This window comes from uncultured Desulfobulbus sp. (assembly GCF_963662935.2).
GTDB lineage: Bacteria > Desulfobacterota > Desulfobulbia > Desulfobulbales > Desulfobulbaceae > Desulfobulbus.
Window position 1 is genome coordinate 1,614,645 of record NZ_CAXXTL010000002.1, and the last position, 57,671, is coordinate 1,672,315.

Below are 57,671 nucleotides of genomic sequence, written 5' to 3' on the forward strand. Positions count from 1 at the left end.
CTTTGTGCTGACGTTGTAGTCAACAATCGCCAGGGTAAGCAGCGGCAGTAGGACAACAGCGAGGGTGGTGACGATGGACTGCTTCCATAACAGGCTGAAGTTGAAGAGCGATTTGTACATGCCCGACAACTGATCGTGATGATCAAGAAATCCGGGCTTATAGCGTTTCAGTCGATCCAGCATGGCGTCCTCTCGCATAAAAAGGTCGATGCTCCCGTCAAGGCCCTTTAACTCGCAGCCCCCCGGAGCAGGAGACAGGTACGGCATACTTTGTCGAGTCGGTTTCGGCGAGGATATCGACGGGGGGATATGGCACGGCAAACTATGGGAGGTCTGCCGCGCCATCCTTAAGGTGAAGAGGGTTAGGCGCTCTTTTCCTGGCGTCGCAGCATGATCTTCTCGTTGGCCTTTTTCATGGTTTCGCTGAGGATGTCGATATCCACCGGCTTCTGCAAGTAGGCAAAGGCCCCCAGTTGCATGCAGGTCTCCCGGTCGGTTTCGTTGCCGTGGCCGGTGAGGATGATTACCTCAATTTCCGGTTGGGTTGCCTTGACCCTTTTGAGCACCTCCATGCCATCAATACCCGGCATCTTCAGATCCAGGATCATGACGTCGGGCTCGTCTTCGCGCAGCATTTCCAGAGCCGATTCACCATCATAGGCGACTGCCGACCCCATATCGCGGAGCAGTAGACGTTCCGAGAGGGTCTGGACAAATTCGCGTTCGTCATCAACCAACAGAACCCTTGAGGGGGCCTGAAAATCAACTTTGCGGTAGATATCCGCCTGATGAAAATTCTTGCCGACTTCGGTGCTCACGGTCTGCACCCCTTCAATTTTACTTACGATCTCTTTCAGTTCCTGTTCCAACCGGCTCAGCATCAATACGTTTTTTTCGATGGTCAGGGTTACCTCTCCGTCTTTGGCGCTGACGCTCACTCCGTGACCTTCCAGGGCTAGGGCCACCTGGACCTTGGCCTGAAGTTTGAAATCGGCAAGGGCAGCCAGCGAAGCCTCGGTTGGGGCGAGAACATCGGTGTGGAGATTACGGATAATGAGGTGAATGCTCTCATCGGCTCCGATTTTATCAGAGGGAATGACGATGTCATAGAGCGACGGATCCCAGGGATCGGTCTTCCCTAAGAGCTGCAGAATCCAGGCCGCCTTGTCTTCGTCGTTTTTATGGATGGCCTTGAGCGGATCTTTTTCCGCGGAAGGCAGGGATTGGGCCAACTGCAACCGGTAGGTCATCTCCGCGATCAGGCAGATCCGCAGGATATGGGAAATGGAGGAGGGGACAAAGTGACAGCAGAACCCGGCCACCACCATGTTGCCCTCGGCCAGGATCTCGGCCACCGCCTGCCGCAGATAGGCAATTGAGCGTTCCTTCTCGTGGGTGAAGGGATTGAACAGCGAGGTCTTGGAGGAAAAGGCCCGGCTGATCCGCTCCGGCGCGATACCGGACAGCTTGCTCGCCAGGGCGACGATCTCGCTATCGTTGACGAGCCGGTAACCGGTCTTGGCGACCAGCTGCGGCACAATGAGCTCTTCATTGCAATAGAGTGCGTTAAAAACCGTAATCACGGACATGGGGAATCCTCTCTTATGGGTGGATGATCTCTGGTTTTGGGTATGCCCCCAGGGGGCAGATCTTCGATTCTTCTTCCGAATGTAAAGCCGGGTGAATCTGGCCCAAGGCCTCTTCCATGGTCGAGTAGACATGGTCAGTGCCGATCTTGTTGAACAGATGAGTCCGGACCAACACCTGCATCACGGTGTCGTTGACGCCGCTGAATGAAATGTCGATGCCCGCGCTGCGCAGTCTGCCGACCAGTAAAGATAATGTTTCTTCACCCGAGGCGTCAATATCATTGATGCCGTTAGCGACAACAAGGACGTGGCGCAAGGTGGCCTTGCACAGCATCAGGTCGGAGATCTTGTCCTCGAGATAGCTGGCGTTGGCAAAGAAGAGCGGGCCTTCGAAGCGGATGATGGACAGGAATTTGCACTCGTCAAGACCCTTGCGGACCGCACAGACCAGGACCCTGTCCCGGTCCCTGGTCAGGGAACTGACCACTGGCCGCATGTTTTTATAGAGGAAGACCATCAGGCAGAGCACCACGCCGAGCATGATACCCTTGTCGAGATGGGGCGCGAACCAGAGGGTGCAGAGGAACGAGAGAATTGAAATGAGGCCGTCGTACCATTGCGCCTTCCAGGCATGGAGAAAACCGGAAACGTTGATCAGGCCCATGACCGCCATCATGATGATGGCTGCGAGCACCGACTGTGGCAGGTGGTAGAGCAGGGGGGTGAAGAACAGCAGGGCAATAACCACCGTCAGGCCAGTGAAGACACTTGCCATACCGGTGGCGGCGCCTGCCTGGAGATTGACTGCCGAACGGGAAAAGGAGCCTGAGGCCGGGTAGCTCTTGCCTATGGCGCCGATGATGTTGGCCAGTCCCTGTCCTATCAGCTCCTGGTTAGGGTCGATGCGCTGGCCGGTTTTGCTGGCAATGGCTTTGGCAATGGAGATGGCCTCCATGAAACCCAGGAGTGAGATGATGGCTGCGTAGGGGAAAAGATGGAGCATGACGTTCAAGTCAACTTTGGGTATACCCAGGGCGGGCAACCCTTTGGGCACCACGCCGATGACCTCACCGCCGCCGGTCATTGGCAGCTTATCGAGCTTGATCGCCTTGTTGCCCACCCGGATGCGCCAGGTGCGGCCGTCGGTTTTTGCATCTGCCGGAAGTTGATCTGCCGGATAATAGAGAACGCTGTTGTCTGCCTGGATGGCTGCCTTGAAGAGCAGCAACCTGATTCTTTCCCGGTAGATGTGGGCCTTGTCCTTGAGTTCCTCGATCTGGGATTGGATAACCCTATCCTCATGCTCAGCATCAAGACGGGCAATGGCATGGTGTCCCTTTTGGGCCTCCTCGAGTATCTTGCTGGTCTTGGTTCGCTCCTCGGCCAAGGGGGGAATACCGTTGGTGACTTTGTTGAAGGAGGAAATCAGTTCCAGCGCCGGCGGTGACTGGATGGCAGCGCTATCTACTGTGGTATTGTGCTCAAAGCCGATCATCCACGAAAGCAGGGTGGTGACGACTACCGCCACCAGGACATTGGGCACTTTGGGGGCCGTCCGCTTGAGGGTGATCATGATCGCCAAGGCCAGGGCGCCGATGGCGAAGGTCGGCCAGTGGGTGTAATGAACAGCGGATTGCACCACCTGCACGATGGTCTCATAATGGTGCTGCGCATTGTCGACGTTGACGCCGAACATCTTGGACAACTGAGAAGTGGCGATGATGATGGCTGCGGCGTTGGTGAAGCCGTTGACCACCGGATGAGAGAGAAAATTGACCACCAGCCCAAGGCGCAGGACGCCGAGAGCAAGCTGGAAGAGGCCAACCAGCAGGGAGAGGAGAATCGCAAAGGCGATGTAGCCTTCACTGCCGGCGGTGGCGAGAGGCTCCAGGGAAGCGGCGGTCATCAGGGAAACCACGGCAACAGGCCCAGTGGCCAATTGGCGGCTCGAACCAAAGAGCGACGCGACCATCGGCGGCAAAAAGGCAGCGTAGAGCCCGTAATAGGCGGGCATGCCGGCCAACTGCGCATAGGCCATGGACTGGGGGATCAGCACCAGGGCCACGGTCAGGCCAGCGATACCGTCCGCCTTGAACAGGGATAGGTTGTAACCGGAGAACCAGTCGAGGAAGGGAAAAATGCGTTTGATCATGCCGTTCGTTTCACCTCAGATCATCTAAAGGGTTAAGGGTGACGGACTCGCAACAAAGGCCAATACTGTCATTTCGAGGAGCACGGCGACGAGAAATCCCCTTGTTCCTCCTAGATTTCTCGCTGCGCTCGAAATGACACAGCAAGCGACCTGCCCGTTGTGAGCGAAACCGTCAAATGTTGAATATAGACCACCTCGTTGTATCATCGTTTCCTGTTTTCCAGCATCCGCCGGCAGGAATCGATTAATTCTTTATAAAGCGCCCCGACATCGTAGAGATTGTTCATCCGGAAGCGGACCATGCTGTCCACCATCGAGAACACGATCAAGGCGGATTTGCGGGCGGTGAGGTCCGGATCGATGGTGCCGTCTTCCTGACCGCCGGCGATGGCACTTTCGAAAATGTCAACGAAGCAGTTGTAAATAGCCTCGAGGATGTCCCGGCATTCGGGGTTGTTTTCCGCCAGCTCGTAGGGGTAGCGCTGGTGGAGGATGGCAAAGAGGTCTGCCCTGCTCTTGGCCATATAGAGGTAAAAAGAGATCGTTTCTTCCACCATGTCCAGTCCGGTTTTTTCCGATTCCGCATTTTGGTAGCGCTCGAATTCCGGCAGGATGTCTTCCTTCAAGCTGCCGAGAATTGCGAGAAAAATTCCCTGCTTGCTTTTGAAGTGGTAGAAAATGGTGCCCTCGGCGACACCGGTCATTTTCGACAGCTCGCCCATGGCCGTGTCTTTGTAGCCCTTGCGTGAGAACAAAAATGTTGCAGCCTGGATGATTGCGTCTTTTTTTTTCACGCTAGACAGACCTGGTTATTTCTCGTTAGATTTAGACTGAGCGCTCAGTCAGTTTTGTATACGATTTTTCAGCGGATCTTGTCAATTAAAAAAAGGAATCAGCACTCGGAGGGAGATGTGATTTTCAGGAAGCACCTGAAGTTGGGGGACGAGGGGTGCCTGGGCGAGAACCTGGTTGCCTTGATGGGGTACGCTGAGGAATCGTTCTTTCTCGTGTCTATCAGCAAAAATGGAATAACCGCTATTGCCCTAGCTTGCCGGTTTCTCCTTTGCAGGAAGAAGCGTCAACGGGCGTCTCCTCAAGCAGGCCGAGTCTCCCCGCCAGCCATTTGGTCGTTGTCGCCTGAATAAGGATGGTCATGAGGATGGCAATGAACGTGACGGAGGCGATGATGTGTGCTCCCGGTGCCTTGGCACCAATCAACAAACCGGCCAGCGCCGCCGGAATGACCCCTGTCTCCCTCGTCCAGCACATGAACAGCAATTCCTGCATGCTCCACTTCGCCTGTCTATCCGGAAGGGCGCAGCAGAAAACAGTGACAGGTCGGGCCACCAGCATGAAGACTGTGACAACAGCAATACCACCAGCCAGATATCTATTGATAAGATCGAAGTCGACCTGGGAGCCGAGCAGGATGAAAATGAACATGCGCATGACCAGGGACGTCGTCAAAATAAATTCTTCCAGCTTTTCATTTTCCCTGGGTTCTAGTTGGAAACCGAACGACTCCTTGTTGCCGATCATGATACCGAAGACAAATACGGCCATAAACCCGCTGGCATGAAAGCCATCGGCACCGAGATAGGCCCCAATCACCGCCATCAGAGTAATTACTGGTGCATATTCCTCGAGAAAATTGAATTTTTCATGCGCTATGAGCAGGGCAGCCATATATCCCGAAATCCCGCCGACCAGAATACCGATGGAGGACTGCTTCAAGAGATCCATCAGGGATGAGGTCAGGGAAAAATCTCCAGCCCCCATCGTGACCGCCAGAACAGCAAAGGTCACAATGGCACCCATTGCGTCATTGAAAGCAGACTCGCTGATCACCGTCTGCGAAACCCGATCCTTTATTTTCACCTGACGGAAAATAGGGACGATGGTAGCGGGATCGGTGGAGGCGATCGTTGCCCCGAGAAGCAGGGCCGGCAGGAGCGGAAGCTGCAAGGCAAAATGAGCTGCAGCACCGGTGATGGCCGCTGTGAGCAGAACGCCGATGGTGGAGAGGACGACAAGGGTGATCCACACCTCCTTCAGGACCTTCAGCTTGATCGAGGCCCCGCCGTCAAAAAGAATATAACAGGCCCCAAACAGGATAATAATCTGGTTGAGCGTCGATTCCGCACGGATGTTGATCATTCCAGTGACTGCTGGCCCGAGGAGCATGCCGACCACGAGAAATACGGCGACATCCGGCACCTTAATTTTTTGAGCCAGAAAGCCGCACATCGTGCCGACAGCGAGAATGATGCCGAATGAGAGCAGCAGGTGTTTTGCCAGTTCTAGAGTGACAGAGGATTCCATAGCCTTTACAACAGGGGTAATTTAAAGGGATGTTGCAAGAAATGATTTAACTAATATATTGTAATAAAAGGAGAAAGTATAGATCCATCTTTTTTGTGGACAGTCTGCCATGAATGGCGCCAATAAGAAAGTTTTTTGAGAGAAAAAGCAACAGGTGAAGTTAAATGAAACGAAAGCAGCGCATCGGGCATGTATGGATTCTCTGTGAGGTATTTATTGCTTGCCGGCAAAGAGGTGTGTGGTTATTGAACAAATGAAACAGGCAGCCGGCAAAACGGAAAGCCCGTGTAAGAAAAAGCCTCCCGGCTATGGGAAGAGCGTAAAAATAACGAGGTCTTGCGTCTGCCTTTCCATCCAACCCGGCTGAAGAGTATACTTTTCCCATCAGGAGTTACATCATGAAAAAAATCGAACTGGCCAGTACGCGGGAGTTTAATCCACTGGGGATGAAGGCTATCGTCCTTCACGATTCCGAACATTTTAAAATTCTCAACTTCAATCTCACGGCCGGAGCCCTGTTTCCGATCCATTCCCACGATCTCGACGGTCAGTTGTCGATCCTGGTGATCGAGGGTGAGGGCGCTTTTCTCGCCGAGAATGAAGTGACCATGCCAGCCAAGACCGGGGATATGCTGATCTCGGATATCCGCGAACCACACGGGGTCAAGGCGACCACCGATATGCGGATCGTCGTGACCATCGCCCCGCCGATCTGAGCGGGCAGGAAACGCTATCGCCCTTGTCCTTGGGGAACCGGGCCCAGGATGTCCAACAGTGCTCGGCATTGCTGCTCGGCTGGCTGCTGCTTGGTGATCACGGCGAGGAGACGTTCGATCTGCCGCCTTTCCTGCTTGTTCAAGGCGGCAGATTCCCGCAGCAGGTGTTGGCCCTGATGGCTGATCGTGGCCATAAAATCGGTTCCGGGCTGCCTCTGACACCCCTCGTGGATGCGGGTCTGCCACTCGGCCAGGGTCAGCGGCGGGGCTGATCCGGCAACCGGGGCAGGTAAGGGGGCTGCAGCTCCCGTCCGCAGCGCAGCTTGCGGCGTGGCTTTGGGGGCTGCTCCACTTTTTTCCGGGAGGCTCATCGCCTCCTGTTCTTTTTTGTCCTCCAGCATGTCGGCGTTTGCCGGTGTGCTCTCGCCAACCGCTGTGGCACGCTCAGCCGGGGCCTGCGCCCCCTTTTCTTCACGCTTGGCCGCTCTGACCGGCGGTTGTGCCGCTCCAGCCGCGTCCTGGGCTTCCGATTTGTCCCGATAGGTTTGTTTCAGGACCTTTTTCTTGCTGCTTTCCGGAGGCGGAGTTGCCGGGGCGGCAGCTTGCTCCTCGGGTTGTTGGGTTTGGTTTGGACTCATCGATGCCGGCGGCGGCGGAGGGGCGAATCCGTTTTCGGTGGCGAGTTTGTTCATCGGTTCTGCGGTTGGGGCTGGCGACACCTGTTCTTGAACCGGTTGTTCGGGCAGGCGCATCAGGGTGTGCCGGTCGGCCTGGGTGGTGATGTTGAGAAAGACGGCGATGCTGGCGGCGGCTGCCAGCAGTGAGCCTGCGGTCGTCAGAAAACGTGGTTGCCTGATCAATCTTCGCAAGGTGTTGCGGCCACTTTTTCCTGCCTGTTCCTGCCATTCCCGGTCGAGTTGCCGCCAGAGGGTGTAGCAGTGCTCACAGCCGGCCAGATGGTCCAGGCAGGGTTCGACCTGCTCCGGTGCCAGCTTGCCCTCGACCAGGGCCGCCAGTTCTTCCAGGTCCAGACAGGAACCACTGGCGTGCGGCTGCTCGCCGGCCAACACGAGCAGGGCCAGCCGCCGTTCCGCGGTTCTTTTTTTCTCAAGCTCGGTGATTTTGGCCATGGGGTTTCATTGTCGTTTCGTGATCTCTTGTGTTGTGTTGGACGGTCCCTGGTGGCGTTTGTGTCGGTGGCTGATCATAAAAGCAGGCGCAGCTCCTCGCTCAATCCGGCGTTGGCCAGATCCTGACGCAAACGTTCCAGCAGCCGCCTCAGCCGGCCGTGCACCTGGTGCCGGTTCCAGCCCAGCATCCGTCCCGCCTCGGCCACCGCCACCCCATCCCGGTAACAGAGTTTGAGCAGCAGCCGTTCCTTGGATTCCAGGCTGATGCCCGCCGCTGCAACCCGTTCCAGCAGCCTCGAATCACCCTCAGCCGCCGTATCGTCAAAGAGGAACCGGCCCAGAATGGCAAACAGTTGCTGGCGCTCCTCCTGTTCCAGGTGCTGTTCCTGAACGGAGCACTCTTCCTCCGAATCCGGAAGGCCGGTTTCCTCATTGAATTCGGTCTGTTCGCCCCGATGCTCGCCGCAGGCGGGCAGCTCGCCGAGGATGTGGTAGGCTGCCTCCTCGGCCGCCCGTCCCTGGCCAGGTTGGCAATTGCCAACAATCTCTACAGCCTCGGCGGGGGAATAGCGTTCCAGGCAGAGCAGGCGAAAGAGCGTCATCCAGAGGCCGCCGAGACGGCGAACCCATAGCGGCGGTTTGACCCGGCCGAAGCGGGCGCGGGCAAAATCCTCCAGCAGCCGCAGGGTCAGCGCGCCGATGTAGGTGGCCAGGGTTGACCGGCCGGTAAAGGAACGCAACCGGCTCCAGTCATCCTGCGCTAGCCCATCCATGACATACAGCGCCGCCTCCTCGGCCAGCTCTGCCTGCCCAAAGCGGCGCCCGGCCATGCGGTTGATCATCTCCCAGTGGGCCAGGGCCTGTTCCCGCCAGGAGTTCAAAGGGTGTGTTCCTCAACCGGTTGCCCCGGTTGGTGCTTCATGCCATTTTTTTTCATTTTTGCTGCGACACATCCCGGCGCGGAAGCCGTCCAAAGAGACAACAGGGGCACAAAGCCCCCTTCTGTAGGTGCAGATACCATCCACCAGAAATCACATCAAGGAGCCTGATCATGAAACAACTCACCCTAACACTGCTGCTTTCCGTGGCGCTTCTGGCCGGGTGCTCGTCGCCGACCACGGATGCGAAAAAGAAAGAAGAGCAAACCGGCCAGACTCAGGTCGCCGAAAATGTGGCACCAAAGGCTGAGCCGCAGCAGGCCGACAAGGAACGACTTCCTCAGCCGCCGCCTGTTCAAGCCGACGCGATGTCGACCCGCGCTGCGGGCGCTCCCATGAAGACCTCGGGCGCCATCGGCCGGACAGTCGCTCGGGAGGCCATGCCCGCCAGTGCGCCGGTGCCAACCTGGAACCGGGAATCCTACAACGCCAACCAGGAAAACGGCTTCATCAACGCCGGCCGCGATCCGCTCTCCACCTTCAGTATCGATGTCGACACTGCCAGTTACGCCAATGTCCGCCGTTTTGTCAATGGCGGCAATCTACCGCCGGTGGGCGCGGTCCGGATCGAGGAGATGATCAACTATTTTTCTTATGACTACCCGGCTCCCACGGGCAGTGAACTCTTTGCCCTCAGTGCCGAGGTTGGGCCCAGTCCTTTTCATTCCGGTTACCAACTGGCGCGCATCGGCCTGAAAGCCCGCGATCTGGTCAAGGAGCAGTTGCCGCCATCGAATCTGGTGTTTCTCATCGATGTCTCGGGATCGATGCAGGATGCCAACAAACTGCCGCTCCTCAAACAGGCCCTGCCCCTGCTGGTGCGGCAGTTGGGCGCGCGCGACCGGGTGGCCATGGTCGTTTACGCCGGCGGCGACAGCGTCGTTCTACCGCCCACCCCCGGTAACCGGCAGCAGGAGATCCTTGCCGCCATCGACCGGCTGCGGGCGGGCGGCTCCACCCATGCCTCCGGTGGCCTCCGTACCGCTTATCAGCTGGCCCGGCAAGGGTTCATGGCCAAGGGCAACAACCGGGTTATCCTGGCCTCGGACGGCGACTTCAATGTCGGCGTCACCAGCCGCGACGAGCTGCAACGGCTGATCGAGCAGGAACGCCAGGGCGGGATCTATCTGACCGTGCTCGGCTTCGGCATGGGCAATTACCACGATGATACCATGGAAATTCTCGCCGACAAGGGCAACGGCAACTATGCCTACATCGACACCCTGCTGGAGGCCAAGAAGGTGATGGTCAAGGAGATGAGCGGCACCCTTTTTGCCCTGGCCAACGACGTCAAGATTCAGGTGGAATTCAACCCGGCCCGAGTGGGGGCCTACCGGCTGATCGGCTATGAGAACCGGGCCCTGGCCGACGAGGATTTCCGTGATGACAGCAAAGATGCCGGCGAGATCGGCGTCGGCCATCGGGTGACAGCACTCTACGAGCTGATTCCGGCAGATCACGAGGCGATCCCCCTGCTGGATCCCCTCAAGTATCAGGCGGTGCAACCAGCCCCGGACAGAGGGGCGAAGGAATGGATGACCGTCAAGTTGCGCTACAAACCACTGCGTGAACACTCTTCCCGGTTGATGAGCCTGCCGGTTAGCGAAGTGGCCACCAAACAGACGACGGCTGACTTCCGTTTTGCCGCCGCCGTGGCCGGGTACGGCATGTTGCTTACTCATTCGGAGCATCTCGGCTCCTTTTCCTGGGAGCAGTGCCTGGAAATGGCTCGCTCTGGCAGGGGCTTTGATGTTGAGGGCTACCGGGCTGAGTTCTACCGCCTGGTGGAAGCCAGCCAGTTGCTGGCGCGGCAGCAGGGAGAGCCGGATGGTCGGCCCGAACCCCAGCCCTCACCGCATCCGGTGCTCAGGTAAGCAGTGCCTGCCAGTCGAGGACGGGGAAGGTGCGATGGAGCATGTGATCGTCGTCCTCGATTCGCACCTCCAGGTTGTTGAAGGTGGCCCGGGCCTGGGGGAGCACCAGGTCCGGCGGGCAGACCGTGTCGTGCTCGCCCATGACCAGGATGGTCGGGACGGTCAGGGGAATGGGCGGTGGCTGGTAACCGTTGAAGTTGAGCGCCGGGGCCAGTAGAATGAGCCGCCGGCACCGCTCGGGATGGCGGATGGCAAAGCAGGCAGCCATCAGGCCGCCGAAGCTCGAACCCACCAGGATGAGCCGGTCCAGTCCGGCCACCTGGTCCTCCAGTTGGGCCAGCCGCTGGTCGAGGTCGCCCTCGTAATCGCGCATCCGCACCTCGGGGAAATGGTGCCTGAACCATTGGGCCTTGGTGCCGCGCATCGAGGAGTCAAGGCCATGGAGAAAGAGGGCAGGGGGCATAGGGGGCTCCGTGTTACAAAGAGGACAAGAGTCGCTGATTGGATGGTTTTCCGCCGTACGGAAAGCGGCAAGGCGCTGACCGGAAGCGTCCATCAAATCGTGTTGTTACCGTTTTCAGCGGGGTGGTAATGGACATAGACCCTGCGGAGAAATTGGATGTGCGTAAGCAGCGTCTCCTCCACTTCTGTGGCGATCCGATCGCCTTCCACAACACTGAGTGCGCCGTCAATGCCGATGGTGAGATTGACCACCAGGTAGGGCCCGAATCGGTGGGCATGCACCTCCTCGATTTCCTCAACACCGTACACATCCCGCAAAGCCTCTGCAATCTCCTCGGCCAGTTCGCGGCCGGGCAGGGTGTCCATAAGGTCGGCCGTGGCCGAACGGAGGATTTCGGCGCCGGTGTGGAGGATGATCAGGGAAACGATCGCCCCGGCCAGGGGATCGATCCAGGCATAGTCCAGGCGACCGAAGAAAATGCCGATGGCAGCCGCGGACGAGGCAAAAATGTCGTTGCGGTGATCCTGGGCCAGGGCCAGGACCGCGCTGTTGCCGGTCCGGCGGCTGAGGCCGTAAGTCCAAACGGTGAGTCCGCTTTTGAGCAGGATGGCGAACAGAGCGATCCACAGGGCGATAATGCTTGCTCCGCCGTTATTGGGCGGGGCTGTCAGCAGTTCATAGACCGTATCAATCGAATTCCAGAAGATGGCAATGGCCGTCGTCACCACAAAGGCGCCGACCACCACCGCTGCCACGCTCTCCAACTGGTCGTGGCCGTAAGGGTGCTCGCGGTCTGCTGGTTTGCCGGAGAGGTGGACAAAGATGCTGACCACGATGCCGTAGGCCACATCCGAGGTCGAGTTGATACCGTCGGCCAGCAAGGCCGGACTGTGGCCGACGACGCCGACCACGGCTTTGAGGACGGCCAGGAGGATGTTGGCCGCCAAACCGATCTGGACCGCCAGCATGCTTTTTTGCCGTCGCTGTTCGAGATCAACGATATCAGGATGTTCGGCCATGAGATCCTTTTAAAAAAAGTGCGGGCAAGCCGTGCGTTAAACGGGGGGCGGGCAAGACAGCTCATCGTCGCTTGGTTATACCCAATTCCCAGTCTGGAGCAACCGGTTTTTCCTGGCAGAAGCAGGCATGCCGCGCGACGAGGAAAAGAGTCCCGGTGTGCGGTGTGTCTATGTAAACATCTTGCCTTTTAACCCCGAACGCGTTTTTCTGAAATGAGGTTTGAGTTGTTGTCGCCAACCGCATTAAGGGAGGGAGAGAGGATGGATCACCGGTTCGAACACGACACCATGGGCGAAATTGAGGTCCCGGCAGAGCGGCTGTGGGGCGCACAGACCGAGCGGAGCCGCCGTAATTTCCATATTGGCCAGGAGCCGATGCCCTTGGCCCTGGTTTACGGCCTGGTCCGGTTAAAGCGGGCCTGCGCCGAAGTCAATCATCGGCTGGGTAAGCTGCCCGTCGAGATCCGGGATCTGATTGTCCGGGCAGGCGACGAGATCCTGGCGGGCGAGCATGACCAGGAATTTCCTCTTTCGGTCTGGCAGACCGGCAGCGGCACCCAGACCAACATGAACGTCAACGAGGTGATCGCCAATCGGGCTGCGATCCTTGTCCACGGCGGACTGGACAAGACAAGACCGGTCCATCCCAATGACCATGTCAACCTGTCCCAGAGTTCCAACGACGTCTTCCCGTCGGCCATGCATGTGGCTGCCGTCTTCGCTCTGGAGGATCGGTTGCTGCCGGCGTTGGCAGGCTTGCACCGGACCCTGCTGCAGAAGGCGGATGCTTTTGCCGGGATCATCAAGATCGGCCGCACCCACTTGCAGGATGCCACGCCCTTGACCCTGGGCCAGGAAGTGAGCGGCTGGGCCGCGATGCTGGCGAGCAACCTGCGCCAGTTGCGCGAGGGCATGGAGCATCTGCGTTTTCTTGCCATCGGTGGGACAGCGGTCGGTACCGGCCTCAATGCCCCGGCCGGGTTCGGCGAGGCTGTGGCGGCGCAGCTCAGCCGGGAGACCGGCAAGGTCTTTTATTCGGCTGCCAATAAATTCCATGGGTTGACCTCGCACGACCAGTTGGTCTTCGCCCATGGCGCGGTCAAGGCCCTGGCCGCCAACCTGATGAAGATTGCCAACGATGTCCGCTGGCTGGCTAGCGGGCCGCGCTGCGGTCTGGGTGAGATCACTATTCCAGCCAACGAGCCGGGCAGTTCGATCATGCCGGGCAAAGTGAATCCGACCCAGTCGGAGGCCGTGACCATGATCGCTTGTCAGGTCTTCGGCAATGATGTTGCCATCGGTTTTGCTGCCAGTCAGGGTAATTTCGAACTCAATGTCTTCAAGCCACTGATTATATACAACTTCCTCCAGTCGGTCACCCTGCTTGCCGACGTCATCCATTCCTTTGATCGCAACTGCGCCACCGGTATTGAACCGGTCCGGGAGCGGATCGAGTACAACCTGCGTCATTCGCTGATGCTGGTCACCGCCCTCAACCCGGTCATCGGCTACGAAAAGGCGGCTGCCATCGCCAAGAAGGCGCATGCGGACAACCTGTCCCTGCGCGAGGCGGCGCTAGCGCTCGGTGCACTCAGTGGCGAAGAGTTCGACCGTTTAGTGCGGCCGGAGGCCATGTTCGGGCCGGTTTCGTCGGGGGCGGGCCCAAACGTTTGACAAACCAGCCTTGCCTCGGCCGAAAACGGCCGGTCCGCTCTCAGCTCTCTTGGTTCGACAGGAGTCGTTCCTCCAGTTTGTCGCTGGAAACCGGTCGGCTGAGGAGAAAGCCCTGGACTTCATCGCACTCCATGGCATCGAGCGCTGTGAGTTGGTCCGCGGTTTCCACGCCTTCGGCCACCACTTTGAGGTTGAAACTCTTGGCGATACCGATGATCGAATGGAGAAGCGAATGTCCGTTGCCGGTTGCCTCGAGATTGTGGACAAAGGATTTGTCGATCTTGAGGGTGGTGAGAGGAAAGAGCTGGAGATGGCTGAGGGCCGAGTAGCCGGTGCCGAAATCATCGATGGCAATGGAAACCCCCATTTCCTTGAGCATGAGGAGCATCTCGCTGGCCTCATCGGTATTTTCCATCATCACCCGTTCGGTCAGTTCAAGTTCGAGATGGTGGGGGGCCAGGCCCGTTTCTTTGAGGATTTCCAGGATTCTCGTGCCGAGCTTTTTGAAGTTGATGCTGTTGCCGGAGATATTGATGCCCATGCGGCAGTCGGCAAACAGCCCGGCCGCCACCCACTTCTGTGCCTGAGCGCAGGCTTCCCGGAGGACCCAGTCGTTGATCTGGTGAATAAAGCCGCTCTCCTCGGCAAAGGGGAGAAATTTGTCGGGGGCGATGAGGCCCAGTGCCGGATCAAGCCAGCGGATGAGGGCCTCCACACCGGTGAGCAGGCCGCTTATGTTGGTAAACTGCGGTTGGTAATGGAGGACAAATTCGTTGTTCTCCAGGGCGCTACGGAGGCGATTGCTCAGGTGGAACCGTGCCTTGGCGGCATCGTTCATCGCGCTCTGGAAGAACTGGTAATTGTTGCGCCCCCTCCCCTTGGCCTCGTACATGGCGGTATCGGCATTTTTAAGCAGCGTGTCGATATCCTCACCATCTTCAGGAAAGACGCTGATGCCGATGCTGGCTGTCAGGATGACCGCCTGGCCTTCGAGGTGCAGCGGTTCGTTGAGAGATTTGATGATCCGCTCGGCGAGGTTGGCGATATGGTCGGGGGTGGTGATGTCCGTTGCCAGGATGGTGAACTCGTCGCCGCCCACCCGGGAAATGAGAGACGTCGGCTGCTCCTCGCCGGAACGGGCGAGGATGTCGGAGGTGCGGAGAATAGATTTTAGCCGCTCAGCCACCGTAATCAGGGCCTTGTCGCCGGAGGGATGCCCCAGGGTGTCGTTGATCCGTTTGAAATGATCGAGGTCGATAAAGAGAACCGCCAGTCGTTTGCCGCTGCGCCGGGCATGCGGCAACACTTTGGACCAATGCTCCCGGAAGAGGGAACGGTTGGCCAGGCCGGTGAGATTGTCGTAGAAGGCAAGGTAGCGGATCCGATCCTCCGCCCGCTTGAGCGCGGTGATGTCCTGGATAATGCCGACGGCGAGCCGCCGCTGGTGGGTGCTGCCCCGCACGACCTCCCCCTGGTTGAGGATGGTCCGTTCGCTGCCGTCATCAAGGTTGATCCGGTAGTGGACGCTGAAAGGTTGCTCCTTGCGGCAGGCCTCGTCAATCAGATGTCGTGCCCGTTCCCGCTCCCCGGTTTCGATGCGGGTGAAAAGGGCGTCATAGTCGTATGGGAGGGCGAGGCCGAGCATCGCGGGGGAATGGCAGGTCAGTTGGAATTGATCGGTGTCGAGGTCCCGCTCCCAATGGCCGAGCCGGGCGAGATCCTGCGCCTTGAACAGCCGTTTCTGATTGATTTTCAGCGCGTTCAGGATTGAGCCGGATCGGAGCCAGTAGCGGGCCCGGTAGCCCAGAATGAGCATATTGATTGGTTTGCTGATGAAGTCGGTGGCCCCGGCCTCAAAGGCCTGGATGATGGTTTCCGGATCTTCCAGGCCGGTGACCATCACCACCGGGGTATGGGCCCCGCCGGGCAGGGCGCGCAACGCACGGCAGGTAGTGAAACCATCCACGTCGGGCATAATGACATCGAGGAGGACAAGGTCGGGCGGGTTTTTCCTAAAGAGCTCCACCGCCTCCTCGCCGCCACCGGCTTCGACAACCGCGAGCCCCGCGTTTTCAAGGGTGAAACGTACCTGCAGTCGCATGGAAAAATCGTCGTCAACGATCAGGACCACGGGGGGATTCGAGGTGGAGGAAAGAAGGGTTGTTTCGTTCTGTGGGGGCATATCAGTGTTCTCGTCTGTTGGGTGGGTCGTGGCAAATCGTGGGGCTGGGAATTGTTGATTCCTGGGCGTTTCTTGCTTGTTTGTAGTTGGTTGTCAAGAGCACGAGCAGGCGGTGCGTGGCAGGCTCAGGCTGCCCGCTCTCCATGGCCGAACACTTGGCTGAGGGCCTGGATCAGGGTCGCCATGGTATAGGGCTTGTTGAGGTAACCTACCGGTTGCACCTGATTTTCCGTGTCCTTTTCGCTGCCCTGAGTCAAGCCACTGGCCATGATCACCGGAATCGCCGGGTTGATCTCGTGCAGGGCGGCCAGGGTCTGCCAGCCGTCCATACGCGGCATGATCTGGTCGCAGAATACCAGAGCAATTTCCTTGTTATGCACCCGGAAAAGATCGACTGCCTCGGTTCCATCCGTTGCCGTCAGCACGATGTAGCCGAGATCAACAAGCATCAGGCGGCCGATTTCACGAACCATGGGATCGTCGTCGACCAGAAGAAGGGTGACAGCCGGCTTCTCGGCGGGATTTGCACCAGGCGACAAAGACTTGTCCATACAAACTCCTGTGGGTTGTTAAACACCTTGCACAAGTATATCACCTACCGGGCTGCGCAGTCCATGAGCCTTTTGGGGTGAGCGGCAAAGGTGGTGCGATTGCCTGATGCCCTCTGCTTGTTGCGCCGACCTTTTGATCATGCCGTGGAGAATGTTCCGTTTCGGGTGTTGTGGTCAACAGCACGTTCAGTTTGTTCCGGCGCTGTCTTTAGGGCCGATCAGCCCCGCCAGGCGGGAGTTCAGCTGATCCAGCAGCCATTCATGATTGAGGTCGATGTTTGTTCGGGTACCGAGGTGGATTTCTTCAGCCTTTGCCGCCAGTTCATCCAGGCCGCATTGGAGCAGGGTGCCCTTGAGGGTGTGGGCGAACCGGCCAAGATCCGGGTAATTCTCGGCCTCCAGGGCCTCCTTGGCCTTGGCAAGATTGTCTGTAAGACTCAGACAGACGGAGGCCAGCACTTGATCTACTTGGGCCGCATTGAGGCTGGTCGTGTTGTGGAGATGGGCGGCAATCTGCGCCAGGCTTACCGGTGAATCGGAGTCGTCAATGGCCGCCGCGGCATCTGCCGCCGTCTCCTTGCCGGTTTGTTCGGGTAATGATATAACCTCCAGTGATCGCAACATCTCGGAGAGCTGATCCGGTTGAAAGGGTTTGGTGAGGTAATTGTCCATGCCGGTGGCCAAGCACAGCTCCCGGTCTTCACCCATGGCGTGGGCGGTCATGGCCACGATCGGAATATGGCCGCCGCGCAACCGCTTGTCGAGGTCGCGGACCAGGTCTTCGGGCAGCTCTTCCCTCGGCGGTAGCCCCTGCTCCAAGGCGCGGATGACGGCGGTGGCTGCTAAGCCGTCCATCTCCGGCATCTGCACATCCATCAGAATCACATCAAAAGCATCAGCCGCCAGAATAATCAGCGCCTCCAGGCCGTTGCTGGCGGTGGCGACCCGGTGATCCTGTTCCAGGGTCATCGAGGCCACATCGCGGTTGACCTCGTTGTCGTCCACCACCAGAATCCGCAAGCTCTTGATCTCACCTTGGAGGGGCTTTTCTTTCCCCAGACTCTCGATCAGCAGGTGTTCCTCTGCGGTTTGCAGGGCTACGGTGAAATGAAAGGAGCTGCCGGCATCGACCTGGCTTTCCACCCAGATTCTGCCGCCCATCAGGCCGACCAGCTGGCTGCAGATGGACAACCCCAGGCCGGTGCCGCCGAATCGGCGGGCATGGGTGATGTCAGCCTGCTCGAAGCTCTTGAAGATCAAGGCGCATTTTTCCGGCGGGATGCCGATCCCGGTATCCGTCACGGTGAAATGCAGCGTGGTAGGAGCGGCCTCAGCGTTTTCTCCGTTGACGTTAATGGCGATCGAACCGGATCGGGTGAACTTAATCGCATTGCCCACCAGATTGAGCAGGATCTGCCGCAGGCGCATGTCGTCGCCGATCAAAACCGTGGGCAGGTTCTCTTCGGTGCTGAACGTCAGGTGCAGTCCCTTCTCGACCGCCGGTATGTTCAAGGTGGAGACGATCCCTTGCAACAGGCTGCCCAGGTTGAAGGGCACGGGGGTAAGCTGCAATTGGCCGGCTTCCATCTTGGAAAAATCAAGGATGTCGTTGAGCAGGTTGAGCAGGCTTTCCGCAGAATGCTGCACGGTTTGCAGAAAACGTTGCCGCTGGCCGTCGATCTTTGCCTGCATAGCCAGATGGGTCATGCCGATGATGGCGTTCATCGGCGTGCGGATCTCATGGCTCATATTGGCCAGGAAGAGGCTCTTGGCCTTGTTGGCGGCCTCGGCCTTGCTGGTGGTGTCTTGGAGTTCCGTTGTCCGTTTTTTGACAAGTTCCTCCAACGAGTCCTGATAGTTGAGCAGTCGTTGCTCCAATCCAACAACAACGCGCAAGGGCACCCGGTACAACAGCAGGGATAGGAGTGTGCCGGTCAGAACGCATAAAAGGAAAACAAAAATCGCGGTGACCAGGATAGGGGCAGCGGCGACCCGGACCCGGATTGCACCGATCTGATTGTTGTTGAGGACAATCGGTGCGGATTTTCCTTCTATTCCTAACTGGTTGAAGAGGGAATCGCTTTTGGTGAAATGACCGAGTTGACTGATGGGCCGAGCTTGCTCATCCAGCACCAAAATACTCAGGATACCTTTGTAAGGGGTGAAGTCGTCAAGAATTTGGGAATATTTTGTTGCCTGAAATTTCCAGAGACGGGGCGAGGATGCGGCTACGCCCTTGATGAGTTCAGCCAATTGTTTGGAGTGCGTTGTGGCCTCGTGTTCAAGCCTTCTGAATTCAAGAGCCCCATACGCTCCCGGGATAATGATTGAGATCACCAGAAAGACGCTCACGGCCAGAGGCAACAGCTTTCTGGCCAATTCTTTGCTGATGCGTATCTGATGGCTTGGATGCAACATCGGGCTCTCCTATTGCGCGGGAAGGTAGCCTTGTGCCTGCAAAATTTCCCGCCCCGCTTGCGAGGCCACAAAATCCAGGAATGCTTTTGCTTCGGGCGCCAGGGAATCGGTGCGGTAGATAAAGGAAAGCTGGCGGATCAGCGGATAGGTCCCGTTGAGAATGTTTTTCGGATTAGGGCTGATGCCATTGAGTTGCAATACCTTGATCGGCAGACGTTCGGTGGCGATCATGCCGAGATCGGTGACGCCAATGGCGAACGGCACGGTGGCGAGCGCCTGGTTGGCCTCCTGGTCGTTGAAATATAGGGTCCAGCGCTTGGCTTCATGGCTTTCGGCGTAGGCTTCCTTGAAACCAGGCAGGGTATTTTCAAGGGCAAGAAAACCGCTGTCTGACTTTTCCCGTGCCTGGACAATGATCTGATTACCGTCGTGCCATTTGGTCTTTATTCCCTTGAAAATCTCGATCAATTCCTGGGAGGAGAGGGAGTCATCCTTGACGTTTGGATGGGCGCCAATAACGATCGCCGTGCGCGCATAGGGCTGGGCCACGAGGCCCAGCGCTTTTTCCTCGTCTTTCAGGGGGCGTGAGATCAGGCCAAGAGATATGGCGCCTTCGGCAGTGGCCTTGATGGCGCCTCTGGTGCCGATGCTGCCGGGTACATCGATGAGGGTCTGCGGATTGTGGGCGGTATAGGCCTCCGCCAGCAGTCGGGTGATGCCTAGGTTGACGCCCGATCCGGCCGCGATCAATTGGACTTGTTTCTCCGGCTGCGGGGGGGGTTGCGCCAAGCAAGGTGATGCGAGTGCAAAGGAGGCCGAGATGAGGAGGGACATGGCGAACCCAATGAGCTTGTTCATCGGTTTTTTTCCGTACGATTGAAGTGGTTGTTTTGAAAAGAGAATCAATGTAAGCGTAACAGAATTTATGGAAGCAGGTCCTTTACCTTTTCCTTGATAGCCGTCAGGCTCTCGGCAAAGGAATAAGCCAGAGCATCCTTGGCGTGGGCATAGATTTCTTCGGCTATTGCTGCCAGTTCGTCCAGCCCGCACTGCAACAGGGTGCCCTTGAGGGAGTGGGCAGCTCGGCCGAGTGTCGGGTAATCTTCACCATCAAGGGCCTCTTTTGCCTTGGCGAGATTGTCGGTAATGCTCAGGCGGGCGGCGGCCAGAACCCGGTCGATCTGTGCCGGGCTCAGTCTGGTCGCGGCCTGGAGATGGGCTGCCACCTGGGCCAGACTCGGTGGTGGACTAAAAGCATCACAGTACGGTGCGGATTGTTCACCTGCCCCATCCCCGGTTTTTGCCAAGTGGGGATCAACTGTGACCAGCGACCGCAACATCGCCGTGAGTTGTTTCGGATGGAAGGGCTTGGTAATGTAGTTGTCCATGCCCGCGGCCAGGCACATCTCCCGGTCTTCTCCCATGGCATGAGCAGTCATGGCCACGATTGGGATATGGCCGCCGCGTAGCCGGTTGCCCAGCTCCCCAATCAGCTCCTTGGGCAGATTCTCGCTCAGGGGCAACCGTTCTTCCAGGGCGCGGATGATTGTGGTGGTGGTCAGACCGTCCATCAGCGGCATCTGCACATCCATGAGAACGAGATCGTAGGTTTCAGAACGCAGGGCCTCCAAGGCCTCCAGGCCGTTGGCGGCGGCGGTCACCCGGTGGTCCTTTTCCAATATCATTAAGGCAACATCGCGGTTGATCTCGTTGTCGTCCACCACGAGGATGCGTAGATTCTTGGCCGCCGGACCTGGGTGGTCGTGGTCAACGGGTGAAGGTTCGACTAAGCCGGCTGCGCAGGGTTCAAGGGCCAGCGTTAAGTGGAAGGTGCTGCCTCGGCCGGGCTCGCTGACCACCCACATGGTCCCGCCCATGAGCGTGGTCAACTGGCGGCTGATCGCCAACCCCAGGCCGGTGCCGCCGTACTCCCTGGCATAGGAGGTATCTGCCTGCTCGAAGCTTTTGAAAATATCCTCCAGTTTGTCCGGGGCGATGCCGATGCCGGTGTCGGTGATGCTGAAATGGAGCCGGGTTACTCCCTCCACCTGCACCCCCGCCGCCCGTTTAACCCGGAGAATGACGGAACCGTGGGCGGTGAATTTAATCGCATTACCCAGCAGGTTGAGGAGAATCTGGTGAATACGGAGATCGTCGCCGACAAAGGCCTCCGGTAAGCCATGGGCCTTGAGCACCTCGAGCTTGAGCCCCTTTTCCACCGCCGGGACGTTCATGATGGACATGAGGGCTTCTAGGAGCCGATCGAGCCGGAAGGGCCGCTGGTCGAGCTGCAGCTGACCGGCTTCGATCTTGGAGAAGTCGAGGATGTCGTTGAGGATACCCAGCAGGCTCTCCGCCGATTGCTTCACCGTTTGGAGAAGACGCCGCTGTTGCCCGGCGTTGCGTGCATCCAGGGCCAGGTGGGTCATTCCGAGGATGGCGTTCATCGGTGTGCGGATCTCGTGGCTCATGTTGGCGAGGAATCGACTTTTCGCCCGGTTGGCCGCCTCGGCACGCTCCGCCCGCATGCGATCGGTGATATCGAGATAGACGACCGTCAGTATCCGTTTGCCGAGAGTGCCGATGATTCGGCCGTATATGGAGCAACTGCGGACAGTGCCGTCTCGATGCTGCAAGAGGGCCTCGAAATCAGCGCCTTCCGGCTGTGCGGCATCTTCTAGAAGGCGATTGCGATCATCCGGGTTCGCCCACATTCCTATATCATTCCCGCTTCGTCCTTCCGCTAGCTCGGGAGAATAGCCAAAGGTTCGATACCAGGCCGTATTCCAGGTTGTCCCCCGGAACCCATCAAGCTCAAAGGCAAAAGCCATGGGGACCGGCGCCAACTCAAAGAGTTGGGAGAAATTGCTTTCACTCTCTCTGAGAGCCTCTTGGGCTAATTTGGACTCGGTAATATCTTCATAAGACCCCAGGAGACCGTAGATCCGGCCCTCGGTATTCCGCAGGGGAACTTTTGAGGTGCGGAGCCAGATCTGTCGGCCCTCGACAGTTGTCTGTGGTTCCTCGTAATGAATCTTTGCCTGCCCGCTTTCGATGACTGCGCGGTCGTCGGCCCGATACAACGCCGCCTGATCGGCCCATGCCATGCTGAAATCGTCATCTCCGACAAGGCTCTCCGGGGTGGATCGCCCGGCGTCCTGGGCAAAGAGCCGATTGCACCCCAGGTATCTGCCCTCGATATCCTTCCAGAAAACCCGTACCGGAATGGTCTCGATCACATCGCGCAACATCCGGTGCGATTCGAGCAGTTGCTGCTCCATCTGTTTGCGCACGGTGATGTCCAGGTGCGTTCCTGAAACCAGGAGGGGGGCACCCTCCGCAGTTCGCGAGGCAACCCGGCCACGATCGAGAATCCACACCCACTGGTTCTTCTTGTGACGCATCCGCAGCTCGCACTCATAATAGGGCAGCTCTCCTGCAAAATGCTTCTCGAAGACGGCATACGACCGTGCGAGATCCTCGGGATGGACCAGGAGGTTCCAGGTCTCAATCGTGATGGGTGCCAGCTCGGACATCTGGTAACCCAGCATTTCTGCCCAGCGCTCATTGACCAGGATTTCTCCGGTTGCCGGATTCCACTCCCAGGTGCCGACATTGGTGCCTTCGATGATATCGTTGAGTCTCCGATTGCGCTGTAGCACTTCCTGCTCGGCCTGTTTACGGGCGGTGATGTCCTGAACAAAGGCGCAGTTGTAAATATGATCGCCAAACTCCAGGCAATTGGAGCGTATTTCAACGGGATAGGTGACACCCTCCTTGGTCCGGTGGAGGGTCTCAATGACAAGCTGCGAGTTTTCCTCGAGCCGACGGCGAAAGTCAGGGCGAATATCTGTGGTATAGGTCGGGTCAATGTCGTGCACACTCATGTGCAGCAGTTCTTCCCGCGAGTAGCCCAAGACCCGGCAAGCCTGGTTATTCACATATTTGAAATGCGCTTCTTCATCGATCCAGAACATTTGATCCGCAGCATTGTCGATGGCGAACTGGGTGAAGAGGAGGGCTTCCTCGGCTTTTTTACGTTCGGTGATGTCCCGGGCGGCCGCGTAGATGAGGCTGCCTGCGGGTACGGAGCGCCATTCGATCCAGCGATAGGAGCCATCTTGGCAGCGGTAGCGATTGACAAAATCCAACACGGTTTCTTGCTGGTCAAGGCGGCTCATTGCGGCCAGGGTGGCCTCAAGGTCATCGGGGTGCACCAGGTCCAGGAAGCGCATTTTTTTTAGCTCAGCAAGCGAATAGCCAAGCACCTTCTGCCACTGCGGATTCAGTCGGTGGAAATATCCATTGCCATCGGCGATGCACAGAAGGTCCAGAGCCACCGAGAAGAACTGATCCATCTCTTCGGTCTTGGCTCGTAAAGCCTCTTCTGCACTTTTTCTCTCGGTGAAATCGTAGATGAGCGACAGCATGACTTCAGATCCGCCCAGGGGGACTTTCTCCGCCGACCACAGGGTATCTTTGATAGTTCCTGATTTGGTGATAAAGCGGATCGGTTCTTCCCGTAAGAAACCGGTCTCCCGCAGCTTTTTCCCCAAAGCGGTTCTGCTGTCCGGATTTTCCCAGATGTTCAGCTCGTAGGAGGTGTGGCCGATCGTCTCTTCCCGGGTGTGTTCGAGCATCCGTAGCCACTGCTCATTGGCATCGATGAAGCGGCCGGTTTCAATCTCGGAGATCACCAGAGGGGCAGGAGACACTGAGAAGACCTTGGCGAAGAGTTCCTTGCTGTCCCGTAGGGTCTCCTCGACCCGCTTGCGCTCGCTAATGTCGCGGACAAAGGCGACGTTGTATTCCTGCCCGCCGAAGGTGAGATACGTCGCCTTGATTTCAACGGGAAAAATGCGGCCATCCCGCCGTTGATGCACACTCTCCAATTCCATGCTTTTCTTCTTTTTCAATGCCTCCCAATGCCCCGGCCACGCCTCAGCGGGAAATTTCGGGTCAATGTCGTGCACGGTCATGGTCAAAAGTTCGTTCCGTGCGTATCCAAGGGTTTGGCAGGCCACTTCATTGACATAGAAGAATGAGCCCTCGGGAGTCATCCAGAACACCCCCTCTGCCGCATGGTCCACGGCAAGTTGGGTAAGGAGCAACCGTTCCTCGATTCGTTTGCGCTCAGCCAGTTCCTGCTGGGCGTTTTCGTAGAGCCGGGCATTGGTCAGCGCCATCGCCACCTGGTGGGTCAGGGTCTCCAGAAAACTGGATTGGGCGCTGAAATCTCGCTCCTGCAGGCTGGCCAGCCCCATAACGCCGATGACTTCCGCGCCGCTCTTTAGGGGGAGGGCCGCAAAGGACCTGATGCCGGCCCGTTTGCATTCCTCCCAGGTGCAGCGGGCATCAGTAAAAATATCCAGAGAATAGAATGGGTTGGCCTCTCGCGCCGCTAGGCCGCAGATGCATTCGCCCACCCGATGCTCATGGACCACGCCCAAACGGGTTCGCTCTTCCGGCGGCAGCACCGCCTGTAGAACCAATCGTTCGCCTTCGCGCAGGAACAAAAAAACCAGATCGGCTTGGGTCGCATCCAGCATGCCTTGCATGGCCGCAATCGAGGTCTGCTCCACTGACAGGGTTGCGCTGATCGCCAAACCCAGCGTATGGAGAGCGGCGAGTTCACGGGTGCGCTGCTCCGAGACCGCCTCGACCTGCTTACGTTCACTGATATCAATGGTCGTGCCGAGAATGTTGCCCTCGGGAAGCATCCTGACCCGATTCTGCACCCAGACACGGCTACCGTCTTTGCGCAGCAGACGGCGTTCTTTGGTGACCATCTTCCCCTGGGCAAGCTCGTCGAGCGGGATAGGTTCTCGGACGAGATCCTCGGGGGGGATCAGTGCCGTGAGGGGCATGCCGAGGAGTTCCTCTTCGGAATATCCCATCATCGTAATGGCCCGTGAGTTGACGGCGAGCAACCGGCCCTGGGGGTCGGTGATGAACATGCTGTCTGCCGCCTCCTCAAAGAGGAGCCTGTACAGGTCGCCGGTTTGGGGAGAGGAGGTTGTCTGGTCCTGTTGGTGGCTGTCGTTGTTGTGTGTCATTCCAGCTCTCCTTGCTTAGATCTCATCCGTGCTCCGGAGGCATTTAATGTGTCTCGGCATCGCTGTTTTCCTTACTGACTATCCCTGCTAGGCTGGAGTTCAGGTGCTCCAGAAGGCTTTCGAGGGGCAGGTCATTGCTGGTTTGGACAGCGAAGTGGACTTCCTCTGCCTTTTCCGCCAACTCATGGAGACCGCACTGCAGGAGGGTACCCTTGAGCGTGTGGGCGAACCGCCCGAGTTCCGTGTGATCTCCAGCGTTCAGGGCGTTCCTCGCATTGGCGAGATTGTCTTGGATGCTTTGGCAGGCGGCGGTCAGCACACGGTCGATTTGTGCTGCGTTCAGGCTGGTGGTGGCCTGGAGATGCGCGGCCACCTGGGCCAGGGTGGGCGATGGGCTGGAAGGCGCAGCCAGGGATGCAGAGAGGGCATGGGCCTCTTTTTCTAGGGAGAGCCGGGTTAAAGAGGGGTTCTTGTCCGCCAGGGAGAGGAATACTTCGGTCAGTTGCGCCGGTTGGAAGGGCTTGGTGATGTAGCCGTCCATGCCGGCGGCCAGACACATCTCCCGGTCGCCCCCCATGGCATGGGCGGTCATGGCCACGATCGGCACGTGGCCGGAGAGGAGTTTGTTCCGGAGTTTGCCGAGCAGATTCTCCGGGAGGTCATGGGGGACCGGCAGCTCTTTTTCCAAGGCGCGGATGATGGCAGTGGTGACCAGGCCATCCATGAGCGGCATCTGCACATCCATGAGCACAACATCATAGGTTGCCCCGGCCAGGACCTTGAGGGCCTCTTGGCCATCGGCGGCGGTGCTGACGTGATGGTCTTTTTCCAGTATCATTGAGGCCACGTCGCGGTTGACCTCATTGTCGTCCACCACCAGGATGCGTAGGCCCCGAACCACTGTCGCGCTCTGGTTGTTCTTTATTGCTGTTGCCTCGGGCAAGTCGCCGGTCCAGGGTTCGAGAGCCAGGGTGAAGTGGAAGGTGCTGCCTTGGTTCTCCCTGCTTTCGACCCACATGGTCCCGCCCATGAGGGCCGTCAACTGCCGGCTGATCGCCAATCCCAGGCCGGTACCGCCGTATTCCCTGGCATAGGAAGTGTCTGCCTGCTCAAAGCTCTTGAAGATATCCTCCAGTTTGTCCGGGGCGATGCCGATGCCGGTGTCGGTGACGCTGAAATGGAGTTGGCTTGTTTTCTCCTCCGGACCACCCGTTGCTGGTTCGACCCGGATGGTGACAGTGCCTTGGGCGGTGAATTTTATGGCATTCCCTACCAGGTTGAGGAGGATCTGGTGGATGCGGAGATCATCGCCGACCACAGCCTGCGGCAAGCCGCCCGCTTCGACAACTTCGAGCTTGAGGCCCTTTTCCGCAGCCGAATCGCTCATGGTGGCGGTCAGGGTCTTGAGGAGCCGGTCAATCCTGAAAGGCCGGTGGTCGAGCTGCAGCTGGCCAGCCTCGATCTTGGAAAAATCGAGGATGTCGTTGAGGATGCCCAGCAAGTTTTCCGCTGCATGCCTGACGGTGTGGAGGAATCGTTGCAGCTGTTTTTCTTCCCGCGTTTCTTGGGCCAGGTGGGTCATGCCGATGATGGCGTTCATCGGCGTCCGGATTTCATGGCTCATGTTGGCAAGAAACTGGCTCTTCGCCCGGTTGGCAGCTTCCGCCTTTTCTTTGGCTTCAAGGAGCTGGAGGCCGCGTTGTTCCAGGTCTTTGGTGCGTTCGGCGACCTGCTCCTCGAGATCGGCATCCCGCGCCTCGATCTTTTTGATCATATCGTTGAACCCGGTGGCCAGTTGGCCCAGTTCATCCTCACTGCCGACTTGGGCCCGGATATCGTACTTGTGTTCCAACGAAATTCTGCGCGTCACTTGGGACAGGTTGGCGATGGGGGCAATGATGACCTGCAGCAGGCGGGAAGAGAGCAGCATGGCCAGGGCAAGGCCGAAGAACAGGACTCCGGCCATGAGAGCGGCAATAGTCAGGATGTTGTTGCGGGTTTCGGTGAGGTCCACCTCGAGGAATAGCTGCCCGATCCGCTCATTTTCCAGAGTGATCGGCTGGCTGAGTTCGGCATGGTTTTCCTCGAAACGCAGGCCGTTTATGGTAAGGATTTCTTCAGCTTCATGATGGTCAATGGAATCACTTTTTAGCCCGCCCCGTTCATATTCGGCCAGGAGATCCCCGTTGTGTCCATAAATGCGTCCGGCGATGATACTCTCCTTGGCGTTCAGAGAGTGCAGGATGATCTTCAGGGCCTCCCTGTCCTCGAAGGTCACCCCGGCGCGGCTGTTTTCGCCGATGACATCGGCCAGGGTCTTGATTTCATCCCGCAACTGCTTGCGGACCAACTGCTGTTGAATGATAAAAGAGGCGGAGGTGGCCAGCAGCAAGGCCAGGGCACAGGCCAGCAGGACGATGGTGTAGAGCTTGAACTTGATGGAAAGGCGCAAGAACCAACGTTTCATGTGGTCCCTCCCTATTGTACAGCTGCTGCCAGGTCGAGCAGGGAGGCACTGACCTGGAGGCCCTGTTCTTTCATGGCGGAATGGTTGATCACAAAGGATAGCCGGCTGCCCTTTATCATAAACTCGATATGGCCGCCTGCTTTGACAAAACCGGCGATGTCACTAACCGTGACGATGGCTCGCCGACCGGGTCCGGAAGCAAGCTGACCGAGGTTGGCCTCCTCCGACCGGCTGACAAAGATCAGGTGGCAGGGGGGAACTTTTTTGAGCGAATCCACCTGCATCACTCGGATAGGGTGGCCGCCGATGGTTTTGCTTTCGAGATTGCTCAGGGCCGCGCCAAAAGGGTTGTCCCCGGCCACGCAGAGAATAAACTCCTGCTGGTCAGAAGGAAAGGCCTGCGGCGGCCAGGTGATGAACTTGGCGAAGTTCACCAAAAAGGCGGCCTTGAGCTGATACTCCTGGGCTATCTCATCTGCCCGGAGGGCTCCAGGCGGCCCCAGGATCGAGAGTATCCCGAAGAGGAGCAGCCCCAGGAAAAGAATCTTTCTAATCAAGGTCATGAGTCCCGCTCCAGGATCAGAAATTCCAGGTGACTTTCATGTACACGCTGCGTTCGATCTCGGTGGGCGGGGTGAGTAGCTCGGCAACGTATTCAAGCTGGCTGCTGTTGAACAGATTCTGGCCGGCAAGCATGATCTCCAGGTCTTTCCTCGGCTTCCAGATGAGGTTGGCATCCAGGTTGAAATAGGAGTCCACCGGCAGGGGGCTTCCCAAATTGACGCTGTTGCGCCCCGCGATCTCGTCGACATAGCGCAACCAGGTGTTGAACTGCCAGTTCTGGGCAAAATCGACGGAGGAGCGGATCGAGGCCTGGTGTCGGGGGTTGCTTTTCGTCGTGGATTGGTTTTGGAACACTGATGTTCCAAGGACATCATCCTTGTTTTCCAGTTCAAACCGCTGGTAGGCATAGGTGAAGGCAAGATTCAACCAGGATTTGGCTTGCCAATTGGCGGCAAATTCCAAACCGTAGCCGTACCCCTCCTGCGCGTTACTAAACATGAGGCCGGGCTGCTGCGGGTTTGTGTTTAAGACGATGCCGTAAATGTCGCTGTAGTCGTTGTAGTAGCCTGCCAGATCAAAGGAAAGGTTGCGCCGTGCCTGCCAGCGGTACCCCGCTTCATAGGCCAGGAGCGTCTCCACGTCGTAGTTCGGATTACCGTACAGCTTAACGGGGAAGAAAACGCCGGGGAAACGGGTTGGCGCCATGGCCATGGTCAGGGCGCCGCCGTTTTCCACCATGGAGGGCGTGCGCACCGCCCGGGCGACTGCAGTCCAGAACGAATGATCGACCGCCGGTTTCCAGAGGAAGCGGGCACTCGGCTGCCATTCGTCGCCGGTGAAATCGTTGCGTTCGTATTTGGCCCCCAGGGTCAGCCACAGCGAATCGGAAATCAGCTTGATTTCGTCCTGGAAAAAGGCACTATACAGGTCATTGGTCTGATCAGGGATATGCACCTGGGAGGTGTCTTGAAACTCGCCGTCAACCCGGCGGTAACCGGTGCCCATGGTCAGGCTGTTGCGAGAGCCGAGAGTTGTTTCGTACTGGAGATCAAAATCAAGGGTGCCCATGGTTATATCATAATAGGCTTCTCTCCGGTTGTTCGAATCGTAATAGGTCTTGAAGGACAGCTTGTCGCTGTTGCTGAAGGTGTGCTGCCAGTTGCCGATGAGGTTGCCGCCACCGGCGGTGTAGTCGCCATATTTGGCAATCGGCGTGGCGGATGAAGAGAGCCAGTAGGGAAAAGTAATCTGGTCGCCATCGTTTTTGAACAGATCCCCCTGCAGCGACCACTCGTTCCTGGAACCCACCGTGCCGTCGGCACGAAACCCGGTTTGGAAGGTTTGCCAGCCGTCATAGCTATCGGTGTCGCTCCCCGCCAGTTCGTTGCTGCCGCGATCGTTGCCGGTCACATAGAGGCGGGCAAAGGCGGAGTCGCCGATTTTGGTACCGTACCGGGCCGCCCCCATCAGTTTTTCCTGGTTGCCGGCCCCGGCCCGCAGCAGGGTGCCCTGGGTGTCCTTGGCCTTCTTGGTAATGACGTTGATCACCCCGTTGACCGCGTTGGCCCCCCAGATGGTGGCGCCCGGCCCGCGGATCACCTCGATCCGGTCAATGTCCTCGAGCAGAGTGTTCTGCATGTCCCAGAAGGTGCCGTTGTACGCCGGGGTGTAGACCGAGCGGCCATCAATCAGCACCAGCAGCTTATTGGAGGTGTAGCCGCTGAATCCGCGCGAAGCGATCGACCACTTGGAGGCGCCGATCCGGGCCACCTGCAGTCCGGGAGCCATGGCCAGGGCTTCGGGGATGGAGGTCACCCCGGAACGGCGGATGTCTTCCTGGGTGATGACGAAAACCGCTGCCGCTGTGTCCGCCAGGGTCTGGGGCTTTTTTGACACCGAGGTGATGGTCACCTCCATCAATTGGGTCAGGTCCATGTCGAGGAAGCGGTTGTCCGCCATGTCGTCGGCCAGCGCCGGCATAGCCGCTTGGACAAGGAGAAAGGCCTGGGTCGTGAGAACGGTGAGGGTTCTGCGGAGCGGCAGGGTGGTGGTGGGGTTCTTCATGTTCGGGGCGTCCACGGGTTGAATGTTTGTGGAATATATAAATTAAAAACGATATGTTATCTTGCTGTAAACACCCCGTTCGATCCCGGTGGGGCGGGGTGATGTGTTCGGCAAGGTATTCGAGCTGACTGCTGTTGAACAGATTGTGGCCAACCAGCATGAGCTCGAGTTTTTTTGTGGCAAAGGAATGGGTTGCGTTGACATAATTCTCTCTGCTCAGGTGGTCGCTCCATGGAGCGCTGGGCGCACCTGTTGCTGCTTTTTTTGGGCATGATCCGGCGGGATATGTCCTTCCTTTGCAAGGGTTTCACCAAAAAAATTGCACCTAGGCCGGAGAATTTATTATAGGGGAAGGTGAGAGCAGATCACAAACAATATTCTTTCCTCTTCTCAAAAAATTTGTCGTCTGGAAGGTAAGTTAGAGAAAGGGGACACTCTCCCTTTCTCGGCCCGCTGCGAAGAAGAAAGAGAGAAAGGCCGTTAATGTCTTGAACCGGGATTTGATAGCCCGTATACTCTTTGTTTAAGGAATCCGTATGGTTCGGGCGGCAAGCGTCGAGCACCGTGTTATCTAGCAAGCGAGATTCATCATGACCACAAAATCGACAGAAAACTACAGCGCCATTATTCATCTGCTGTTGCAGGTGAACAAGGTAAACCGGGACCAGATAGAGCATGCCGCCAGGATTCAATCCAAACTAAGCACCTTCAGCCCCCTGCTGAAGATTCTCAAAGATCTGAAATGCATCACTGATGAGGATGTGCGGGAGACCCTCCGCAAGACCTCCTCGCCCATCCGCATCGGCGATCTCCTGGTCGAACTTGGCTACATCTCGCCCGAGGACCTGGAGGCCGCCTGTCGCATCCAGCAGGACAGCGATTCCCAGGAAAAACTCGGCCGGATCCTGGTAAAGCATAATTTTATCGATGAGCAAGTCTTTATCGAGATCCTCTCCATTCAGATGGGCTACCCCTTCATTGAACCCGGGCTCAATAACATCGATAAGGAACGGTGCGAGAAGATTCCGAACAACTTGATGGCGACCCTCGGGTTCATCCCCATCAAAAGCGACGACGGTTCGGTGCGTGTCGCCTTTGTCGATCCCCTGGATTATGAAACATTGCAGACGGCCAAGCGCTTTTTAGGCAACAACATCGTTCCGATCATCGCCCAGAGCCGGTCGATCAAGAAAATCGTTGAACTGCTGGCCGAGAAAAAGGGAGGCCAGGCCCTGACGGTGGACAACACCACCGTGATCGGCACCGTCAACTCCATCATCCTCGAGGCCCTGAAAAACAACGCCAGCGACATCCACATCGAACCCATGGAAGGCCATCTGCAGGTTCGTTTCCGCGAAGACGGGGTGCTCAACCATTTTAAGGACTACCCCAAGGAGATCATTCCGGCGCTTACCAGCCGCCTCAAGATCATGTGCCAGGCCGACATCGCCGAAAAACGCAGGCATCAGGGGGGGCGCATTCTCTTTGAGTACGACGAGGGGCAGTTGGATCTGCGCGTCTCCTTTTTCGTCACCATTCATGGCGAGAAAATCGTGCTGCGGTTGCTCAACCGCAAGCAGGAGCTGTACGACCTGCGATCCATCGGCCTGTCGCCGCGCATGCTTTCCCGCTTTCTCGAGGACGCGGTCTATCAGCCCAGCGGCGTTGTCCTGGTGACCGGGCCGACCGGGTCCGGCAAGACCTCGACCATCTACAGTTGCATCCATGCCCTCAAGAGTCCGCAGGTGAGCATTATTACCGCTGAAGAGCCGGTGGAATATGTGATTGAGGGGGTGGCCCAGTGTTCGATCGATCCCAAAATCGACCTGACCTTTGAGGAGACCCTTCGCCACATCGTTCGTCAGGACCCGGACGTGATCGTCATCGGCGAAATCCGCGATGCCTACTCGGCGGAAGTGGCGGTGCAGGCGGCCCTGACCGGCCACAAGGTCCTGTCGACCTTCCACACCGAGGACTCCATCGGCGGCCTGATTCGTTTGCTCAACATGGACATCGCCCCCTTCCTGGTTTCCTCCACCGTGGTCAGCGTCCTGGCGCAGCGGCTGTTGCGGCGGGTCTGTCCACACTGCGCTGTCGACGTCAAGCCGACGCCGGTGCAATTTCAGCGTCTGCGCTGTACGGTCAAAGATCTGGCGGGAGCCACTTTCAAGAAGGGACGGGGCTGCAAAATGTGCAAGCAGAGCGGTTATCGCGGACGGGTCGGGGTGTTTGAGCTGCTGGTGCTCGATGAACCGGTTCGCACCGCCATCCTGGAGCGGAAAACCAGCTACGAGATCCGCACCATCAGCATCAACCATTCCGGGCTGATCACCCTGCTGGAAGATGGGCTGGTCAAGGCGGCGGCGGGCGTGACCACGGTCGACGAACTCCTGCGCTGTCTGCCCATTTTCAGTCCGCCCCGGCCCCTGGCCGAGCTCCGCCGCCTGGCAGGTGAATAAATGACTGCTCCCGTTTCCTTGATCGAAGTTATCAACCGCTTTATCGAATCCGATGCGGTCAGTCTGCCGGTGTTCAATTCCACCTCCAGCCGCATTCAGCAGGAGATGGCGAAAAGCGAGCCGAGCATCCCGATCGTCGAAAAGATCATCACCGCCGATCAAGCCCTGGCCACCCAGGTGTTGAAAATCGCCAACTCGCCCTTTTACCGGGGCTTGGTCGAGGTCGGGACGGTGCGGGCCGCAATCATGCGGTTGGGGATGGAGGAGATCGGCAAGGTCGTGCTTCTGGCCACCTCACGGCAGCATTTCAAAAGCTCAGACAAGTCGATCAATGTGCTGATGAAAAAACTCTGGCAGCATGCGGTGGGGTGTGCCTACGGCACGGTGTGGTTGTCAAGGCGGTACACCTACGGCATCGATCAGAGCCAGGCCTTTTTCGGCGGCCTGTTTCATGATGTCGGCAAGCTGCTCATTCTGGTGATTATCGAGCAGATCAAACGCAAGAACCCGACCTTGAAGATTACCGAGGCACTTCTCCTGGAGGCCATGGCGCGGCTGCATGCGCGGGAAGGGGCCAAGCTGCTGGCCCAGTGGAACATGCCGGAGTATTTCTGCGTGATTGCCCGCGATCACCATGCCGAGGAGATCGATGAGAAAAATTTTCTCCTTCTCATGGTGCGGATGGCCAATCAGGTCTGCCATAAGCTGGGCATCGGCCTGGAAAAGGACACCTCCCTTGTCCTCCCCGCCACTCTGGAGGCCGACCTGCTCAATCTCAGCGAGATTGATCTGGCCGAGCTGGAAATCGCCCTTGAGGACACCGCGGTTCTCACCAGCTAAAGCGGCTCTTTCAGAGAGAGCCGTTCCCTGTCGATCGGCTGCTTCTTGCCGTCCTCGCCGATGGCCACATAGGTGATGGCCGCCTCGGTCACCTTGAAGGTGGTGAACTGGTCCTTGCCCGCATGCAGGATCGGCCGGACCCAGACCTCGAGCATGATGGTCACCGAGGTGGTTCCCATCCGCACTACCCGTCCATAACAGCAGACCACATCGCCCACCCTGACCGGCTTGATGAACTGCATGCTCTCCACCGCCACGGTCGCTGTCCGCGTCCGGGTTACCTCCTTGGCCATCATGCTGCCGGCAAGATCCATCTGCGACATGATCCAGCCGCCAAAAATATCACCGTTGAAACTGGTGTCAGCGGGCATGGGCATGGTCCGCAGCAGCAAGTCGCCCTGCGGCCCGGCCGTCTCCGGTGGGATTGTCATCGTCTCTTCTCCTCTGGTTGGGTGTGTTTGTCGGCAACCGTTTTCTATAGTGGATTTTTCGTTTTTCGGAAACGGGTAACGAGACCGGAAAATAAGGTGGTGGTCAGAACCTGACGAGACTATAATACCAGCCTTTCTCTTCGTATTCTTTTTACCTGTCCTGTGGACATTGGAGGTTGTATGCAAATTGATTGGGCCTATCTGAGAAAAGGCTGAGCTTCGTGCATTAAGGCACAGGATGTGCTGCGACGAAACAAAATCACACCGGAACAGATCGTCGATGCCAGAAAGGATGCTCTTGTCGGTGAGGAGGCCTGGAAGGTGCTGGCGGGGGTCCGGGAGATCCTGATAGCTAAAGGGAAGAACTTTCAGGCGTTAGACCCGACCAAGGACAGCAAAGAGGCCATTCTTGCCCAAGCCTTGGGACGCACCGGCAACCTGCGGGCTCCGGCCCTGCTGATGGGTGATCGGCTGTTGGTGGGCTTCAGTGACAGCCTCTATGCCCAAATTTCAGGATAACGCCCATGACCGTTTTGCACCCCTATTTGAGCGAACAATTGGCAGAGATCAAACAGCAGGGCCAGATGCGCCACCTGGTTCCGGTGACCCATCTCGACCATGGCCAGATCGACATCAGCGGTCGCCGTTATCTCAATCTCGCCGGGAACGACTACCTGGGCCTGGCCACCAACCGGGAACTGCTGCAGGCTTTTTTCCGTGAACAAAATGCAGACAATCTCCTGGAAAGCTACGGCCTGGGCAGCACCGCCTCGCGGCTGATGACCGGCAACACCCTGCCCTATGCACACTTGGAAGGGCAGCTCCGCGCATTGTACCAGGCAGAGGCGGCCCTGGTGTTTAATTCCGGCTATCACATCAACATCGGCATTTTGCCGGCGCTCAGCGGCAAGCAGGATCTGATTCTCGCCGACAAGCTCTGCCACGCCAGCCTGATCGACGGTATGCGCCTGTCGCGAGCCAAGGTCATCCGCTACCCGCATCTCGATTATCAGGCCATCGAGCAGGTGCTGGCCAAGGACCGGGAACGCTACCGTCAGGTGTTCATCGTCACCGAATCGATCTTCAGCATGGACGGTGACGCCGCTGATCTGGCCGAACTGGTGCGGATCAAGGATCGCTTTCGGGCCGCGCTCTATGTGGATGAGGCGCACGGAGTCGGCATCCGGGGACAGAGCGGCTGTGGCCTGGCGGAAGAGCAGGGCGTGCATCACGAGATCGAGATCCTCACCGGCACCTTTGGCAAGGCCTATGGTGGCCAGGGCGCTTTTGTGGTTGGCTCCCAACTATTGATCGACTATCTGCTCAATACGTCCCGCTCCCAGATTTTTTCTACCGGTCTGCCGCCGGTTTCGATCCACTGGCTGTGTTTTGTCCTCCGGCAGATTCCCCTGATGCAGGAGCAGCGCGCCAAGGTGGACCAGATGGCGGAGCAGTTTCGTGCCGCCCTGCGCGCTGCCGGGCTGCGCACTGACGGCAGCAGCAATATCGTGCCGGTGCTGGTCGGCGATGCGGCGCGAGCCGTGGCCTCTGCCGAACGCATCTGCGAGGCCGGCTATTGGGTTAAGGCGGTACGGCCGCCCACGGTGCCGGTTGGCACCTCACGGCTGCGCCTGTCGTTAAATGCGGCCATGGACTGGGAGCAATTGGCACCGCTGCCGGGCATCATCAAAGCGTCCCTGGGGTAAGCCCATGCACATCGACTGGCTGTACCGCAACAACCAAAGGCAATGCATTCTCTTCTTCAGTGGCTGGGGCATGGACCCTGCGCCGTTTCGTTTTCTGCCCGCTGCCACACATGACCTCTGCCTCTTCTCCGACTACCGGCAGCTGCAGCCGGTCGATTTGGCGCCCTTTGCCGGCTACGAGCAGTTGCACCTGATCGGTTGGTCCATGGGTGTCTGGGTGGCGGCGCATCTCCTGGCCGATCAGGCCACCGCCTTCGCCTCTGCCACTGCCCTTGGCGGCACCCTCACCCCAGTGGACAAGCAGCGCGGCATCCCTCCGGAAAGCTACGCCGACATGCTCGACCACTTCAGCCAGGAGGTTCTGGACGGCTTCTATCGCAATATGTTTGACGACGAGGACCAGCTGGCCCGGTTTCTGGCCAACCGGCCGCAACGGGATTTGCCGGGCCTGCAGGATGAGATGGCCGCATTCCGGGACGCCTTCCTCCGCTCCGGTCCGGGCCACGATATCTACACTCAGAAAATAATTACCAGCCGCGATCGCATCTTCTCCGGCCGCAACCAGATGCGCGCCTGGGGTAAGGGCTGCGGCGTGGTTCACAATTGGCCGCACTTTCCGTTTTTTTTGCTTGGTGATTGGAAAAATATACTGTCGTTTTAATTGGGTTAACTGTCTTTTATGATAAACAATGTTAAATTGTTACTTGTTTATTTTTCAGTATGCTCTTCACTAATTACACAATAGAGAGACCAATTCAATGCCACTGAGCGAGATTCGTGATTCAACAAAGACGCAACTGATTGAGAAGGTACGCCGTCACGACTATGGAAAATATTTATACAAGGCGAGTATTGAAAAGATACGAGGCTTTACCGGCGAGGACATAACTTTCGAATTTCCAGTTACTGCGCTTATCGGCCCAAACGGTAGCGGCAAGTCTTCTGTATTGGGTGTCGCGGGATGTGCCTACAAAACCATAAAACCGGGCATCTTTTTTCCGAAGAGCACAGTCGGTGATGAGTCAATGTCCGACTGGCGGGTTGAGTATGAACTGATTGATAAGCAATTGAACCCCAGGCAACTTATCAAGCGCACTTCTAGCTTTAGACAGGCCAAATGGGTTCGAGCGGACGTAGCTGATCGCGACGTATTGTTTTTTGGCATTGAGCGCACTGTGCCTGCCGGGGAGAAGACTCGCTATAAAAAATTAATGCGATCAACATATGTGCACCGTCCTCCGTTTGAGCCGCTCGATGATGCCGTGGCAATACAGGTTGAGCACATACTAGGGAAATCTGTGGCTGACTATCGAGTCACAAATTATGGATTTGATGACACCTTTTTAGTCGGGCGTACTGGCATAAATAATTTTTCTGAATTCCATTTTGGCGCGGGTGAATCTTCGATTATTCGAATGATTACACGCATTGAGCAAGCACCGCAGAACAGCTTAATTTTGATCGAAGAAATTGAGAATGGTTTGCACCCAATTGCAACGCGACGAATGGTTGAATACCTGATCGATGTTGCTGAACGACGGTCAATTCAGACAGTCTTCACCACTCATAGCGACTACGCTTTGTTGCCACTACCTAGCGAAGCAATCTGGGCAAGCATTAACGGAAAACTAAAGCAAGGGAGGCTTTCCGTCGAAGCACTTCGCGCTGTATCAGGCCGAGTAGACAAAAAACTAGCAATATTCATCGAGGATGAATTTGCTAAATCTTGGGTAGATTATATTCTGCGTGAAAAACTTGGCGCTGACTACGATCAAGTCGAGGTTCATGCCGTCCATGGGGATGGAAATGCAGTTTCCACGCATCGTGCGCATATGGCAAATCCAGCTGTCAACTTCAAGTCGTTATGCATAATTGATGGGGATTCAGGGCAGCCTGATGACACCCAAAATGGTGTGATTCGTCTTCCGGGTAGACAACCTGAGCTAACGGTATTTGAGGCAATACGTGCACGTCTTGCAGAAGACATAGCAATTTTGACGGTATCGTGTCAAAGGGCCCCAGAGGCGCAGGAATTGGTTCGTTGTTTTATTGAGGAGGTGTCACGGACAAACCGTGACCCGCATCTTCTTTTCAATCAGCTTGGGATAAAAATCGGGTTTGTCCCTGAGGCAATTGTACGAGGCGCATTCCTTGCGCTTTGGGTACGCAATAATTCTGAATTTTGCGATACCCTTGCCGAACATGCAAAAAACCTCATAGAAACCTAACCCGCTCCGACACCGGAGATGCGCGATGAAACTGTACATTTCCAGTTTATTCTACGCAAAATCAATATGATAAACCACACGTAAACAGGGAGATTGCCATGGGCGAAGAATTGAAGCACTATGTCAAACCGGCCGGAGAGCACGTTTCCTTGGGCCGCACCCTCCGGGGTGTTCTGTTTGCGGTGCCGGCCGCAGCGGTGGGATTGTTTTTCTTCTCGTGGACTGGCCGGGTGGCTGTTCTGCCGTTTCTGGCTGCGCCAGTCGCCTTTTTTGCGGTCTTTCTCTGGTATGTGTTGGTCTCGGGGGTCCGGGTGGCGGCGCAATGGGAACGGGGGGTGGTCCTCTTTCTGGGCAAGTTCCGTTCGGTCAAGGGACCCGGTCTGCTCTATATCATCCCGGTGCTGGAGAGCGTTCGTTTTATCGACACGCGGGTGATCGTGCTCAATATCCCCCGGCAAAAAGTGATCACCAGGGATAATGTGCCGGCGGAAATTGATGCGGCCCTGTTTTTCCTCGTCGATGACAGTGAAAAAGCGGTCATCACCATCCAGGATTTTAAGTTTGCGGTGGCGCAATATGCCCAGGCCGCCCTGCGGGATGTGGTCGGCAGTCTCAGCCTGGACGAGCTGCTCTCCGAGCGGGAGCAGATTCAAATCCGGATCAAGGAGCACGTGGAAGAGCGGGTCAGGGACTGGGGTTTGCGCGTCGACTCCCTTCGCTTGCAGGATATTGAATTGCCCGAAGATTTGAAACGGATGATGTCACGGCAGGCCTCGGCTGAGCGGGAGAAGCGGGCCACCATCACCAAAGCTGAAGGGGACAAACTGGCGGCGGTCAATCTGGCGGAGGCCGCTAAAATCATGTCGGACAGCCCCATTACCATTCAGCTGCGTACGCTGCAAACAGTCGATGGCCTCGGTTCCAGCCCCTCAAATACGGTCATCCTCTTTCCGGCCCAATTGGGAGAATTACTGCATCAATTTGCCGCTCAAGCGGGAAAAGAAGGAGATTGCAAGGAGGCGCGAACCACTCCCGGGGTCTGATCAACGCTCGTTAAACCACTGGTTGTGCAGCAGACGGGCGGCGTTTGTCGCAGAAAGACGCCAAGAAAAGTATACACAGTTCGCTGTCGAGTGGCACGATTGACACAAATGCAACAGGGGTGAATGATTTCTTACAATTTAGGTAAGGTTGGCGTGGCGGAGGAGAGGTGAATATGGTACAAAGTTGTCAGATTTGCTGGCCGGAGAGGCGAATGGTCAGAAGCGACCTGTAACTCTTTCGGTTTTGTGTTTGGAAGCCTGGCGTGGAAACAGCAACGGCTGGTTGGCAACCCAACCAGCCGTTGTGTTCTATGGCGGAGAGAGAGGGATTCGAACCCTCGGTGGAGTATAACCCCCACACTCGCTTAGCAGGCGAGCACCATCGGCCTACTCGGTCATCTCTCCAAAGTCGGCAATGTTGGTTTCTGGCGGAGGGAGTAGGATTCGAACCCACGGTACTTTCGCACAACGGTTTTCAAGACCGCCGCCTTAAACCACTCGGCCATCCCTCCATAACGGCACGTAAATACCATTTCAAGGCAACACTGTCAATAAACTCCTCTTGCGTATTCATGAAAGCAAACAACAGCCCGCTTAACGCCCAGCAGGAACAGGAATTCATCGACCTGACCTGTCTCTACGAAATTACCCGGCATCTGGCCTCGGCCACCAGCCTGCAGGATTGTTTGGAAAAAATCGTGACCACCCTGGCTGAGCGCAAGGATATGGACAACGGCACCGTCTCCATCATTAATCCGGCCACTGGTGAATTGGAGATCGAGGTCGCCCATGGCATCACCGCCGAGGCAAAGCGGCGTGGCCGCTATAAGCTGGGCGAGGGCATCACCGGCAAGGTGGTGGCCACCGGCGAACCGATCATTGTGCCGCAGATCGGCGACGAACCGTTGTTTCTCAACCGCACCCGGACCAGGGGCGACGAGCGCAAAAAGAAAAGTTCCTTCCTCTGTGTGCCGATTGTTGCAGGCCAGCAATCCATCGGGGCTTTGTCGATTGATCGGATTTACAACGAGGGTTTTGGCCTCCAATCGGAAAACGATCTGCGGTTTCTCATCGTGGTCAGCGGCCTGATCGCCGAGACCGTGCAGCGCATCCAGCGGGTCAGCCAGGAAAAGGAGGCTCTGCGTCTGGAGAACTCCAAGCTGCGGCGGGAATTGTCGGCCAAGAACCGGATCGAAGAGATTATCGGCAACTCCTCGCGGATGCAGGAGGTGTTCGATATGGTGCATCGGGTGGCCGATTCCAACGCCACCGTGCTCCTGCGAGGCGAATCCGGCACCGGCAAGACCCTGGTGGCCAAGGCGCTCCATTACAACTCCAGCCGGGCCAACGGGCCTTTTGTGGTGGTCAACTGTTCGGCTTTACCGGAAACCTTGCTGGAAAGCGAACTGTTCGGCCATGAAAAGGGCGCCTTCACCGGGGCCACCGAAACCAAAAGAGGCCGGTTCGAACTGGCCGAGGGCGGCACCCTGTTCCTCGATGAGATCGGCGAGATCAGCCCGGCGGTTCAGGTGAAGCTGCTCAACGTCATCCAGGAGCGCACCTTTCAGCGTCTCGGCTCGACCAAGACTATCAAGAGCGATATCCGCCTGGTGGCCGCCACCAACCGCGACCTGGAGACCGCAGTCAAGGAGATGCATTTTCGCGAGGATCTGTACTATCGGCTGAATGTCTTTCCGGTCTACATCCCGCCCTTACGGGAACGACGCACCGACATTTTACTGCTGGCCGAGTATTTTCTCGAAAAGTATGCCAAGGAGAACAACAAACAGATCAGCCGGATATCGACACCGGCGATTGATCTCCTGGTGCAGTACCACTGGCCGGGCAATGTCCGCGAGCTGCAGAACTGCATGGAGCGGGCGGTGCTGATCTGTGACGGTCAGGCCATCAAATCCATCCACCTGCCGCCGTCGCTGCAAAGCCCTGACAGTGTTCACTCCGATAAGCCGCTGTCGCTCTCTTCTGCGGTTGAACATTTTGAACGTGAGCTTATTATTGACGCGTTGAAGAAGAACAACGGTAATCAGACCAAGGCGGCCAAGAATTTGGACACCAGTCTGCGCATTATCAACTACAAGATTCATTGTTACGGGATTGAACCCAAACATTTCAAGGTCAAGTAATGCGGATTCTGCTGCACGTCTGCTGCGGCCCCTGCGCGGTCTACCCACTGCAGCAGCTCCGGGCGCAGGGCCACGAAGTGACCGGCTTGTTTTATAATCCCAACATTCATCCGTACCAGGAATTCCGCCGCCGCCTCGACGCAGTCCGGCACTTTGGCCAGGACACCGGCTGCCCGGTGGAGATTGACGAGCGCTACGGCCTCACCGAATATCTGCACCAGGTGGTGTTTCATGAACAGGAGCGCTGTCCCCGGTGTTATGAGATGCGGCTGGCCCGGACGGCAGAGGCAGCGGTTGCAGGCAATTTCGACGCCTTTAGCACCACCCTGTTTTACTCGAAATACCAGAACCATCAGCTGCTCATCGACCGGTGCGAGCAGTTGGCCGAGCAGTGCGGGGTCGAATTGTATTACGAGGATTTCCGCCTCGGTTGGCAGCAAGGCATTGACGAGTCCATCCGCATGGGCCTTTATCGCCAACCTTACTGTGGTTGCATCTACAGTGAACAGGAACGATACGACAAGCAGTTGCGCAAGAAATACAAGTGATCACGACCTGCAATCGGCCGTTCACTTTCAAATAACGCATTTATTTTATGAGCATGCGCCTGTGCAGCTTTGGCTGGGCGGGCCAGGAGGACAACCATGGACAATATCATCGTGCTGGCGACCAGCAATCAAAACAAACTGCGAGAAATCAAGGAAATACTCAAGGATTTTCCGGTCTCGATCAAATCGCTTGCCGATTTCGGTCCCATGCCGGAAGCGGTGGAGGACGGCGAAACCTTTGACGACAATGCCTATAAAAAATCCCTGCACTATGCCAAGGTTCTGGGCTTACCTTGTTTGGCCGACGATTCCGGCCTGGTGGTCGATGCCCTCGACGGCCGGCCGGGGGTCTATTCGGCCCGTTATGCCGGCCTTGATGCAACGGATTGGGAGAACTGCGAAAAACTCTTGGGAGAGATGGCCGGACAAACAAACCGCGCGGCCCATTTCGTCTGTGTCTTGTCTTTGGCGACTCCGGCCGGACCTGCCCTGACCTGGGAGGGCCGCTGCGACGGAGAAATTATTGACGAACGGCGGGGGGATTCAGGGTTTGGGTACGATCCGGTGTTTTATTACCCGGAGTTCGGCAAGACCTTCGCCGAGATGTCAATGGAGACGAAAAGCAGCTTTAGCCATCGCGGTCGGGCACTGGCGGAGTTTGTCGCTGAATTTCCCCATGTACAGACCTGGCTGCGTCAGCGCATGGCCGAAATCAAGCCGCCCAAGCCCGATCACAGCGAGTTCGAGCACAATGACTGGTCCCAGGAGCGGATGTAAGCCTGATTGTCGTCCCGGCTTCGCTCCGTTCGCCATTTGTACAAATAGAGCCAGCAACTTTTAATCAATACACCAAAGCCTCCCGACCCTGAGAGTTGGGAGGCTTTTGATATATAAGACATCACCAATTGGATTTTATAGCCTGTTCAAAACAGGCTTGGAGTGATGAGTGCTGCCCATATTGGGGCGCGTTCATTGGGGAGAAAAAGTATGACCGATAAAACTGTCGAGACGATGAAGTCGCATAAAATGAGAGCTGTTATTTTTTGGATTATGTTCGGTTTTTTTTCAGGGGTGTTATTTCTTTCGTCGACCATGGTCAACTACGAGCGTCCCTATAAGTGGGAAGATGGGGGAATCATCACCCACCAGGGTAAATCGTATAAGCTCCAAGAGATAGCTCAGCCCGATGAAAAGAAATGATGGTCGCCAAAGAAGAGAATGGGGAAAGTGAGGTGCCGCGACTCGCCTGAGGCACAAAGCCTTCGCTTCCAGATGTCTCAGGCATCTGAGAGCCAACGTGCTGCGCGTGAATTAAAGTATCTTCTGGCCAGGGAACCCGTATGTGATGTGGTCCGTAAAAAAGAAACAGCCCGTTCGCTCTTCAGAGTGAACGGGCTGTTTTGTGTGGGTCCCCAACCAGCCTTCCTGAAGCAAACGGCTGGTCTGCATCGAAACCTGTTCGACAAAAAGGGGGCAAGGCGTCGCCAGCAAGAGGACGATGGCTTACTTGGGCAAATCTGAACTTCCGCTAAAAATACAAATCCCTCGCCTTGCCGCCGCGGATCATTTCGACATTCTGCCGCGCCTTTTCCCGATGCTCGGACTTGGGGACCCTATCGAGTTCGTTATCGACCAAGGCGTAGCCTAAGGTCTTAACCTCGGGTGAGGCGTAATCCTCCAGGTATTCGGACAGGGTCATCAGGGCATTCGGGTGGCAGACATTCTTGATCTGGCCGCTTTTGGCGAGCGCCATGAACCGGTCACCGGTCCGCCCGGATCGGTAGCAGGCGGTGCACCAGGAGGGCACCAAGCCCTCTTTCATCAGCCAGTGGATAATTTCATCGGCCGAGCGTTCGTCGTTCTTGGCGAACTGAGCGGTCAGGTCGGGATCAATCACCCCGGTCTCGCGGCGCCTTTTCTCCGCCATATAACCGCCCACGCCCACTGCGCTGCAGGCGCTCATCTGGGTGATGCCGCAGTCGAGCAGATCTTTGCGCATGGCAGCGCTTTCCCGAGTGGAGATGATCATGCCGGTGTAGGGCACGGCCAGTCGCAACACGGCCACGATCTTTTTGAAGGTCTCGTCGTCGGGTGCGTGGGGATAAACGGTGTCCAGATCCACCCCGGTGGCCGGACGGATGCGCGGCACCGAGATGGTATGAAAGCCGACTCCGTATTCTTTTTCCAGGTGCTCGTTATGGATCACCATGGCCAGGGCTTCAAAGTAGGGATCGTGGAGACCGAAAAGCACGCCAGCGCCGACATCGTCAATGCCGCCGGTCATGGCTCGGTCAAAAGCGGTGGTGTGATACCAGTAGTCCTTTTTGGGGCCATTGAGATGGTATTTTTCGTAGGAGGGCTGGTGATAGGTTTCCTGGAAGAGAATATAGGTGCCGATGCCCACGTCTTTTAACTTGCTGTAATTCTCCACCGTGGTCGCGGCAATGTTGACATTGACCCGCCGAATTTCTCCGGAAAGGTCCGCCTGGGTCTGATAAATGGTGCGCAGGCATTCGAGGATGTAGTCGATCGGGCAATTGTCATCATCCTCGCCGGCCTCGAGCGCGATCCGCTTGTGACCCATATTGACGATTTCGATGATCTCGTCGCGGACCTCCTCCTGGGTCAGTTTGCGGCGCTTGAAACTGTGGCAGTCGTTGTAGGAACAGTAGGCGCAACGGTTGACGCAGTAATCGCTGACATAGAGCGGCGCGAACATGACAATGCGATTGCCGTAGATCTCATCCTTGATGCGACGGGCCACCTGAAAGAGCCGGGGCAGGTGTTTGTCGTCCATCTTGAGCAGGATGGCCACCTCAAGATGGGTCAGTCCGGCAAACCGGGACGCCTTGTCGAGAATTGTCTCGATTTCGCTATCCGGGGTCGCAGCCGCCTGAGCCAGGATGGTCTCGATCTCGCCGGGACGGATAAATTCTTCAATTTCCATATGTTCTATTAACATAGAGTGACCTCTCGCTCGGGCGGCAGGTGGTTGTTCACGAACAACCACCTGCTGTCGTCATCAAAAATGTACCGTATATAAAAATGGGTCAACCCACGCACCAGCCCAAACAGCGTGAGCTGGTGGGCGTTGCATATGCAGATCATAGCGGGGAAACGCCGATGCAGACCGTTCTGCAAGGCGCCCGGTCCGGCATTGACCTCCCCCGCTCTTCCATTGAACGTTTCTTGCAACAATAGGTGCAATGCTCCGTGCGGGCAAGCATCTTAGGCCCGGGCACAACCGGCGGCTTCGGGCTGCGCCTGCTTGTTGCCGGTTGCGACGGAATGGTCGTGAGCCGGAAAGACGTCAAAATTCTCCACAATAAAGAGATAGACCAGGATGCCGACCGACACCAGGCCGATGGAGAGAAACAATTCAGCGGCCGAGGGGAAGTAGCTTTCACCCGCAGCCTTGGCCATGCCGGTGAACACCACATTGCCGCGATTCAGCGCCACACCCAGGACCAAAAGCACGGCGTTACGCACAATCATCTTCTGCGTCATTACCTTGCCGCGCAGTTTGTAGCTCCAGAAAAAATAGAGCGGCAACACGCAGCCAATGGCCAGCTCAAGCAGGCACATCAGGCTCTCCGTATCGAGGGCAAACAGCGAGCCGATCTGGCCGCGAATAGCCAGATCGGAGAAACGGAGCACCGCATAGAAGCTCATCACATACCCCGACCATTTGGCCAGGAAGGTCATGGCCGGCTCATCCCAATCGTGCCCGAAGAAACGGCCCGCCAGGGCGGTTTCGCAGGTGACCATGGCCGGACCAACCGCCACCGCCGAGGAATAGTACAAAATCGGCAGCAGCATGGTCCACCACAATTCGTTGAGCTTGCCCAGGGTCAACACGTACATCGATCCCAACGACGATTGATGCATGGTCGAGAGCGCAATGCCGCCGATGACCAGCGGCGCGGTCAGGCTTTTAAAAAAGGAGGAAAGCTTGACCAGGCCCATTCCCTTGAACAGGGTTGGAGCAAATTCACAGGTGAGAACAATGGTGTATAAGAGAACGCACATGTAGAGCTCGAACATGACCGAATGTTCGCCCCAACTGAAGATGGGGTGCCACCAGCCGTACCAGCGGCCAAGGTCCATCAAGAGGCCGAAGCCGACCAGGCAGTAGCCGAGCCAGGCGGTGAGGATGGCCGGTTTGACCACGGATTTGACCTTCTTGACTCCGAGCACGTAGTAGATGCCGGCCGTGGTGAACCCTCCGGCGGCGAGGGCCACGCCCAGCTTGACATCGATGAAGATCCACAGTCCCCAGGGCCAGGCGTCGGTCAGGTTGGTCATCTGCAGGCCGTTCACTAGGCGATAGGCCACAATCCCGACAAAGACCAGGGAAAAAGCGATCAGGATCAGCCGGAACGGGGTCATCTTAAAAGTAATTCTGTTACCGTTGATGGTCATGACTGCGGCCCTCCTGTGCTGTCCTGTTTGTCCTCCGCAATGGCGTTGCGGCGCTTGTTGAAGAAGTAAAGCCCAGAGAGGATCGCGGTCCATCCGACCAGGATCATCGGCAGTTTACTGAGAATCTGCCAGGTGAAGGCCGGGAGCGACTCCTGGGGTACCGCTGTTTTGAAACCGAGCTTGTTAAACGGCTGATCGGAGAGATACAGCCAGGCCGTGCCGCCGACCTCGGTCTCGCCGAAGATGTGGTTGACATAGAGCTGCTTGTTGCCCTCAATGTGTTTGTGGGCCTCTTGCACCAATTGATCACGGTCGCCGAAGGTCATCACCTGGTTGGGGCAAACCGCGATGCAGGCGGGCTGTTCCCCAGCAGCCACCCGTGATGAGCACATCTGGCACTTGGAAACCTTGGGAAAGGACTTGTCCCACTCGTACTTGGGAATATTGAAAGGGCAGGCGACCATGCAGTAGCGGCAGCCGACGCAGAGATCCGGGTGATAGACCACCGGTCCCTCCGGTGTTTTGCGCAGGGCCCCGACCAAACAGGAGGAAGCGCAGGCCGGATCAACGCAGTGCAGGCACTGTTTTTTGGCAAAGCGCCAGGCCGCCTGTCCGCTTGTATCGGTGACGTCGTGTTTGCTGACCACGGTCCAGTTGATATCCACCAACTGGGCCTTGTCGCCCAGGGTGGGTTTGTTGACTTCATCGTATTTTTTTTCGTTCCAGAGCTTACAGGCGACGGTGCAGGCGCCGCAGCCAAAGCATTTGGTCATGTCGACCAGGACTCCTTTAGACATAATCAATCCTCTTGGTTCCGGCTTACGCCTTGGTCTTAGCGGTCAGGTGCGCGCTGCGGTCGGTGTAGGTAGTGTGCAGCAGTTTGTGCGCCATTTCCCCATTGGGCTTACCCAGGTAATCGGCGTACAAATCCATCACTTCCTTGTTTTCGTGGCTCAGCCGTTTTTTGTAGAGCTTGGCATCAATGGTGTAGATCGATTTCATTCGTTCCTGCCGGACCCAGTCACTGGGAGGGACTGAGGTTTTGGGTTGCCCGCCGCCGCTGATACAGCCACCGGGACAAGCCATGAACTCGATGAAATGATAGCGAGGCGGACGTCCGGCCTGCTTGTCGGCCCGAATCTGATCGAGCAGTTGCCGCGCGTTGCCCAGTCCGCTGGCCACCGCGACTCGCAGTTCACCCACGCCCGGCACGTTGAGGCTCGCCTCTTTCACGCCCTGCAAACCGCGGACAGCGGTGAGATTCAAGAGCGCGTCCGGCGGATTTTGACCGGTCAGCAGAAAGTATCCGGAACGGATGGCCGCCTCCATCACGCCGCCGGTGGCGGCAAAAATGACCGCCGCGCCGGTGCCTTCGCCCATCAGCGAATCATAGGGTTGAGGCTCAAGTTTGGCCAGGTCGATGCCTTTTCCTTTGATCATCCGGGCCAGTTCGCGGGTGGTGAGGACAAAATCGACATCGCGCAACTCAGGATTGCCAACAGCGGCCCCGGCGCTGTTCATCTCGCCCCGGGCGGCTTCGTATTTTTTTGCGGTGCAGGGCATGATTGCCACGGAAACAATCTGCTTGGGGTCGATGCTTTTTTTCTTGGCGTAGTATGATTTGGCCACTGACCCCAGCATTTGTTGCGGCGATTTACAGGTGGACATGTTTTCGAGCAGATCGGGATAGAAGTATTCACAGAACTTAACCCAGCCCGGCGAACAGGAGGTGAACTGGGGCAGAGCGGTCGGGATGTGGCCATGATCGCCCTGAGCCTGCCCTCCACCGGCGGCCTTGATCCGGCTGACCAGCTCGGTGCCTTCTTCCATGATGGTGAGGTCGGCACTGAAGTTGGTGTCAAACACTCGGTCAAACCCAAGCTGTTTCAGGGCCGCAACCATCTTGCCTTCGACAATCGAACCGGCCGGCATGCCGAATTCCTCACCGATGGCGATGCGGGTGGCCGGCGCAGTCTGGACAATCACATGGAGTTTGGTGTCGCTGATCACCTTGAGGACCTTTTCGATGTCATCGCGCTCACTGATGGCGCCGGTGGGGCACCACAGGGCGCACTGGCCGCAGTTGACGCAGGTGATGTCGTCCTTGATCGGCAGTTCGTAAAACCCCTCGACGCTCTGGACGCGCTCGCAGGCCTCGGCACACTGGCCACAGAGGATACATTTGCGGTCATCGCGGACAATGGAGGGATTGTTAGGATCGATGGGTACACGCCCACGCACCTGAACCGGCCAGGAACCGGGGGCATTATACTGCTGCGGGGTCCAGCCCTCGCCACCGATAGGTTTTCCGGCATCCTTGCACCCTGATAGAGTCGCAAGGGCGCCTGCCATGCCGGCGGTTCCCAATCCTTTCAGGAAAAACCGTCGGGAGCACTGTGGGTCGATTGTACTCTTAGTCTTCATATACCACGTCCTTCGCTGGAGTTTTGCCACAGCCTCTTCTGCCTCTGCTGACAGTTCCGCCGCCCATTTTGCCGTTCGTTGCCTTGAGGCCCAAGTGAAGATTCATCCTCGTCACTTGGCCACAAGCCTTACCGCTTCACTGCAACGATTCCTTTTTAAGGAACTTAATACTGATAAAAACGCGTCAACCGGTACCACATAACGCCTATATAGAGAATTAATTCTCTATATATATTTTAGATAAAAATGGCTGATTTGTCAATTATATTTAAATGTAGAGATGCCGGATCAAAAGGAATTTTTTTGCAAATTTTTGAAAGGCGCAACCGTGAAAACAAGCAGCGGATATCGATGACGACGAATGGGAAAAACAGCAAGAGCGGGGTGATGATAGGATCTGGAAAGAGAGCCGAGGGCGGGGTGTAAACAACAGGGGAAGGAGGTGAGGGGTGGCAGGTGACAGGTCAGATAAATCTGACCGAAGTGGCATTGAGGTATTTTTTTTCCAGCAGGGAGACGATGCGGCGGACGATGTTGCGGCGCAGGTCCAATTCCTGTGGTGTGTTGGGGTCCTGATGGGCCTCGTTGATCCGGGTGCCGACGATAAAGTGGATAATATCGCTGCCCAGCATGAGGCGAACGATATCCCCGGCCGGATTGGCCGGTAACCGCTCGACCCTGATGTCCGTGGCCAGAAATTGGGCCACATGGGCCAAGGTCAGGGCTCCCTCGGTAATCAGATCGATACCTTCCATCCGGGCCGGCGGCGGCATGCCGGTATCGGCTTGGGTGAGGTCAACCGTGATCGGCCGCTGTAGGATGCGGCCGACAATAGTGGCGGTGGTGCCGCCGCAGATGATTTTTTTACCGGAGAACGTCATGGCGGCCTGGGCCAGTTCAAAATCACGCTGGGGGGCAAAGGGTGGTCCGGTCATGATCAACAACTGCCTTGGCACCCGGAAATGGATGACCGCGCAGCTGATGTCGTCCCGGGCGCAGCCGCTGTCGTTGGCCAGCGCCTGATCCATCAGCGCCGCCGTCAGTCGCCTGGAGGAGATGTCGGGCGTGGCGCGGATGAGTTCCCTGGCATATTCAACCGCTTTCTCCTGGGTCCAGCCCAGGGGCATGCTTTTTTGCCCCATGCCCGACTGGGTTACGCCGTCGGAAAAACAGAGCAGCCTGTCGCCGATTTCCAGCGTGAGCCGGCCGTGATAGATCAGCCGCTCCTTCCACCGCTCCAACGTAATCACCGACCGTTCCAGTTCGACCTCCTCCGCGCCGCGCAAGAGCACCAGTGGCGGGTTGCCGTGCTCGATAAAGCGCAGCGACCCGCTTTCGTCCAGATCGATCAGGGTGAAGGTCGAGTAACTGATCTTGCGCACCTCGCAGATCGGCAGGGTGTCCATGATCGAGCGGGCCCAAATGCGGGTGTCGGTGCAGGTGGAGGCGAACTTGAGGGCCATGGCGGCGGTGAGGTTGGCCAGGACCGAGGCCTTGACCCCGGAGCCCAGTCCGTCGGAGAGCACGGCCAGGATCCGTCCTTCCTCCTTGATCCGGTGGGACAGAAAGACATCGCCGCAGATGGACTGCCGATTTTTGCAGCGCTGGGCGTGGTCGACATCGATGAACGCGGTTTCAGTCACGGTTGTCTCCACCGTCGTCCCCCTCGATCTTGGCCGGTGAGAACGATTCAATGATGCTGTTGAGGGTGACCTCGGATTCAGCGGCATTTTCTCCGAGCAGGTAGGCAATTTTCTGCACGGTCGCCAAATTTTTCTGGATGACCTCGCGGGCTCGCCGGATCACCTGCTCCTTCTGCACGGCCGGCCGGGTGATATCCTGGAGAATGGCACCGACCACGGCATGCGGATCAATGGTGAAGATGGACAGGTGGAGAATGGTGTCGACGAAACGAACATCCCGGTCGAGGATATCCATGTCGTTTTTCAAGACGCTTGCGAACAGATTGTGAAAGGGCAGGAGACCGGTCAGGCAGAGACCTTCGAGTTCCACCGGTGCCGCCGCTGGATAGTGGTCATTGATGATGGCGACAAAGGCAGCATTGCATTCAAGAACCCGCAAATCGCTGTCCACAATGACCACGGCCGACGGCATCTTATGGATAAGAACATTGGCCTTCTTGAAGGCCAACTGGCGCATCCAGGAGACGCACATGGCCCGCTCGGCCCGCTGGGCGATCAGCGCCTTGCCGAATTCCCGGCAGGAGTCGTAGCCGCAGCCGCCGCAGTTGAGTTCATCCTCAATCGATCGTTTGCCGATGGAGCGCAGCACCTCGCTGATGCGGGCTTCCGTGGGAGGCGGCTGACTGAGCGGCAGCGCTTTGATGGGCCGCTGGATCTCGATCTCAGGCAGGCGCGGAACAGCGTGCGCGTCTGGCAAATGGGCGTTGACCAAAACCCGGTGCCGTTTGGCCACCGTGTTGCCCGGACGCGTGACCTTGGGACCATTGATACAGCCTCCCTCGCAGGCGAGCAGCTCGAGAAACAGGCCCTGCTCAAGAGGACCGAGATCCTCGAGCCCGTCCAGGGCATTTTCCACGGCCGGCAAGCCGGAAAAGCTCATGAACGAGGCATCGTCCACGCGGCAATGGGCCCGAATACCGGCAATCATGCCGCCATCCACCGGGTACAAGACTCCTTCCTCGGCCGCCTGGGGAACAAACAGGTCTTCTGCTCCGGGTGTCAGCGAGCGTGGATCGACCCGTTCCGCCGCCAGCCAGAGACGGAGGTCCTCAAAGGTCAGGGCAATATCGAGCAGATCGGGGTTGTCGTCAGCCTCGAGTTTCTTGGCAATGCAGGGGCCGATAAAGACGATGGCGATGGTCTCGCCAAAGTGGCGGCGCAGCATCCGGCAATGGGCCAGGAGAGGGGAAAAGAGGCCGGTGACCGCCGCTGTCAGGTGCGGCCGGTGCTTTTGGACATAGGCCACCACGGTCGGGCAGGCCGAACTGAGCAGGATCTGGCCCGGTTGTTCCCGAAGGGATTGGGCCACATGGGCGCTCACCTGCTGGGCGCCAAGAGCGGTTTCCGAGACGCCGGTGAAGCCGAGCCGCTTGAGCGCGGCGATCATCTGATCAGCAGTGATGTCGGGAAACTCAGTGATCCAGGAGGGGGCGAGAGAAACAAAGACCCGCGGCGGCAATTTGACCAGTTGCCGGGCCCGGGGCAGGTCGTTGCGCACATGCTTGGCGGTATTGGGGCAAATGGAAACACAGGCGCCGCAGTAGATGCACATCTCCGCCACAATGGTGGCGTAGGCGTCCTGCACCCGGATTGCCTTGACCGGGCACTGGCGGACGCATTTGTAGCAGTCCTGGCACTCGTGCTTTTCGGTGTAGATGGGCGAGCGGTTATCCATCGTGCGCCTCCTTGGCCGTGGCGAGGTGGTGTTTGAGCAGCTCGGGAAAACAGGACGGCTGCACATTGGAGTACAGGGTGTCTTCAATGGTGATGTGCGGCCCCTGGGTGCATTGATCCTCGCAGAGATGGCCGGAGATTTCCGGCGCAAATCCGGCCGACTCGGCACAGTGACGAAGGTTCTCAATCGCTTTCCCGTTGTTTCCCCGGGAATAGCAGGAACTGCCCATGCACACGGCGATCCGCAGTGTGGTGGGCGTTTTCGTCGGCTTTTTTTGCGCTCGGCCTCGCCGTCCGCCCTGGCCGGTCCCGACATGGCGGCCGAGAGCGGCAATCTGGTCACGGATCTGGCGATCGCTCTGGTCGGCGGCCTCCACCCGGTCGGCCTTGCCGGGATAAATGGTGTAGAGTTCGCGAAAACGGGGCGGGGTCAGATTGGGCATGATGACATTCGCCCCGCGTGTGAGCGCCCTTTCCCGTCCCTGCCCGGCATCCATCACCGCCACTGCCGTGGTCGCCGGAATATTGGCATCCGGGCGAATGATGCGGGCTAGAGCCAGAGTTTTGCAAGTCATCTCGATGGAGGGCTCCACCTGAGCAGAGGAAGGCAAGGGGGGAGGCATCTGGCCGAGTGGTGTCTCCGGATGAACAATAAAGGGGCCGATGCCGATCATGTCGAGATCAAGCTCACGGAAAAGAAGAATATCGTCGGCCAGAGTTTCATAACCCTGACCGGGGATGCCGACCATGACCCCGCTGCCGGTTTCATAGCCGAGCTGCCGTAACCGGCGGAGGATGGCCAGCCGGTCGGACACCTTGGTGCCGCGGTCGGGGTGAATGGCTCGGTAGAGGGCCGTGTCAGAAGTTTCAAAACGCAGGAGGTAACGGTCTGCCCCGGCCTCATGCCAAAGCTGCAGATCGGATTCACTGCGTTCCCCCAGGCTCAGGGTCAGGGCCAGCGAGGTGGTGGCCTTGATCTGACGGATGAGACCGGCCAGCCATTCAGCCTCAATCCCCTCGTCCTCACCGGACTGGAGCACCAGAGTGCCGTAGCCAAGTTGCATCGCCTGCGCAGCGCACTGGAGGATCTCTTCGGCTTCCATCCGGTAGCGGCTGACCTGATGGTTGGCAGCCCGCAGACCGCAGTAGTGGCAACTGCGGGCGCAAAAGTTGGAGATCTCCACCAAGCCACGCAGATGCACGGCCTCGCCGACGTGTTCCCGGCGGGTCCGGTCAGCCCAGTCCCAAAGGAGCTGCAATTCCTGCGGGTCGTTGCAGCGGAGCCAGTGGAGGATTTCCTTGCGATCCACGATTATCTGCCTCCGGGCAAGCCCTGCGCCATTGAGCGCACCAGTTCCAGGGCAGCGGGAAAGGGACTCAAGGCCCGCTCGAAGATGCCCAGGCTGAACGAAATCGCCAGGCCGTAGTTGGTAATAGGAACCCCGGCCTCGCGGCAGTGGATGATGCGGCTGAGCACCTCGCGGCGGTTGAGCATGCAGGAACCGCACTGGATCACCAGTTGGTACTCGTGCAGGTCGGGTGGAAAATCGTGTCCCTGGACGTGGGTAAAATCAAGCGGTCCGCCGACATACTGGGTCAGCCAGCGGGGAATTTTAACCCGGCCGATATCCTCGCCAATGGGATGATGGGCGCAGGCCTCGGCCATCAGCACCCGGTCGCCCGGTTGGAGGCGGTCAATGGCCAGTGCCCCTTCCACCTGGGTGAGCAGATCGCCCTTGTTGCGGGAAAAGAGGATGGAAAAACTGGTCAAGGCCACCTCGGGCGGCACATCGGCGGCGACTTTGAGAAAGGCCTGCGAATCGGTAACCACCAGCTTGGGCGGTGATTTGAGCAGGGAGAGGGCATGGCGCAGTTCGCGTTCCTTGACGACCATACACAGGGCGTCTCCATCCAGCAGGTCGCGGATGGTCTGCACCTGGGGCAGGATCAGCCGCCCCTTGGGCGCCTCCTTGTCGATGGGCACCACCAAGACCGCCGTTTCGCCCGGACCGACCAGATCGGAGACAATGGCCGAGCTGCTAAGAAAATCGGCGGGGGTCTGTTCGATGATTCGTTGCTTGAGCGCACCAATCCCCTCTCCGTTGATGGCGGCGGTGTGCACCAAGGGGATTTTTTTGACGGTCAGCTCTGCGACCAGGGCCTCCGGGGCGCTGGCCTGATCGGCTTTGTTCATCACCACCAGCACCGGGATTTCACGCGCGGTCAATGCTGCTAAGAGTTCGGCCTCGAATCCACCCCATTCGCCGGCAGCGGCGACAAGAATGCCCAGATCGGTGCGGTCGAAGACCGCGCGGGTGCGGGCGATGCGCAGCTCACCCAGGGCGCCGACGTCATCGACGCCGGCGGTATCGATGAACAGCACCGGTCCGAGCGGCAGGAGTTCCATCGGTTTCTCCACCGGATCGGTGGTAGTGCCGGCCACATGGGAGACAATAGCCACCTGCTGGCGGGTGATGGCGTTGAGCAGGCTCGATTTACCGACATTGCGGCGGCCGAAAAGACCGATATGGAGGCGCAGGCCTTTGGGTGCGGTTTGGGACATTTTATTTATGTATTTTTTCGTTGGGTGAAGGCACAAAGCCGAGGCGGCAGACAGCGGTTGCACTGGTCAGCTGATCGAATTGTTCGCCCGTGATCCCGGCCTCGGATTGGGCGAGATCGCGGACGGTCGCACCGGTTTGCGCGGCCAGCACGGCTATTGCCGAGGCGCGTTCATGGCCGATGGTCGGCAACAGAGCCGTGGCGGCCGCGGTGGAATTTTCCACCTGGCGGGCACAGCGGGTTTCGTCCACCTCGATACCGCTCACGCAGTGGCGGTAGAGGATATCATCAGCCTGGGCCAGGAGCTCAAGGTTGTCCATCAGGGTCATGGCCACCAGGGGAAGGAAGGGATTGAGTTCCAGATTGCCCGAGGCGCAGGCGAGAGTCAGGGCGCTATCGTTGCCGATCACCAGCATGGCCGCCTGGCTGACCGCTTCGGGGATGACCGGATTGATCTTGCCCGGCATGATGGAAGAACCGGCCTGCCGTTGGGGCAGTTGGATTTCCGCAAAACCGGCATCCGGGCCGGAGCTGAGCAGGCGGAGATCGGAGCAGATCTTGAGCAGATTGGTCGCGTGCGCTTTAAGAATACCCGAAACCTCGACAAAGGTATCGGCGTTCTGGGTGGCGTCGACCAGATTTTCCGCGCGGGCCAGGCTGAGCCCGGTTAACTCGCGCAGGGTCTCAGTGACCTCAAAGATGTAGCGCCGTGGGGCCGCCAGACCGGTGCCAACGGCGGTGCCGCCGAGATTGACCACCCGCAACCGTTCATGGCATTTCGAGATCCGCCAGCGATCCCGGTTGATCGCCTCGGCATAGGCGCCAAAGGCCCGGCCGGCGGTGATCAGGACCGCGTCTTGCAGCTCGGTCCGAGCCACCTTGACCACATGGGCCCAGCGCTGCTCCTGCTGCTGAAAGGCCTCCTGCAAAGCGACCACGTTCTGTTCCAACCGATCAAGCAGGAACAAAGCGGCCACCCTGAGCGCCGTGGGGAAGACATCGTTGGTCGATTGGTGGAGATTGAGATCGTCGAGCGGGCTGACGCGGTCATAGGCCCCCTTGGTGCTGTCCAGGAGTTCAAGCGCCCGGTTGGCCAGAACCTCGTTGACGTTCATATTGGCGCTGGTGCCGGCCCCGCCTTGCAGCCCGTCAACGACCACCGCCTCGACAAGTCCACCCTCGGCCATTTCCCGGCAAGCGGCAACAATGGCCTCGGCCTTGGCGGCGTCATCGCTCCAGGCCCCTAAGCGGCGGTTGGTTTGGGCGGCAGCCAGTTTCACCCAACCCAGGGCGCGAACGAGCATGGGATGCAGCGGCCGGCCGGAGAGGGGAAAATTGTCCAGCGCGCGCAGGGTGTGGATGCCCCAGAGGGCTTCGCTGGGAACCTCGCGCGCGCCGAGCGCATCCGTTTCTGTTCGGGTCGGGGCCATGCCGCTCACGGAAAGAGGGGGGAAAGGAATCTATCAGTTGCGATTGTCCGGTTCATGGCAGACACTGTAAGCGGGACCAAGGAAGCGGCCAAGCAAAAAAGGCGAATACAGGCGCCAGAGAGGCTGATGGCCACCAGCAAAAAGACGGTCTGCACCCTCACGATACTCGACAGGACTCCGGTATCAGCCCAATACCGGAGTCCACGCCCACGCATTTAGGAGTAGAGAAGCGTTGTCGAATATTTACTGCACGGAACAAGAAACGCCCTGCGCCTCTGATGGTTAAAAGTTCTTCCGCGGCACGACGGCCTGTCGCGAGAGCCGCCAACGATTGCCCCACCACGACAGGAGCAGCGGGTTCACCCCTCTCAGCAGGCGTCCGCCTGGACCGAACCCGTCGACATCTGGGCTAATTCGGTATGGATGGCCGTAATGACCGTGTCCAGGGTCGCATGGGAGATGATCGACTCGCCGACAGCCACATTCGGTCCTTCGCCACACATCTCGAAACAGAAGGAGGCCTGCACCTGGACTTTGTCGTCGAGATCATTGGCCTCGACATACTTCATCAGTCCCTGGATGATGGCCTGCGAATTGCGCAGAAAACAACCGGTTCCGGCGCAGACCTTAACGGTCAACACTCCATCGCCCAATTCTTTGGCCTTGGCCAGGGCAATATCCTCGGCCCCGGCGCGGCGGCGGTGGTGATAGTGGGTGTGGAGCAGGCGATGCGACTCGCGGCTGCCCGGTTCGTCCAGGTATTTCTGGTAGCATTCGTTGACGAAATGGTTTTCCTGGGAGCAGTGCAGGTCGAGCAGCCGGTCAGCATTGTACAGTGACTCGGTGCGTGCCCGCCGCCGCTCGGCGATATCGCGGCCAACCGGCTGACCGGCGCCACCGATGCAACCGCCGGGACAGGCCATAACCTCAACCAGATCAACAGTGAGGGAGCCATCGAGAATCTGGTTCATCACCTCGCGGGCCTTGGCCAGGCCATGGACAATAGCCAGCTTCAGCTCCAGGCCCCCGACCTCGGTGCGGATGATGCGCAGAGCCTGCTCACCGCGGATCTCCTCGAATTCCGGGTCGACCGGGTTCTGACCGGTGATCTTGCCGACCGCGTAGCGGAGCACCGCCTCGGTGACGCCGCCGCTGTTGCCAAAGATGACGCCGGCGCCGGTTTTGAATCCCATGGGCATATCGAAGCTGGCCGGATGGAGTTTGTTCAGCGCCAGGCCCGATTCCTCAATCATCCTCGCTAATTCCTGGGTGGTCAGGACAAAGTCGACATCCGGAGAACCCGCGGTGCGAAACTCGGGCCGCCGGGCCTCGAACTTCTTGGCCGTGCAGGGCATGATCGACACCATGACAATATCCTTGCGTTCCCGGCCGAGTTGCGCCGGCAAAGTGTGCTTGACCATGGAGCCCATCATCTGCTGCGGCGAGCGGCAGGAACTGAGGTTGCCCAGCAGTTGCGGAAAAGACTGTTCGGCAAACTTGACCCAACCAGGGCAGCAGCTGGTGAACAGGGGCAGGCGTTCGCCCTTGGTCTTGCGGGCGATGAACTCGTTGGCCTCCTCGATCACGGTGAGGTCAGCGGTGAAGCTGGTGTCGTAGACGATGTTAAAGCCCATCCGTTTCATGGCCGCCACCACCTGTCCGGTGGTGTTGAGGCCGTAGTCGCTGCCGAACTGCTCGCCGATGGCCACGCGAACCGCCGGGGCGATTTGAGCGACCACTACGGTGTTGGGGTCGTGGATTGCCTTCCAGACCGCATCGATCTCCGAAGCAGGGGCGAGGGCGCCGGTGGGGCAGACCGTTGCGCACTGGCCGCAATTGATGCATTCCCCCGCACCCAGATCCCGGCCAAAGGCGGGC

Annotated in this window: 42 protein-coding genes and 2 tRNA genes (2 of these 44 cut by a window edge); 14 read left to right on the forward strand and 30 right to left on the reverse strand. The window is 57.9% G+C overall.

The genetic code is table 11. The features are described 5' to 3' along the window. The 5 genes from ACHZCX_RS11455 to ACHZCX_RS11475 form a co-directional block, all read right to left on the reverse strand. On the reverse strand, window positions 1–183 hold the beginning of the coding sequence (locus ACHZCX_RS11455; protein ID WP_319587364.1) for an ATP-binding protein. 1,620 nt of this gene lie to the left of the window's left edge; only the first 183 of its 1,803 coding nucleotides appear in the window; its start codon is at window positions 181–183; its stop codon lies beyond the left edge, outside the window. Between the two features lie 179 nt (window positions 184–362). Continuing rightward, the gene (locus tag ACHZCX_RS11460; RefSeq protein ID WP_319587365.1) at window positions 363–1,589 is read right to left on the reverse strand and encodes a response regulator; all 1,227 of its coding nucleotides are present in this window, start codon (window positions 1,587–1,589) and stop codon (window positions 363–365) included. Window positions 1,590–1,602: 13 nt separating this feature from the next. Beyond that, window positions 1,603–3,741 (reverse strand): SulP family inorganic anion transporter, encoded by a 2,139-nt coding sequence (locus ACHZCX_RS11465; RefSeq protein ID WP_319587366.1) that lies wholly within the window; start codon window positions 3,739–3,741, stop codon window positions 1,603–1,605. A gap of 203 nt (window positions 3,742–3,944) precedes the next feature. Next, window positions 3,945–4,535: a TetR/AcrR family transcriptional regulator gene (locus tag ACHZCX_RS11470; RefSeq protein WP_319587367.1), complete on the reverse strand. Its 591-nt coding sequence runs from the start codon at window positions 4,533–4,535 to the stop codon at window positions 3,945–3,947. A gap of 241 nt (window positions 4,536–4,776) precedes the next feature. Then, window positions 4,777–6,063, reverse strand: coding sequence for a sodium:proton antiporter (locus ACHZCX_RS11475; RefSeq protein ID WP_319587368.1), 1,287 nt, complete (start codon window positions 6,061–6,063; stop codon window positions 4,777–4,779). Between the two features lie 398 nt (window positions 6,064–6,461). On the opposite strand from ACHZCX_RS11475, the gene ACHZCX_RS11480 reads away from it, so the two are divergent. Further along, window positions 6,462–6,779 carry a cupin domain-containing protein gene (locus ACHZCX_RS11480; RefSeq protein ID WP_319587369.1) on the forward strand — a complete coding sequence of 106 codons (318 nt, stop codon included), beginning with the start codon at window positions 6,462–6,464 and terminating at the stop codon, window positions 6,777–6,779. Window positions 6,780–6,793: 14 nt separating this feature from the next. On the opposite strand, the gene ACHZCX_RS11485 is transcribed toward ACHZCX_RS11480, so the two are convergent. Both ACHZCX_RS11485 and ACHZCX_RS11490 read right to left on the reverse strand, forming a co-directional pair. Continuing rightward, window positions 6,794–7,909 (reverse strand): hypothetical protein, encoded by a 1,116-nt coding sequence (locus ACHZCX_RS11485; RefSeq protein WP_319587370.1) that lies wholly within the window; start codon window positions 7,907–7,909, stop codon window positions 6,794–6,796. 74 nt (window positions 7,910–7,983) lie between these two features. Beyond that, window positions 7,984–8,790, reverse strand: a complete 807-nt coding sequence (locus ACHZCX_RS11490; RefSeq protein ID WP_319587371.1) for a hypothetical protein — start codon at window positions 8,788–8,790, stop codon at window positions 7,984–7,986. A gap of 170 nt (window positions 8,791–8,960) precedes the next feature. Between ACHZCX_RS11490 and ACHZCX_RS11495 the strand changes: the two genes are divergently transcribed. Continuing rightward, the gene (locus ACHZCX_RS11495; RefSeq protein WP_319587372.1) at window positions 8,961–10,721 is read left to right on the forward strand and encodes a VWA domain-containing protein; all 1,761 of its coding nucleotides are present in this window, start codon (window positions 8,961–8,963) and stop codon (window positions 10,719–10,721) included. On the opposite strand, the gene ACHZCX_RS11500 is transcribed toward ACHZCX_RS11495, so the two are convergent. Further along, window positions 10,714–11,184 carry an alpha/beta fold hydrolase gene (locus tag ACHZCX_RS11500; RefSeq protein ID WP_319587373.1) on the reverse strand — a complete coding sequence of 157 codons (471 nt, stop codon included), beginning with the start codon at window positions 11,182–11,184 and terminating at the stop codon, window positions 10,714–10,716. The two genes, ACHZCX_RS11495 and ACHZCX_RS11500, sit on opposite strands and share 8 nt — an antisense overlap. Window positions 11,185–11,276: 92 nt before the next feature. Next, window positions 11,277–12,203, reverse strand: coding sequence for a cation diffusion facilitator family transporter (locus ACHZCX_RS11505; RefSeq protein WP_319587374.1), 927 nt, complete (start codon window positions 12,201–12,203; stop codon window positions 11,277–11,279). A gap of 261 nt (window positions 12,204–12,464) precedes the next feature. Between ACHZCX_RS11505 and fumC the strand changes: the two genes are divergently transcribed. After that, window positions 12,465–13,877: a class II fumarate hydratase gene (gene fumC, locus ACHZCX_RS11510; protein ID WP_319587375.1), complete on the forward strand. Its 1,413-nt coding sequence runs from the start codon at window positions 12,465–12,467 to the stop codon at window positions 13,875–13,877. A 40-nt stretch (window positions 13,878–13,917) separates the two neighbouring features. On the opposite strand, the gene ACHZCX_RS11515 is transcribed toward fumC, so the two are convergent. From ACHZCX_RS11515 to ACHZCX_RS11550, 8 genes are all read right to left on the reverse strand, one after another. Next, a complete protein-coding gene (locus tag ACHZCX_RS11515) occupies window positions 13,918–16,059 on the reverse strand; it encodes an EAL domain-containing protein (RefSeq protein ID WP_319587376.1) in 2,142 nt (713 codons plus the stop codon). A gap of 125 nt (window positions 16,060–16,184) precedes the next feature. After that, a complete protein-coding gene (locus ACHZCX_RS11520) occupies window positions 16,185–16,610 on the reverse strand; it encodes a response regulator (RefSeq protein WP_319587377.1) in 426 nt (141 codons plus the stop codon). 186 nt (window positions 16,611–16,796) lie between these two features. Beyond that, window positions 16,797–19,028, reverse strand: a complete 2,232-nt coding sequence (locus ACHZCX_RS11525) for an ATP-binding protein (RefSeq protein ID WP_319587378.1) — start codon at window positions 19,026–19,028, stop codon at window positions 16,797–16,799. Between the two features lie 9 nt (window positions 19,029–19,037). Continuing rightward, window positions 19,038–19,886, reverse strand: coding sequence for a substrate-binding domain-containing protein (locus ACHZCX_RS11530; protein WP_319587379.1), 849 nt, complete (start codon window positions 19,884–19,886; stop codon window positions 19,038–19,040). Window positions 19,887–19,951: 65 nt separating this feature from the next. Continuing rightward, window positions 19,952–25,084 carry a PAS domain S-box protein gene (locus ACHZCX_RS11535; protein ID WP_319587380.1) on the reverse strand — a complete coding sequence of 1,711 codons (5,133 nt, stop codon included), beginning with the start codon at window positions 25,082–25,084 and terminating at the stop codon, window positions 19,952–19,954. Between the two features lie 43 nt (window positions 25,085–25,127). Continuing rightward, the gene (locus tag ACHZCX_RS11540; RefSeq protein ID WP_319587381.1) at window positions 25,128–27,551 is read right to left on the reverse strand and encodes an ATP-binding protein; all 2,424 of its coding nucleotides are present in this window, start codon (window positions 27,549–27,551) and stop codon (window positions 25,128–25,130) included. Window positions 27,552–27,562: 11 nt separating this feature from the next. Continuing rightward, window positions 27,563–28,114, reverse strand: a complete 552-nt coding sequence (locus ACHZCX_RS11545; RefSeq protein WP_319587382.1) for a YfiR family protein — start codon at window positions 28,112–28,114, stop codon at window positions 27,563–27,565. A 16-nt stretch (window positions 28,115–28,130) separates the two neighbouring features. Next, window positions 28,131–30,179 carry a TonB-dependent receptor gene (locus ACHZCX_RS11550; protein WP_319587383.1) on the reverse strand — a complete coding sequence of 683 codons (2,049 nt, stop codon included), beginning with the start codon at window positions 30,177–30,179 and terminating at the stop codon, window positions 28,131–28,133. 590 nt (window positions 30,180–30,769) lie between these two features. Between ACHZCX_RS11550 and ACHZCX_RS11555 the strand changes: the two genes are divergently transcribed. Both ACHZCX_RS11555 and ACHZCX_RS11560 read left to right on the forward strand, forming a co-directional pair. Continuing rightward, complete coding sequence (locus tag ACHZCX_RS11555; protein WP_319587384.1) at window positions 30,770–32,638, forward strand: ATPase, T2SS/T4P/T4SS family; 1,869 nt, start codon at window positions 30,770–30,772, stop codon at window positions 32,636–32,638. Further along, window positions 32,639–33,478, forward strand: a complete 840-nt coding sequence (locus ACHZCX_RS11560) for an HDOD domain-containing protein (protein WP_319587385.1) — start codon at window positions 32,639–32,641, stop codon at window positions 33,476–33,478. Here ACHZCX_RS11560 and ACHZCX_RS11565 read toward each other — a convergent pair. Beyond that, window positions 33,475–33,909, reverse strand: coding sequence for a hotdog domain-containing protein (locus tag ACHZCX_RS11565; protein WP_319587386.1), 435 nt, complete (start codon window positions 33,907–33,909; stop codon window positions 33,475–33,477). The two genes, ACHZCX_RS11560 and ACHZCX_RS11565, sit on opposite strands and share 4 nt — an antisense overlap. 225 nt (window positions 33,910–34,134) lie before the next feature. On the opposite strand from ACHZCX_RS11565, the gene ACHZCX_RS11570 reads away from it, so the two are divergent. The 5 genes from ACHZCX_RS11570 (at window position 34,135) to ACHZCX_RS11590 (ending at window position 38,886) form a co-directional block, all read left to right on the forward strand. After that, the gene (locus tag ACHZCX_RS11570; protein WP_319588733.1) at window positions 34,135–34,428 is read left to right on the forward strand and encodes an ArsC family (seleno)protein; all 294 of its coding nucleotides are present in this window, start codon (window positions 34,135–34,137) and stop codon (window positions 34,426–34,428) included. A gap of 5 nt (window positions 34,429–34,433) precedes the next feature. Further along, the gene (locus ACHZCX_RS11575; protein ID WP_319587387.1) at window positions 34,434–35,615 is read left to right on the forward strand and encodes an 8-amino-7-oxononanoate synthase; all 1,182 of its coding nucleotides are present in this window, start codon (window positions 34,434–34,436) and stop codon (window positions 35,613–35,615) included. 4 nt (window positions 35,616–35,619) lie between these two features. Next, the gene (locus ACHZCX_RS11580; protein ID WP_319587388.1) at window positions 35,620–36,276 is read left to right on the forward strand and encodes a pimeloyl-ACP methyl esterase BioG family protein; all 657 of its coding nucleotides are present in this window, start codon (window positions 35,620–35,622) and stop codon (window positions 36,274–36,276) included. Between the two features lie 97 nt (window positions 36,277–36,373). Next, complete coding sequence (locus ACHZCX_RS11585) at window positions 36,374–37,843, forward strand: AAA family ATPase (protein ID WP_319587389.1); 1,470 nt, start codon at window positions 36,374–36,376, stop codon at window positions 37,841–37,843. A gap of 98 nt (window positions 37,844–37,941) precedes the next feature. Further along, complete coding sequence (locus ACHZCX_RS11590; protein ID WP_319587390.1) at window positions 37,942–38,886, forward strand: SPFH domain-containing protein; 945 nt, start codon at window positions 37,942–37,944, stop codon at window positions 38,884–38,886. A 312-nt stretch (window positions 38,887–39,198) separates the two neighbouring features. Here the strand turns inward: ACHZCX_RS11590 and ACHZCX_RS11595 are convergent. Beyond that, window positions 39,199–39,291: transfer RNA gene (locus ACHZCX_RS11595), tRNA-Ser, on the reverse strand. A 21-nt stretch (window positions 39,292–39,312) separates the two neighbouring features. Further along, window positions 39,313–39,398, reverse strand: a tRNA-Ser gene (locus ACHZCX_RS11600). Between the two features lie 60 nt (window positions 39,399–39,458). Between ACHZCX_RS11600 and ACHZCX_RS11605 the strand changes: the two genes are divergently transcribed. The 4 genes from ACHZCX_RS11605 to ACHZCX_RS11620 all read left to right on the forward strand — a co-directional run bounded on the left by ACHZCX_RS11605 (window position 39,459) and on the right by ACHZCX_RS11620 (window position 42,778). Further along, the gene (locus ACHZCX_RS11605) at window positions 39,459–41,030 is read left to right on the forward strand and encodes a sigma 54-interacting transcriptional regulator (protein ID WP_319587391.1); all 1,572 of its coding nucleotides are present in this window, start codon (window positions 39,459–39,461) and stop codon (window positions 41,028–41,030) included. Further along, a complete protein-coding gene (locus tag ACHZCX_RS11610) occupies window positions 41,030–41,578 on the forward strand; it encodes an epoxyqueuosine reductase QueH (protein ID WP_319587392.1) in 549 nt (182 codons plus the stop codon). The genes ACHZCX_RS11605 and ACHZCX_RS11610 overlap by 1 nt, the downstream gene beginning before the upstream one ends. A 96-nt stretch (window positions 41,579–41,674) precedes the next feature. Beyond that, a complete protein-coding gene (locus ACHZCX_RS11615) occupies window positions 41,675–42,355 on the forward strand; it encodes an XTP/dITP diphosphatase (RefSeq protein WP_319587393.1) in 681 nt (226 codons plus the stop codon). Between the two features lie 210 nt (window positions 42,356–42,565). Beyond that, complete coding sequence (locus ACHZCX_RS11620; RefSeq protein ID WP_319587394.1) at window positions 42,566–42,778, forward strand: hypothetical protein; 213 nt, start codon at window positions 42,566–42,568, stop codon at window positions 42,776–42,778. Between the two features lie 328 nt (window positions 42,779–43,106). Here ACHZCX_RS11620 and hydG read toward each other — a convergent pair whose 3' ends face one another. From hydG to ACHZCX_RS11670, 10 genes are all read right to left on the reverse strand, one after another. Next, window positions 43,107–44,540 carry a [FeFe] hydrogenase H-cluster radical SAM maturase HydG gene (hydG, locus tag ACHZCX_RS11625; protein ID WP_319587395.1) on the reverse strand — a complete coding sequence of 478 codons (1,434 nt, stop codon included), beginning with the start codon at window positions 44,538–44,540 and terminating at the stop codon, window positions 43,107–43,109. 266 nt (window positions 44,541–44,806) lie between these two features. Further along, window positions 44,807–46,000 carry a hypothetical protein gene (locus ACHZCX_RS11630; RefSeq protein WP_319587396.1) on the reverse strand — a complete coding sequence of 398 codons (1,194 nt, stop codon included), beginning with the start codon at window positions 45,998–46,000 and terminating at the stop codon, window positions 44,807–44,809. Beyond that, window positions 45,997–46,797 (reverse strand): 4Fe-4S dicluster domain-containing protein, encoded by an 801-nt coding sequence (locus ACHZCX_RS11635; protein ID WP_319587397.1) that lies wholly within the window; start codon window positions 46,795–46,797, stop codon window positions 45,997–45,999. The genes ACHZCX_RS11630 and ACHZCX_RS11635 overlap by 4 nt, the downstream gene beginning before the upstream one ends. Window positions 46,798–46,819: 22 nt before the next feature. After that, the gene (locus ACHZCX_RS11640) at window positions 46,820–48,424 is read right to left on the reverse strand and encodes a [FeFe] hydrogenase, group A (protein ID WP_319587398.1); all 1,605 of its coding nucleotides are present in this window, start codon (window positions 48,422–48,424) and stop codon (window positions 46,820–46,822) included. Window positions 48,425–48,888: 464 nt separating this feature from the next. Further along, window positions 48,889–50,067: a SpoIIE family protein phosphatase gene (locus tag ACHZCX_RS11645; protein WP_319587399.1), complete on the reverse strand. Its 1,179-nt coding sequence runs from the start codon at window positions 50,065–50,067 to the stop codon at window positions 48,889–48,891. Continuing rightward, entirely contained in the window at window positions 50,060–51,802 is a 1,743-nt protein-coding gene (locus tag ACHZCX_RS11650; RefSeq protein ID WP_319587400.1) for a [Fe-Fe] hydrogenase large subunit C-terminal domain-containing protein, read from the reverse strand. The genes ACHZCX_RS11645 and ACHZCX_RS11650 overlap by 8 nt, the downstream gene beginning before the upstream one ends. After that, window positions 51,795–53,111 (reverse strand): [FeFe] hydrogenase H-cluster radical SAM maturase HydE, encoded by a 1,317-nt coding sequence (hydE, locus tag ACHZCX_RS11655; protein WP_319587401.1) that lies wholly within the window; start codon window positions 53,109–53,111, stop codon window positions 51,795–51,797. Before hydE ends, ACHZCX_RS11650 begins: the two co-directional genes overlap by 8 nt. A gap of 2 nt (window positions 53,112–53,113) precedes the next feature. After that, window positions 53,114–54,364 carry a [FeFe] hydrogenase H-cluster maturation GTPase HydF gene (gene hydF / locus ACHZCX_RS11660; RefSeq protein WP_319587402.1) on the reverse strand — a complete coding sequence of 417 codons (1,251 nt, stop codon included), beginning with the start codon at window positions 54,362–54,364 and terminating at the stop codon, window positions 53,114–53,116. A 1-nt stretch (window position 54,365) separates the two neighbouring features. Then, window positions 54,366–55,793, reverse strand: a complete 1,428-nt coding sequence (locus ACHZCX_RS11665; RefSeq protein ID WP_319587403.1) for an aspartate ammonia-lyase — start codon at window positions 55,791–55,793, stop codon at window positions 54,366–54,368. 368 nt (window positions 55,794–56,161) lie between these two features. Next, window positions 56,162–57,671 carry the 3' portion of a [FeFe] hydrogenase, group A gene (locus ACHZCX_RS11670; RefSeq protein WP_319587404.1) on the reverse strand. 542 nt of this gene lie beyond the right edge of the window, so 1,510 of the gene's 2,052 nt are visible here — the last part of the coding sequence; its start codon lies off the right edge, out of view — the gene reads right to left on this strand; the stop codon is at window positions 56,162–56,164.

Excerpts from the sequence above, each read along its gene's own strand:
- ACHZCX_RS11630 (WP_319587396.1), bottom strand. The coding sequence starts at position 46,000 with ATGACCATCAACGGTAACAGAATTACTTTTAAGATGACCCCGTTCCGG.
- ACHZCX_RS11535 (WP_319587380.1), bottom strand. The coding sequence starts at position 25,084 with ATGACACACAACAACGACAGCCACCAACAGGACCAGACAACCTCCTCT.
- fumC (WP_319587375.1), top strand. The coding sequence starts at position 12,465 with ATGGATCACCGGTTCGAACACGACACCATGGGCGAAATTGAGGTCCCG.
- ACHZCX_RS11540 (WP_319587381.1), bottom strand. The coding sequence starts at position 27,551 with ATGAAACGTTGGTTCTTGCGCCTTTCCATCAAGTTCAAGCTCTACACC.
- ACHZCX_RS11585 (WP_319587389.1), top strand. The coding sequence starts at position 36,374 with ATGCCACTGAGCGAGATTCGTGATTCAACAAAGACGCAACTGATTGAG.
- ACHZCX_RS11640 (WP_319587398.1), bottom strand. The coding sequence starts at position 48,424 with ATGAAGACTAAGAGTACAATCGACCCACAGTGCTCCCGACGGTTTTTC.
- ACHZCX_RS11465 (WP_319587366.1), bottom strand. The coding sequence starts at position 3,741 with ATGATCAAACGCATTTTTCCCTTCCTCGACTGGTTCTCCGGTTACAAC.
- ACHZCX_RS11635 (WP_319587397.1), bottom strand. The coding sequence starts at position 46,797 with ATGTCTAAAGGAGTCCTGGTCGACATGACCAAATGCTTTGGCTGCGGC.
- ACHZCX_RS11555 (WP_319587384.1), top strand. The coding sequence starts at position 30,770 with ATGACCACAAAATCGACAGAAAACTACAGCGCCATTATTCATCTGCTG.
- ACHZCX_RS11545 (WP_319587382.1), bottom strand. The coding sequence starts at position 28,114 with ATGACCTTGATTAGAAAGATTCTTTTCCTGGGGCTGCTCCTCTTCGGG.
- ACHZCX_RS11565 (WP_319587386.1), bottom strand. The coding sequence starts at position 33,909 with ATGACAATCCCACCGGAGACGGCCGGGCCGCAGGGCGACTTGCTGCTG.
- ACHZCX_RS11505 (WP_319587374.1), bottom strand. The coding sequence starts at position 12,203 with ATGGCCGAACATCCTGATATCGTTGATCTCGAACAGCGACGGCAAAAA.
- ACHZCX_RS11475 (WP_319587368.1), bottom strand. The coding sequence starts at position 6,063 with ATGGAATCCTCTGTCACTCTAGAACTGGCAAAACACCTGCTGCTCTCA.
- ACHZCX_RS11610 (WP_319587392.1), top strand. The coding sequence starts at position 41,030 with ATGCGGATTCTGCTGCACGTCTGCTGCGGCCCCTGCGCGGTCTACCCA.
- ACHZCX_RS11580 (WP_319587388.1), top strand. The coding sequence starts at position 35,620 with ATGCACATCGACTGGCTGTACCGCAACAACCAAAGGCAATGCATTCTC.
- ACHZCX_RS11495 (WP_319587372.1), top strand. The coding sequence starts at position 8,961 with ATGAAACAACTCACCCTAACACTGCTGCTTTCCGTGGCGCTTCTGGCC.
- ACHZCX_RS11620 (WP_319587394.1), top strand. The coding sequence starts at position 42,566 with ATGACCGATAAAACTGTCGAGACGATGAAGTCGCATAAAATGAGAGCT.
- ACHZCX_RS11590 (WP_319587390.1), top strand. The coding sequence starts at position 37,942 with ATGGGCGAAGAATTGAAGCACTATGTCAAACCGGCCGGAGAGCACGTT.
- ACHZCX_RS11530 (WP_319587379.1), bottom strand. The coding sequence starts at position 19,886 with ATGAACAAGCTCATTGGGTTCGCCATGTCCCTCCTCATCTCGGCCTCC.
- ACHZCX_RS11460 (WP_319587365.1), bottom strand. The coding sequence starts at position 1,589 with ATGTCCGTGATTACGGTTTTTAACGCACTCTATTGCAATGAAGAGCTC.
- ACHZCX_RS11665 (WP_319587403.1), bottom strand. The coding sequence starts at position 55,793 with ATGGCCCCGACCCGAACAGAAACGGATGCGCTCGGCGCGCGCGAGGTT.
- ACHZCX_RS11515 (WP_319587376.1), bottom strand. The coding sequence starts at position 16,059 with ATGCCCCCACAGAACGAAACAACCCTTCTTTCCTCCACCTCGAATCCC.
- ACHZCX_RS11520 (WP_319587377.1), bottom strand. The coding sequence starts at position 16,610 with ATGGACAAGTCTTTGTCGCCTGGTGCAAATCCCGCCGAGAAGCCGGCT.
- hydG (WP_319587395.1), bottom strand. The coding sequence starts at position 44,540 with ATGTTAATAGAACATATGGAAATTGAAGAATTTATCCGTCCCGGCGAG.
- ACHZCX_RS11550 (WP_319587383.1), bottom strand. The coding sequence starts at position 30,179 with ATGAAGAACCCCACCACCACCCTGCCGCTCCGCAGAACCCTCACCGTT.
- ACHZCX_RS11615 (WP_319587393.1), top strand. The coding sequence starts at position 41,675 with ATGGACAATATCATCGTGCTGGCGACCAGCAATCAAAACAAACTGCGA.
- ACHZCX_RS11650 (WP_319587400.1), bottom strand. The coding sequence starts at position 51,802 with ATGGATAACCGCTCGCCCATCTACACCGAAAAGCACGAGTGCCAGGAC.
- ACHZCX_RS11485 (WP_319587370.1), bottom strand. The coding sequence starts at position 7,909 with ATGGCCAAAATCACCGAGCTTGAGAAAAAAAGAACCGCGGAACGGCGG.
- ACHZCX_RS11575 (WP_319587387.1), top strand. The coding sequence starts at position 34,434 with ATGACCGTTTTGCACCCCTATTTGAGCGAACAATTGGCAGAGATCAAA.
- ACHZCX_RS11500 (WP_319587373.1), bottom strand. The coding sequence starts at position 11,184 with ATGCCCCCTGCCCTCTTTCTCCATGGCCTTGACTCCTCGATGCGCGGC.
- ACHZCX_RS11560 (WP_319587385.1), top strand. The coding sequence starts at position 32,639 with ATGACTGCTCCCGTTTCCTTGATCGAAGTTATCAACCGCTTTATCGAA.
- ACHZCX_RS11605 (WP_319587391.1), top strand. The coding sequence starts at position 39,459 with ATGAAAGCAAACAACAGCCCGCTTAACGCCCAGCAGGAACAGGAATTC.
- ACHZCX_RS11525 (WP_319587378.1), bottom strand. The coding sequence starts at position 19,028 with ATGTTGCATCCAAGCCATCAGATACGCATCAGCAAAGAATTGGCCAGA.
- hydF (WP_319587402.1), bottom strand. The coding sequence starts at position 54,364 with ATGTCCCAAACCGCACCCAAAGGCCTGCGCCTCCATATCGGTCTTTTC.
- ACHZCX_RS11480 (WP_319587369.1), top strand. The coding sequence starts at position 6,462 with ATGAAAAAAATCGAACTGGCCAGTACGCGGGAGTTTAATCCACTGGGG.